General features: G+C 43.3%; 51 protein-coding genes (2 of these 51 running past the window's edge). 37 read left to right on the top strand and 14 right to left on the bottom strand.

The annotated features are described in order from the left end of the window. From L4C54_RS18915 to L4C54_RS18865, 11 genes are all read left to right on the top strand, one after another. On the top strand, positions 1 to 349 hold the 3' portion of the coding sequence (locus L4C54_RS18915; RefSeq protein WP_428809363.1) for a SoxR reducing system RseC family protein. It extends 146 nt beyond the left edge of the window; the window shows 349 of its 495 coding nt (coding positions 147-495); the start codon falls outside the window, past its left edge; it ends in the stop codon at positions 347 to 349. 98 nt (positions 350 to 447) lie between these two features. Continuing rightward, the gene (gene lepA / locus L4C54_RS18910; RefSeq protein ID WP_428809362.1) at positions 448 to 2,241 is read left to right on the top strand and encodes a translation elongation factor 4; all 1,794 of its coding nucleotides are present in this window, start codon (positions 448 to 450) and stop codon (positions 2,239 to 2,241) included. 106 nt (positions 2,242 to 2,347) lie between these two features. Beyond that, positions 2,348 to 3,244, top strand: a complete 897-nt coding sequence (lepB, locus tag L4C54_RS18905) for a signal peptidase I (protein ID WP_428803180.1) — start codon at positions 2,348 to 2,350, stop codon at positions 3,242 to 3,244. A 35-nt stretch (positions 3,245 to 3,279) separates the two neighbouring features. Next, a complete protein-coding gene (gene rnc, locus L4C54_RS18900) occupies positions 3,280 to 3,963 on the top strand; it encodes a ribonuclease III (RefSeq protein WP_428809361.1) in 684 nt (227 codons plus the stop codon). 4 nt (positions 3,964 to 3,967) lie between these two features. Beyond that, the gene (era, locus tag L4C54_RS18895) at positions 3,968 to 4,930 is read left to right on the top strand and encodes a GTPase Era (RefSeq protein WP_428803182.1); all 963 of its coding nucleotides are present in this window, start codon (positions 3,968 to 3,970) and stop codon (positions 4,928 to 4,930) included. A gap of 72 nt (positions 4,931 to 5,002) precedes the next feature. Further along, positions 5,003 to 5,731 carry a DNA repair protein RecO gene (gene recO, locus L4C54_RS18890; protein ID WP_428809360.1) on the top strand — a complete coding sequence of 243 codons (729 nt, stop codon included), beginning with the start codon at positions 5,003 to 5,005 and terminating at the stop codon, positions 5,729 to 5,731. Beyond that, the gene (gene pdxJ, locus L4C54_RS18885) at positions 5,728 to 6,459 is read left to right on the top strand and encodes a pyridoxine 5'-phosphate synthase (RefSeq protein ID WP_428809359.1); all 732 of its coding nucleotides are present in this window, start codon (positions 5,728 to 5,730) and stop codon (positions 6,457 to 6,459) included. Before recO ends, pdxJ begins: the two co-directional genes overlap by 4 nt. Before the next feature lie 5 nt (positions 6,460 to 6,464). Continuing rightward, complete coding sequence (gene acpS, locus L4C54_RS18880) at positions 6,465 to 6,845, top strand: holo-ACP synthase (RefSeq protein WP_428809358.1); 381 nt, start codon at positions 6,465 to 6,467, stop codon at positions 6,843 to 6,845. A 177-nt stretch (positions 6,846 to 7,022) separates the two neighbouring features. Further along, a complete protein-coding gene (locus tag L4C54_RS18875) occupies positions 7,023 to 8,243 on the top strand; it encodes a hypothetical protein (protein WP_428809357.1) in 1,221 nt (406 codons plus the stop codon). Between the two features lie 9 nt (positions 8,244 to 8,252). Continuing rightward, entirely contained in the window at positions 8,253 to 8,663 is a 411-nt protein-coding gene (locus L4C54_RS18870; protein ID WP_428809356.1) for a hypothetical protein, read from the top strand. Then, positions 8,656 to 9,891 (top strand): diguanylate cyclase domain-containing protein, encoded by a 1,236-nt coding sequence (locus L4C54_RS18865; protein ID WP_428809355.1) that lies wholly within the window; start codon positions 8,656 to 8,658, stop codon positions 9,889 to 9,891. The genes L4C54_RS18870 and L4C54_RS18865 overlap by 8 nt, the downstream gene beginning before the upstream one ends. Positions 9,892 to 9,944: 53 nt before the next feature. On the opposite strand, the gene barA is transcribed toward L4C54_RS18865, so the two are convergent. Next, positions 9,945 to 12,746: a two-component sensor histidine kinase BarA gene (gene barA, locus L4C54_RS18860; RefSeq protein ID WP_428809354.1), complete on the bottom strand. Its 2,802-nt coding sequence runs from the start codon at positions 12,744 to 12,746 to the stop codon at positions 9,945 to 9,947. A gap of 168 nt (positions 12,747 to 12,914) precedes the next feature. Here barA and rlmD point away from each other — a divergent pair, with 168 nt between their 5' ends. The 6 genes from rlmD to L4C54_RS18830 all read left to right on the top strand — a co-directional run bounded on the left by rlmD (position 12,915) and on the right by L4C54_RS18830 (position 22,198). Next, the gene (gene rlmD / locus L4C54_RS18855) at positions 12,915 to 14,231 is read left to right on the top strand and encodes a 23S rRNA (uracil(1939)-C(5))-methyltransferase RlmD (RefSeq protein ID WP_428809353.1); all 1,317 of its coding nucleotides are present in this window, start codon (positions 12,915 to 12,917) and stop codon (positions 14,229 to 14,231) included. A gap of 98 nt (positions 14,232 to 14,329) precedes the next feature. Then, positions 14,330 to 16,552, top strand: coding sequence for a GTP diphosphokinase (relA, locus tag L4C54_RS18850; protein ID WP_428809352.1), 2,223 nt, complete (start codon positions 14,330 to 14,332; stop codon positions 16,550 to 16,552). 199 nt (positions 16,553 to 16,751) lie between these two features. After that, positions 16,752 to 17,588, top strand: a complete 837-nt coding sequence (gene mazG, locus L4C54_RS18845) for a nucleoside triphosphate pyrophosphohydrolase (protein WP_428803192.1) — start codon at positions 16,752 to 16,754, stop codon at positions 17,586 to 17,588. Positions 17,589 to 17,797: 209 nt separating this feature from the next. Beyond that, positions 17,798 to 19,438 carry a CTP synthase gene (pyrG, locus tag L4C54_RS18840; protein WP_428803193.1) on the top strand — a complete coding sequence of 547 codons (1,641 nt, stop codon included), beginning with the start codon at positions 17,798 to 17,800 and terminating at the stop codon, positions 19,436 to 19,438. 91 nt (positions 19,439 to 19,529) lie between these two features. Further along, positions 19,530 to 20,828, top strand: coding sequence for a phosphopyruvate hydratase (gene eno, locus L4C54_RS18835; RefSeq protein WP_428803194.1), 1,299 nt, complete (start codon positions 19,530 to 19,532; stop codon positions 20,826 to 20,828). Between the two features lie 188 nt (positions 20,829 to 21,016). Beyond that, entirely contained in the window at positions 21,017 to 22,198 is a 1,182-nt protein-coding gene (locus L4C54_RS18830; protein ID WP_428809351.1) for an MFS transporter, read from the top strand. Positions 22,199 to 22,265: 67 nt separating this feature from the next. Here L4C54_RS18830 and L4C54_RS18825 read toward each other — a convergent pair whose 3' ends face one another. Then, entirely contained in the window at positions 22,266 to 23,477 is a 1,212-nt protein-coding gene (locus tag L4C54_RS18825; RefSeq protein WP_428809350.1) for a multifunctional CCA addition/repair protein, read from the bottom strand. Positions 23,478 to 23,563: 86 nt separating this feature from the next. Here L4C54_RS18825 and L4C54_RS18820 point away from each other — a divergent pair, with 86 nt between their 5' ends. Both L4C54_RS18820 and L4C54_RS18815 read left to right on the top strand, forming a co-directional pair. Next, entirely contained in the window at positions 23,564 to 25,183 is a 1,620-nt protein-coding gene (locus tag L4C54_RS18820; protein WP_428809349.1) for an ExeA family protein, read from the top strand. Next, complete coding sequence (locus L4C54_RS18815) at positions 25,183 to 26,040, top strand: general secretion pathway protein GspB (protein WP_428809348.1); 858 nt, start codon at positions 25,183 to 25,185, stop codon at positions 26,038 to 26,040. Before L4C54_RS18820 ends, L4C54_RS18815 begins: the two co-directional genes overlap by 1 nt. A gap of 117 nt (positions 26,041 to 26,157) precedes the next feature. On the opposite strand, the gene L4C54_RS18810 is transcribed toward L4C54_RS18815, so the two are convergent. The 3 genes from L4C54_RS18810 to L4C54_RS18800 all read right to left on the bottom strand — a co-directional run bounded on the left by L4C54_RS18810 (position 26,158) and on the right by L4C54_RS18800 (position 28,996). After that, on the bottom strand, positions 26,158 to 26,769 hold the full coding sequence (locus tag L4C54_RS18810) for a TIGR04211 family SH3 domain-containing protein (protein WP_428803199.1): 612 nt from the start codon (positions 26,767 to 26,769) through the stop codon (positions 26,158 to 26,160). 157 nt (positions 26,770 to 26,926) lie between these two features. Beyond that, positions 26,927 to 28,186 (bottom strand): inorganic phosphate transporter, encoded by a 1,260-nt coding sequence (locus L4C54_RS18805; RefSeq protein WP_428803200.1) that lies wholly within the window; start codon positions 28,184 to 28,186, stop codon positions 26,927 to 26,929. 129 nt (positions 28,187 to 28,315) lie between these two features. After that, entirely contained in the window at positions 28,316 to 28,996 is a 681-nt protein-coding gene (locus L4C54_RS18800) for a TIGR00153 family protein (RefSeq protein ID WP_428803201.1), read from the bottom strand. 205 nt (positions 28,997 to 29,201) lie between these two features. On the opposite strand from L4C54_RS18800, the gene L4C54_RS18795 reads away from it, so the two are divergent. Beyond that, positions 29,202 to 30,719: a CYTH and CHAD domain-containing protein gene (locus tag L4C54_RS18795; RefSeq protein ID WP_428809347.1), complete on the top strand. Its 1,518-nt coding sequence runs from the start codon at positions 29,202 to 29,204 to the stop codon at positions 30,717 to 30,719. A 68-nt stretch (positions 30,720 to 30,787) separates the two neighbouring features. On the opposite strand, the gene L4C54_RS18790 is transcribed toward L4C54_RS18795, so the two are convergent. After that, positions 30,788 to 31,564 (bottom strand): potassium channel family protein, encoded by a 777-nt coding sequence (locus L4C54_RS18790; protein ID WP_428809346.1) that lies wholly within the window; start codon positions 31,562 to 31,564, stop codon positions 30,788 to 30,790. Positions 31,565 to 31,708: 144 nt separating this feature from the next. Between L4C54_RS18790 and L4C54_RS18785 the strand changes: the two genes are divergently transcribed. From L4C54_RS18785 to hldE, 3 genes are all read left to right on the top strand, one after another. Further along, the gene (locus L4C54_RS18785; RefSeq protein WP_428809345.1) at positions 31,709 to 32,965 is read left to right on the top strand and encodes a methyl-accepting chemotaxis protein; all 1,257 of its coding nucleotides are present in this window, start codon (positions 31,709 to 31,711) and stop codon (positions 32,963 to 32,965) included. A gap of 140 nt (positions 32,966 to 33,105) precedes the next feature. Continuing rightward, positions 33,106 to 35,946, top strand: a complete 2,841-nt coding sequence (gene glnE / locus L4C54_RS18780) for a bifunctional [glutamate--ammonia ligase]-adenylyl-L-tyrosine phosphorylase/[glutamate--ammonia-ligase] adenylyltransferase (protein WP_428809344.1) — start codon at positions 33,106 to 33,108, stop codon at positions 35,944 to 35,946. Between the two features lie 102 nt (positions 35,947 to 36,048). Next, on the top strand, positions 36,049 to 37,479 hold the full coding sequence (gene hldE / locus L4C54_RS18775) for a bifunctional D-glycero-beta-D-manno-heptose-7-phosphate kinase/D-glycero-beta-D-manno-heptose 1-phosphate adenylyltransferase HldE (protein WP_428809343.1): 1,431 nt from the start codon (positions 36,049 to 36,051) through the stop codon (positions 37,477 to 37,479). 98 nt (positions 37,480 to 37,577) lie between these two features. Here hldE and tolC read toward each other — a convergent pair whose 3' ends face one another. Beyond that, entirely contained in the window at positions 37,578 to 38,885 is a 1,308-nt protein-coding gene (gene tolC / locus L4C54_RS18770; protein ID WP_428809342.1) for an outer membrane channel protein TolC, read from the bottom strand. 234 nt (positions 38,886 to 39,119) lie between these two features. On the opposite strand from tolC, the gene nudF reads away from it, so the two are divergent. The 6 genes from nudF to parC all read left to right on the top strand — a co-directional run bounded on the left by nudF (position 39,120) and on the right by parC (position 46,118). Further along, the gene (gene nudF / locus L4C54_RS18765) at positions 39,120 to 39,749 is read left to right on the top strand and encodes an ADP-ribose diphosphatase (RefSeq protein ID WP_428809341.1); all 630 of its coding nucleotides are present in this window, start codon (positions 39,120 to 39,122) and stop codon (positions 39,747 to 39,749) included. Then, a complete protein-coding gene (locus L4C54_RS18760; RefSeq protein WP_428809340.1) occupies positions 39,749 to 40,183 on the top strand; it encodes a DUF1249 family protein in 435 nt (144 codons plus the stop codon). Before nudF ends, L4C54_RS18760 begins: the two co-directional genes overlap by 1 nt. A gap of 25 nt (positions 40,184 to 40,208) precedes the next feature. Then, complete coding sequence (gene cpdA / locus L4C54_RS18755; protein ID WP_428809339.1) at positions 40,209 to 41,030, top strand: 3',5'-cyclic-AMP phosphodiesterase; 822 nt, start codon at positions 40,209 to 40,211, stop codon at positions 41,028 to 41,030. A gap of 2 nt (positions 41,031 to 41,032) precedes the next feature. Then, entirely contained in the window at positions 41,033 to 41,623 is a 591-nt protein-coding gene (yqiA, locus tag L4C54_RS18750) for an esterase YqiA (protein WP_428809338.1), read from the top strand. A 346-nt stretch (positions 41,624 to 41,969) separates the two neighbouring features. Beyond that, the gene (gene parE / locus L4C54_RS18745) at positions 41,970 to 43,850 is read left to right on the top strand and encodes a DNA topoisomerase IV subunit B (RefSeq protein WP_428803212.1); all 1,881 of its coding nucleotides are present in this window, start codon (positions 41,970 to 41,972) and stop codon (positions 43,848 to 43,850) included. 3 nt (positions 43,851 to 43,853) lie between these two features. Beyond that, complete coding sequence (gene parC, locus L4C54_RS18740; RefSeq protein WP_428809337.1) at positions 43,854 to 46,118, top strand: DNA topoisomerase IV subunit A; 2,265 nt, start codon at positions 43,854 to 43,856, stop codon at positions 46,116 to 46,118. Between the two features lie 193 nt (positions 46,119 to 46,311). Here the strand turns inward: parC and degS are convergent, their stop codons facing one another. The 3 genes from degS to zapG form a co-directional block, all read right to left on the bottom strand. Beyond that, the gene (gene degS / locus L4C54_RS18735; RefSeq protein ID WP_428803214.1) at positions 46,312 to 47,376 is read right to left on the bottom strand and encodes an outer membrane-stress sensor serine endopeptidase DegS; all 1,065 of its coding nucleotides are present in this window, start codon (positions 47,374 to 47,376) and stop codon (positions 46,312 to 46,314) included. A 154-nt stretch (positions 47,377 to 47,530) separates the two neighbouring features. Continuing rightward, entirely contained in the window at positions 47,531 to 48,898 is a 1,368-nt protein-coding gene (locus L4C54_RS18730) for a Do family serine endopeptidase (protein ID WP_428809336.1), read from the bottom strand. A 129-nt stretch (positions 48,899 to 49,027) separates the two neighbouring features. Next, complete coding sequence (gene zapG, locus L4C54_RS18725; RefSeq protein WP_428809335.1) at positions 49,028 to 49,477, bottom strand: Z-ring associated protein ZapG; 450 nt, start codon at positions 49,475 to 49,477, stop codon at positions 49,028 to 49,030. Between the two features lie 144 nt (positions 49,478 to 49,621). Here zapG and zapE point away from each other — a divergent pair, with 144 nt between their 5' ends. From zapE to sspB, 8 genes are all read left to right on the top strand, one after another. Continuing rightward, on the top strand, positions 49,622 to 50,725 hold the full coding sequence (gene zapE / locus L4C54_RS18720) for a cell division protein ZapE (RefSeq protein ID WP_428809334.1): 1,104 nt from the start codon (positions 49,622 to 49,624) through the stop codon (positions 50,723 to 50,725). Between the two features lie 247 nt (positions 50,726 to 50,972). Beyond that, positions 50,973 to 51,401 (top strand): 50S ribosomal protein L13, encoded by a 429-nt coding sequence (rplM, locus tag L4C54_RS18715; protein ID WP_010434689.1) that lies wholly within the window; start codon positions 50,973 to 50,975, stop codon positions 51,399 to 51,401. 13 nt (positions 51,402 to 51,414) lie between these two features. After that, positions 51,415 to 51,807, top strand: a complete 393-nt coding sequence (gene rpsI, locus L4C54_RS18710; protein ID WP_248009878.1) for a 30S ribosomal protein S9 — start codon at positions 51,415 to 51,417, stop codon at positions 51,805 to 51,807. A gap of 333 nt (positions 51,808 to 52,140) precedes the next feature. After that, the gene (gene petA, locus L4C54_RS18705; RefSeq protein ID WP_428803218.1) at positions 52,141 to 52,734 is read left to right on the top strand and encodes a ubiquinol-cytochrome c reductase iron-sulfur subunit; all 594 of its coding nucleotides are present in this window, start codon (positions 52,141 to 52,143) and stop codon (positions 52,732 to 52,734) included. Beyond that, complete coding sequence (locus tag L4C54_RS18700) at positions 52,734 to 53,999, top strand: cytochrome b (protein WP_428803219.1); 1,266 nt, start codon at positions 52,734 to 52,736, stop codon at positions 53,997 to 53,999. Before petA ends, L4C54_RS18700 begins: the two co-directional genes overlap by 1 nt. Beyond that, positions 53,996 to 54,733 carry a cytochrome c1 gene (locus tag L4C54_RS18695; protein ID WP_428809333.1) on the top strand — a complete coding sequence of 246 codons (738 nt, stop codon included), beginning with the start codon at positions 53,996 to 53,998 and terminating at the stop codon, positions 54,731 to 54,733. Before L4C54_RS18700 ends, L4C54_RS18695 begins: the two co-directional genes overlap by 4 nt. A gap of 91 nt (positions 54,734 to 54,824) precedes the next feature. Then, a complete protein-coding gene (gene sspA, locus L4C54_RS18690) occupies positions 54,825 to 55,460 on the top strand; it encodes a stringent starvation protein SspA (protein WP_248009882.1) in 636 nt (211 codons plus the stop codon). A 6-nt stretch (positions 55,461 to 55,466) separates the two neighbouring features. Further along, a complete protein-coding gene (sspB, locus tag L4C54_RS18685; protein ID WP_428809332.1) occupies positions 55,467 to 55,961 on the top strand; it encodes a ClpXP protease specificity-enhancing factor in 495 nt (164 codons plus the stop codon). A gap of 63 nt (positions 55,962 to 56,024) precedes the next feature. Here sspB and L4C54_RS18680 read toward each other — a convergent pair whose 3' ends face one another. The 4 genes in view from L4C54_RS18680 to L4C54_RS18665 are tightly spaced (at most 3 nt apart) and all read right to left on the bottom strand, a layout consistent with a single transcriptional unit that may run on beyond the window. Further along, complete coding sequence (locus L4C54_RS18680) at positions 56,025 to 56,591, bottom strand: BON domain-containing protein (RefSeq protein WP_428809331.1); 567 nt, start codon at positions 56,589 to 56,591, stop codon at positions 56,025 to 56,027. A gap of 2 nt (positions 56,592 to 56,593) precedes the next feature. Then, the gene (locus L4C54_RS18675; RefSeq protein ID WP_428803223.1) at positions 56,594 to 57,184 is read right to left on the bottom strand and encodes a phosphoheptose isomerase; all 591 of its coding nucleotides are present in this window, start codon (positions 57,182 to 57,184) and stop codon (positions 56,594 to 56,596) included. Between the two features lie 3 nt (positions 57,185 to 57,187). Beyond that, on the bottom strand, positions 57,188 to 57,556 hold the full coding sequence (locus L4C54_RS18670) for a YraN family protein (RefSeq protein ID WP_428809385.1): 369 nt from the start codon (positions 57,554 to 57,556) through the stop codon (positions 57,188 to 57,190). Continuing rightward, positions 57,543 to 57,671, bottom strand: the end of a protein-coding gene (locus L4C54_RS18665) for a penicillin-binding protein activator (RefSeq protein WP_428809330.1). The gene runs 1,677 nt beyond the window's last position; 129 of the gene's 1,806 nt are visible here — the last part of the coding sequence; its start codon lies off the right edge, out of view; its stop codon occupies positions 57,543 to 57,545. The genes L4C54_RS18670 and L4C54_RS18665 overlap by 14 nt, the downstream gene beginning before the upstream one ends.

Below are 57,671 nucleotides of genomic sequence, written 5' to 3'. Positions count from 1 at the left end.
AGCCAAATCCCTTTTTTGGAGTGTTGTTAGCCCAAAACCGATCAGTGAAGGTCAAGTGGTTGAGATTGGCTTTCCTGAAAAAACACTGCTGCAATCTGCGGTAACAGTTTACATACTCCCACTTGCCTTTTTGATGCTTGGTGCCATTTTAGCCCAATGGTTACTTGTGCCTTATTTTGAACTTGGTGAGCTAAGCGTTATTGTTAGCGCCTTCTTAAGTGCTTTTGTCGGATTTAAAATCGCAAAACGTATCGCATCTAAATTGGAACAAGCCTCTGCGCAGCAAGTGATTTTGTTGCGAGTACTGGGTGAGCCTATTATCCAAAGCTCAAATAAGGGTGCGAATTGAGTAGAAATTGGGTAGAATCTGCCAACTTGATTGAAACGCAGCCTTAGGCCGCTTTCATTTTATTCCCTTTTTGCAACGAGTTTAGTCACCCCAAGCCTATGAAGCACATTCGTAATTTTTCGATTATCGCCCATATCGACCACGGTAAGTCGACCCTATCTGACCGTCTAATCCAAGTTTGTGGTGGATTAAGCGAACGTGAAATGGACGCTCAAGTTTTAGATTCAATGGATATAGAGCGTGAACGTGGTATCACCATTAAAGCTCAGAGTGTGACACTCGACTATAAAGCTAAAGATGGCGAAACATATCAGCTTAACTTTATCGATACTCCTGGACACGTAGACTTTTCATACGAAGTATCTCGCTCTCTAGCAGCGTGTGAAGGCGCGTTATTGGTTGTTGATGCTGGTCAGGGTGTTGAAGCTCAGACTCTAGCGAACTGTTACACCGCGATTGAGATGGATTTGGAAGTTGTGCCAATCTTAAACAAGATTGACTTACCAGCGGCTGATCCAGAGCGCGTAGCGGAAGAGATCGAAGAAATTGTTGGTATCGATGCGATGGAAGCAACGCGTTGTTCAGCAAAGACTGGTCTTGGTGTTGATGACGTTCTAGAAACGATTGTTAAGCAGATCCCACCACCAGAAGGCTATCCTGAAGCGCCAACTCAAGCGCTTATTATCGATTCATGGTTTGATAACTACCTTGGCGTTGTTTCTTTGGTACGTATTAAAAACGGTACATTAAAGAAAAACGATAAGATCAAGGTAATGAGTACTGATCAAGTTTGGGGCATTGACCGCATTGGTATCTTTACACCAAAACAGATCGATACAGACGTACTGCAAACCGGCGAAGTAGGCTGGGTTGTTTGTGGTATTAAAGACATTCTTGGTGCTCCTGTTGGCGATACCTTAACGCTAGCAAAAGGCGGCAGTGAAGAGCGCTTACCGGGTTTCCAAAAAGTAAAACCTCAGGTTTATGCGGGTCTGTTCCCTGTCTCTTCCGATGACTACGAAAACTTCCGCGACGCTCTAGGCAAACTTAGCCTTAATGATGCGTCACTGTTTTACGAGCCAGAAAGCTCTGCGGCACTTGGCTTTGGTTTCCGTTGTGGTTTCCTTGGTATGCTGCACATGGAAATTATCCAAGAGCGTCTAGAGCGTGAATACGATCTTGACCTGATCACGACAGCGCCGACAGTAGTTTATGAAGTTGAACTAAATAAAGGCGAGATCATTTATGTAGATAGCCCGTCAAAGCTACCTGCTGTTAACGATCTAGAAGAGATTCGTGAGCCAATCGCTCGTTGTAACATCTTAGTGCCTGCTGATTACCTAGGTAATGTTATTACGCTTTGTATAGAAAAGCGTGGCATCCAAGTAGACATGGTTTATCACGGTAACCAAGTTGCATTAACGTACGACATTCCAATGTCAGAAGTTGTTTTAGACTTCTTTGACCGCTTGAAATCAACCTCTCGTGGTTACGCGTCATTAGACTATAACTTCCACCGCTATGAGCCATCAAACATGGTTCGTGTAGATGTATTAATTAATGGTGACAGAGTTGACGCACTAGCGATCATTACTCACCACGCTAATGCACAAGGTCGTGGTCGTCTATTGGTTGAGAAGATGAAAGAGTTCATCCCTCGTCAGATGTTCGACATTGCGATCCAAGCGGCTATTGGTGCACACATTATTGCTCGCTCTACCGTTAAGCAGTTACGTAAAAACGTAATCGCAAAATGTTACGGTGGCGATATTAGCCGTAAGAAGAAACTGTTGAAGAAACAGAAAGAAGGTAAGAAGCGTATGAAGCAGATCGGTAACGTTGAGCTTCCTCAAGAAGCATTCTTGGCCATTCTTCATATTGGTAAAGATTAATACCTCTATACACGCCGCTTTATTCAAGTGGGCTGTTTAGAAGTAACACTATTAAGTGAAAGGGTTTCGGCTCTTTCACTTTCGTATTTTTAGATAAGGGAAGCTAATGGCAAATACATTTTCACTGATTCTTGTCATCGTAACACTGATTACTGGTGTGGTATGGGCATTGGAAAAATGGGTTTGGGCTAAAAAACGTCAGCAGAAAATAGCTGATGTTGAAGCAGAAACTAATGGTTTAGACGCTGCAACGATCGAAAAAATGCAGACTCAGCCTTGGTGGATTGAGAATAGTGTATCTATCTTCCCTGTTATCGCTTTTGTTCTTGTATTGCGTTCTTTTATCTACGAACCGTTTCAGATTCCATCTGGCTCGATGATGCCAACGCTGTTGGTGGGTGACTTTATCTTAGTTGAGAAGTATGCGTACGGAATTAAAGACCCCGTATGGCGTAGTCAACTTGTAGAGACGGGTAAACCGGAACGTGGTGATGTTGCGGTATTTAAGTACCCGCCACAGCCTAACATTGACTACATCAAACGTGTTGTCGGTATGCCGGGTGACACCGTTCGTTACAACGGAAAGAAAGAGATTTGTATCCAACCACAAGGTGAGCGCAGCTGTAAGCCTGTGCATTTATCCAATGTGGAAGAGAGTGAATTCTCTCAAAACGGTATCCCTTTGATTCAACTTGATGAAAAACTGGGTCCTGTAAAACATCAAATTTTGGTTAATCCACTACGTCAAGATCGCCGTGAAGCTTATGAGCCTCGCAGTGGTGTCGGTGAGTGGATTGTTCCACAAGGTCAGTACTTTGTAATGGGTGATAACCGTGACAACAGTGCTGATAGCCGTTACTGGGGCTTTGTTCCAGAAGCAAATCTAGTCGGAAAAGCCGTAGGCATTTGGATTAGTTTTGAATTTGAACGTAGTGAAGATAGTGTCCTGCCTTCATGGATCCCAACCGGCGTACGATTCAGTCGTGTCGGTGGTATTAACTAGTCCAGTGTGAGCTGGACCTAAACAAACGAGAGAGTATGAATTCTCCTATTGAAAAGCTACAAAAAAAGATCGGTTATCAGTTTAATGATGCCGATCATTTAGATTTAGCATTAACACACAGAAGTGCTCACGGTAAGCACAACGAACGTCTTGAGTTTCTGGGCGATTCAATTTTAAGTTTTGTAATAGCCGATGATCTTTATCATCGTTTTCCTAAGGTAAACGAAGGCGACATGAGTCGTATGCGCGCTACCTTAGTTCGAGGTCATACACTGGCAGAACTCGGCCGTGAATTTGAACTTGGAGATTACTTAAAATTAGGTCCAGGTGAGTTGAAGAGTGGTGGTTTTCGCCGTGACTCTATTCTCGCTGATGCAGTAGAAGCTATTATTGGGGCTGTTTATTTAGATAGCGACACTGAAATGGTTCGTAAGATTATTTTAAGCTGGTATAAAACTCGCTTAGATGCAATCGAACCGGGTGTTTCGCAAAAAGATCCTAAAACTCGCCTGCAAGAATTTCTTCAAGGTAGAAGAAAGCCACTCCCTGTCTACACAGTGACTAATATTAAAGGTGAAGCACACAACCAAGAGTTTACGGTATCGTGTGATGTGGCAGGCCTAGGACAGCCTGTTATTGGAAAAGGTACTAGTCGTCGCAAAGCAGAACAAGCGGCCGCTGGAACAGCTTTAGAGCTGGTAACCGATAGTGGAAAATAAACCAATGGCTGATAACGAATTCGATCTTGATGCGTATTTTGCATCAAGCAACAAACCTAGCACTCCTGAGAATCATCACTGTGGCTTTGTCGCCATTGTTGGTCGTCCGAATGTAGGTAAATCAACGCTGCTGAACCATATTTTGGGGCAGAAAATCTCCATCACCTCTCGTAAGCCACAGACGACTCGTCACCGCATTATGGGTGTTGAAACTGAAGGCGATTATCAAGCAATCTTTGTCGATACCCCAGGGCTTCACATCGAAGAGAAACGTGCGATTAACCGTTTGATGAACCGTGCGGCTAACAGTTCGCTTAGTGATGTTAACTTGGTGTTTTTCCTTGTTGATGGTACCCATTGGACCGAAGACGACGAAATGGTATTGAACAAATTAAGAAAAGCAGACTACCCTGTCGTGCTGTGTATTAATAAAGTTGATAACGTTCAAGATCGTAATGACGTGATGCAACATATGATGAAAGTCTCTTCAAAAATGGACTTCCTCGATGTTGTGCCAATTTCTGCCAAGCTAGGTAAAAATGTGGACGTATTGCGCAAGCACGTACGCGATCATTTACCAAAAGCGAAACACCATTTCCCTGAAGAGTACGTAACTGATCGTTCTCAACGTTTCATGGCTTCTGAAATTATTCGTGAAAAGCTGATGCGTTTTACGGGTGATGAATTGCCATATTCAGTAACCGTTGAAATTGAGCGTTTTGATTACAATCCAGATAATGATGGCTTCCATATAAATGCACTTATTTGGGTTGAGCGTACTGGTCAGAAAAAAATGGTTATCGGTAAAGCGGGCGAAAAACTCAAAACTATCGGCCGTGAAGCGCGTCTCGATATGGAAGAGTTGTTCGGTCGTAAAGTGTATTTAGAAACATGGGTAAAAGTGAAATCTGGTTGGGCTGATGACGAACGTGCACTGCGTTCGTTGGGCTACATCGACGATCTATAACGAGATTTGTTTTTGCTAGATAAAAGAGAGAGTATTAACTCTCTCTTTTTGTATCTTTAATAGGGTGGCAGTATGAGTGAAGGATTACAGCGATGCTTTGTATTACATCGACGCCCTTACAGTGAATCAAGCCTAATCCTCGATGTCTTCAGCGAAGAGTACGGTCGCATTACCCTTATGTCTAAAGGTGCCCGTAGTAAACGCTCTAACCTTAAAGGTGCGTTGCAACCCTTTACGCCATTACTTTTAAAGTGGTCGGGTAACAGCTCGATGAAAACACTGCGCCAAGCTGAGCCAATCAGCTTAGGCCTGCCTCTGACTGGAATAAATCTCTATTCTGCGATGTATGTGAATGAGCTTGTCGGTCGGGTGCTCGTTGCCGAAGTCGCAATGCCTTCTCTATTTCATGATTATCTACATGCTCTGACTGAGCTTGCCCAGTGTGATAACCCAGAACCCGCCCTCAGACGCTTTGAATTAGCACTGCTTGCCGCGCTTGGATATGGGGTAGACTTTATCCACTGCGCAGGGACTGGCGAGCCTGTTGAGCCTGATATGACGTATCGTTATCGAGAGCAACAAGGCTTCATTGCTTCGGTTAGAAAAGATCACTATTCATTTGCCGGAAATGAGCTGATTGCGATCAGTGAGCGCAGATTCACCACTAAGGACCAGTTAAAAGCAGCAAAACGCTTTACACGCATGGCATTAAAGCCTTATCTTGGCGGCAAACCATTAAAAAGCAGGGAACTGTTCTTACCTAGAATAGGCATTCCCAAAGTACGGAGTATTGGAAAATGAGCTCAATTTACCTTGGGGTAAACATCGATCATGTCGCTACCTTACGTAATGCGCGTGGCACTAAGTACCCAGACCCTGTTCATGCCGCTGAAATAGCAGAAAGAGCAGGTGCTGATGGCATTACTATCCATCTACGTGAAGACCGTCGTCATATCGTTGATCGTGATGTAAGAGTCCTACGTGAAACACTACAAACACGTATGAACCTTGAAATGGCAGTAACCGATGAAATGGTTAATATCGCTTTAGAAACACGCCCTGAGTTTGTTTGTTTAGTTCCAGAAAAGCGTGAAGAGTTAACAACCGAAGGCGGCTTAGATGTTGTTGGTCAGCTTGATAAAATTAAAGCGGCCACGGAAAAAATGGCTGAAGTTGGTATTAAGGTATCTCTGTTTATCGATGCTGATCGTCAGCAAATAGATGCTGCTAAAGCATCGGGTGCGCCTTTTATTGAGCTGCACACTGGTCAATATGCGGAAGCAAAAACAGAAGAAGACCAGCAAGATGAGCTGAAGAAAATTGCCGCTGCTGCGAGCTATGCAAATGATCTTGGTATTGTTGTGAATGCAGGCCATGGTTTGACGTATCATAATGTTGCGCCAATCGCTGCTCTACCAGAGATTTATGAGTTGAATATTGGCCACTCCATTATGGGTCGAGCAATGTTTGATGGCTTGCAGAAATCTGTTGCTGATATGAAAGCGATCATGCAAGAAGCAAGAGGCTAATACCTATGTCCATTCTTGGTTTAGGTACCGATATCGCCGAGATTGAACGCATTGAAAAAGCACTCTCCCGTTCGGGGGAGGCTTTTGCTAAGCGAATTTTGACTGTTGATGAGATGGATATTTATAACAGTTTAAAACAGAAAGGACGATTTTTAGCGAAACGATTCGCAGCAAAAGAAGCGGCATCAAAAGCCTTAGGGACAGGCATTGCCCAAGGTATTTCATTTCAAGATTTCAATATCAGTAACGATGTGCATGGTAAACCGATATTGTCCTTTTCTAACAAAGCATTAGAGTTATCTACTCATATGGGTGTCGTCAACATTCATCTGACAATTTCTGATGAGCGTCATTATGCAGTGGCGACTGTGCTACTTGAGTCCTAATATTAACGTTATAAAGTTATTCTGAGTAGGCAATCCTTGACGCTATCGCAATAATAATAAAGGCTTAATCGATGTAATCCGTAACGAATTGTCTGGTCTTCTCCTATTTGGGAGTTTGCCTTAATGCGCAATCGGCATCTTAATTGTTTTTTCTTATTATTATCTAGCCTTCTACCAATGGCTTCATGGTCAAGTGATGCCCATATTTCAGGTTTTGGTACTGTTGCGTATAGCTATGAATCGGAAGATGATATTGGCTTCATGCGCGATCTTTCGCATCCATATGATCCCTCTGTTAATGGCTCTTGGTTATCGGACTCTCGATTTGGTCTTCAGTTTGATTATTCGATTAATAATCAATGGAGAACTGCACTGCAGATCATTGCTAAAGATCGTTCTAGTGAGGAGTGGGGTGATGTATTAGAGATCGCGTTTTTGGGTTATCAGCCAAACGAGAGTTGGGATTTTCGAGTGGGGCGCGTTGCACCTGATGCATTCTGGGCAACAGAAACGCGTAATATCGATTATGGCCATAATTGGGTACGTCCACCGTTAGAAGTTTATTCATGGCTGGCATTTCAATCGGTGGATGGCATCGATGTTTTGTATCACACCTATATCTCTAACATTGATTGGTATTTTGGTTCCCAGTTTGGAGTTATTCATACGAATGTAGAGTCTTCTTCTGGAGATTTGATTAAAACGACAGGTTCTCCGCTAATGAGCTTGTCGGTAAAAGCTGTATGGGGTGAATGGCGAATCAGAACTGCATTAATTTACACCCCCGATTTATCCTCATCCTTGTCACCATCAAGTTCAACACAAGCAGCGATTGATTCGCTCAATGGTGTCGCTGCTATAAATTTTTCCCCTGAAATCACTGAAGAAGCCAGTTCACTGGCTAGCGCGCTCTCTATCGAAGATGAAGGGGTGCTCTATGCCCAGCTTGGCTTAGAGTACTTTACTGGTGATTGGCTAGTGTCGAGTGAGGTTGTCTCTATCCAATCTGAACACGGCCAAGTGATCATACCGTCAGGCATCGGCAGCTATTTATCTGTTGCTTACTATAACAATGGCTGGACTCCCTATGTTATCGCTTCTATGTTCTCCCCTGATATTGGCCCACAAAAAGCCAAATCAGATTGGGGGACAGTTGGCCCTAGTCTTTCTGGCTTACAAAATACGATCATCAACAATATTAACAGTAGCCGTGTTGACCAACATACGCTGTCGGTTGGTATTCGTTGGGATGTCATGAGTAATATCGCGATAAAGGCGCAAGTCGACTTCATCGAAATTGCACCTAATGGCTATGGTTTGTGGGCGAACGAAACATCTCTTAATTCAATGGAAACCAAGCTTGAATTATATACGTTATCACTGAACTTTATTTTTTAAGGAGGGAGTATGAAACTACTATTATTACTAATATTCATTACTTTCTCTTCATTTGTGAGAGCGGATATTTATGTTGTGGTGAGTCAAGATAGCCATATCGAGAGCATTTCTAAAAGTGAGCTTGCAGCACTGTATTTAGGACGTCAACGACCCGTTAATAATGACATTCGCCTCAACCCGCTCGATCGAGGGGGGGAGATCCGGGCGAACTTTTTTGAGTCAATTACCAATATGTCGGTTAATCAGGTTAACGCATATTGGGCTAAACTACGTTTCTCAGGCCGAGTACGACCGTTGGATAAATTTGATGACGTAGCGCTACTTGAACAAAAATTGCTTTCTAATCCTGCGAGTATTGGTTATTTAGAGGCTAATCCTGAGAATGAGCTTCTTAAAGTAGTTATGGTGATTCATGAATAGAGTCACCCGCTCCTTAACTAATCATCTATTATCAATTGTCGCTTTAAGTGCTATTGGCTATATGGTGATTGCGATGATCATTATCACAAGCCATGGGATGGTTACGCGTTATCAACAACAAGATGTCTTTAAAAGTAAGTTGGCATTAACGGTTTCCAATTCGGCTGCGATTGCTCTTTTTGCCAATAATCAGCAAATTGCTGACGAAGTATTAGATGCAATTCTGTTACATGAAGAGATGGAAGGAGCTCGAATTGTAAGTACTAAGGGCGCCACCTATGAAAAGTGTAAGGATGACTTAAAGATTGAACATTTTTGGGAGCAATCGTTTAGCGTTGATTTGTACTCACCGGTTGATGGCTCCGTGATTGGTTACATGCAGCTGCATGATAATGAAGAGTTTATTCGGCAAAAAATGATCAATGAGATCATCTATCAGATATCATTTCTACTCATTCAGTGGTTGGTGGTTTTCGTTGTTATCGTATTTGTTGTTAAGCAGGTGATTGGTGAGCCTTTAACTAATTTGGCCAGTGAATTACTTAATGTAATGCCTGGAAATCCGAGAAAAATAGAGCTCAATAAAAAAAACAGAAGTAACGAAATTGGTTTGGTGACTCGTAGCATTAACCAATTTGTCGAATCGACTAATAGCGCTCTAAAGCGTGAAAAATCCTTGAGATTAAAGGTCGAGGAGATGGAGCAGCATTACAGGCATATAGCGGAATTTGATAGCTTGACCCAACTAAAAAACCGCTTAGGCTGTGAACTTTTAATTTCTCAGTTGGATTCACCTTATATTGCATTGTTACTAATTGATCTTGATGGTTTTAAATCAGTGAATGATAGCTTTGGTCATGCTTCTGGGGATACTGTCTTAATTAAATTGGCGTTACGTTATAAGCAAGTGGTTGGAACAAAAGGGACAGTGGGTCGTATTGGTGGCGATGAATTTATCATCATCATACCTTTAGCTAGTGATGACAAGATTCCATTAAAAAAAGTAGCGACTCAATTGGTCAGTAGTAGTTGTGAAAAAGTACCGCTAACCAGCAAGCGAGAGGCAAAATTGGGGGCGAGTATTGGTATCAGTATTGTGTCTCGAGAAAACTGTACGTTGGAGTACCTCATGCATGAGGCTGATTTGGCCATGTATCACGTTAAGGATCATGGGAAAAATAATTACTTTTTCTACGATGCATTGGTTTCTCTCTCCTCTGATATCTAATAACCCTCAGCAGTATCGTTTCATAGTGATACCGCTGAGGGTTTAGAGTCGGGCTATTCTGACTCTTCCAAATAGAATTGAGCTGTAGCTAGAACCTTATCCATTTCATCTTGTAGCTCAAATAACTCAGGTTCAACATCTTCGATACTATTGCCAGAGCGAAGGGCTGTTTCTATGGCTGCACAAGCCTTTTTAAGCCTCGGTACGCCACAATAAGAGCAGCTACCATGAAGTTTGTGAACGTAATGAATCAGCTCCTCAGTATCCTCAGGTTCATTCTCAAGAGCATTATCAACATGTGCATTCACTTCTGGAATATAGCTAACCAGCATTGCAAGCATCTCTTTGGCCAAATCCTCTTTATTGGCGGCCTGCTTTAAGGCTGCTTGCCAATCAATGATGACAGTGTGATGCTCGCTTGAGCTCTCTTCCTGTTCAGTAACTTGGGTAAGATTGACCTGTTCTGACTGAGAAATATCGAGCTTTTCCACTTCACCATCTAGGGTGTGTGGATTCCAATGAACTAAAACCTGTTGTAACACATGCTCTTCAATTGGCTTGGTTAAGTAGTCATCCATCCCTGCGTTAAGAAGGCGATCTCTTTCTCCTGCCATAGCATGAGCGGTAACAGCGACAACAGGTGTATTAGTGTTGAGCTCGGTCTGTTTGATCTTATGGCAGGCTGTCACCCCATCCATATGAGGCATCTGGATATCCATTAATACGATATCAAAGGCGTGATTCTCTGCTTGTTGGACGGCATCTCGGCCATTGGTACAAGCAATGATACTTTCAACACGCTCCTGCAATAGAGCTGTGATGAGTTTAAGGTTTGCAGGGTTATCATCAACGGCCATTACTTTCAGCGGGAGTGTCTCATGATAAGACTCTTCAATTGCCGGGAGCAGTGTTGGAGGTTGATTCGCAATCATCATCTGAAGTAACTTTTTACGAGAGAGCGGTTTGGTAATACATTGAACTTGGTGAGCTTGAATTAGGTGATCTGAAAGCGCTAATTCAGTACTTGGTGTCCCTACAATAACGTTTGGTGAGACAGTTTTTGCTTTCTCTACCCATTCCCCTATAGCCTCAACAGAAGCATTTTTATTAGGCGCTAAATTGAGAATGACATAATCATAGCGTTCACTTTCATCAGGCATGGATGAGCGATAAGTGACGATTAAACCTTCTTGAATAAGCATCTGCTGTATAACCGAGGCTGCTTGCATATTTGGTTCAATAAGTAACAAGTGGCGTTGATCAAGCGCTTGAGAGTCAACTATCGGGCTGATTGGCATATCGGTAACGTGCATGCGCAGAGTGAACCAGAAGGTTGACCCTTGGTGCAAGCGGCTGGTCAAGCTTATCTCTCCGCCCATTTGACTGACCAGTTTCTGGGTAATAACAAGCCCAAGCCCTGTACCACCATAACGGCGAGATATGCTGGCATCAGCCTGACTAAACGCTTGGAACAGCTGAGCCTGTTGTCTTTCTGATATGCCAATTCCGGTGTCTCTCACCATAAATTGAAGCTCAACCATGTCATCTTTTTGCGAGCGCAGTTCAACGCTAATATCAATATTGCCACGCTCGGTAAACTTGATTGAGTTGCCGACAAGGTTGGTTAGTACTTGCTGAATACGTAGCGGATCACCAACTAAACCAACCGGTACTTTAGGGTCAATTTTTAGTGTCAGCTCCAAGCCTTTTTCGTGCGCTGTCGTTGCCTGCAAGCTCACCACTTCTTCAAGGCTGTCTTGGAATTCGAATGGAATATTCTCCAGTGCCAGCTTGCCAGCTTCCAGTTTAGAAAAGTCCAAAATGTCATTGATGATGCTAAGTAAGTTGTTGGCTGACTTCTCAATGGTTTGAAGGTAATCAGTTTGGCTATTGGTCAGTTGTGTTTTGAGCATCTGCCGAGTAAAGCCAATCACACCGTTCAGTGGTGTTCTTAACTCATGCGACATGTTGGCGAGAAACTCAGATTTTACCCGTGCCGCTTCTTGGGCGCGTTTTTTCGCAATATCTAACTCAACGTTTTGAATCTCTAGTTGTTCTAACGTTTCACGAAGATCGGAGGTAGCCTGATCGATACTGTGCTGCATTTCACTGTGGTAGGCAGAGAGAGACTCTGCCATGGCGTTAATTCCATTTCGTAGTGAATCCAGTTCGCCATGCATTTTCCCTTCGATACGCACATCAATATGGCCGCGACGAATGCGCTGAATCATATTTTTCATATGTTCGATTGGGCGGGTCACATCATGCATTAAACGCATAGCAAAAATAGCGGAAAGCCCAAGACCAAGTAGCAATACTAATACGGAAAGAACGATCTCTTGATATTGCTGAAGGCGAAGCGAAGAGAGATCAAGTTCAATCGCAATGTAGCCGAAGGCTTGGCTTTCTCCTTCCGTTTCAGTCGCAATAGCTAAGCGAGATTCTGGTAAAATAGGCGTTCTCAATATCAGCGAGTTTTCATCAATTTGCGATGAACCATAGAGGGGAATCGGTTGAGCTTTAGGAAAAGTGAGAGATTCAAAGTTTGGGTGAAAGTTCGAGGTTACAAAGAGCTCATGTTTAGAATCGAAAACCGCGATACTACGAACGAATTTAGAATTTTTTCGGTGAGAGTAACTGATCAAGCGTCGAACCGCCTCATGGCTCTGATTTTTCATGCCATCTTCACTAGCAATTGCCAGCGGCTCAATGATATTTAACCCAGAATTAATTACTTGCGCTTCGAGGTCATGGTAGCGGTTATAAGAGAAGAAGCTACTCAGTAACAAGCCAATTATAAGGGTTGGCGCTAAAGTAAGGGTAATAACTCGCGCACGTAAGCCATATCTAGTCATTATTATCTAAACATCGTGGGTTGGATATGGGAAAATAACCCGCTAAGCGAATTATTAAGTGAATCACTTAGCTTAATCAAGTCGACGCGTTTCGACAATATACCCAGTGATAAATAGTGATACTGGGAGTAAATTAATCAGCAAGCAATTACTTTAGGCATTAAGAGCATGGCACGTTTTTTCCAACCAAAAAAGAAAACACAAATCGAAACCAAACATCAATCGGTATTGGTTGAGAAACTCGATAACCTAGGCTCAGGTATTGCTTATTTAAATAAGAAGCCAGTCTTTATCGATCAAGCGCTGCCGAGTGAGAAAGTTGTTGTTCAGCTTACGGAAAGCAAAAGTAAGTTCTCACGAGCAAAACTCATCAAAGTATTAGAACCTAGTGCGCAACGAGTGACGCCATTTTGCCGCTATTATCAGCAATGCGGTGGTTGTAATTTACAGCACTTCGATTTGGATGCCCAACGTGAGTACAAGCAGCAGTCACTTAGCCAATTGATGAGTAAATTTGCAGGTCAAGAGATCGCGTTGTCACCAATGATTGCTGGAGGTGATAAAGGCTACCGACGCCGTGCGCGTATAAGCCTAATGGTTGATAAAAAAACGCGAAAATTACAATTTGGCTTTCGAAAAAAACAGAGCAAGCAGATCGTTAATATCGATCATTGTGATGTCCTTGAGCCAAGCTTAAGTGCTCTATTACCGGAACTTAAGTCGTTACTCACTGGCTTTAAAAATACCGATAGCCTAGGGCATGTAGAACTGGTCAAAGGCGATAACGGCATTGTGTTGGTATTACGCCACCTAAAACCACTGACAGATAAAGATCGCAATGGCTTAATCGAACTTGCCGATCAGTATCAAGCGACCTTATATCTAATGCCGAGCAGCGATGAACTCGTTTTAACCACAGGAAAAGTAGCAACCTATCAAGAAGCGGGCGTCACTCTTTCATTTATGCCTAATCACTTTATTCAAGTGAATCAAGATGTGAATGAAAAAATGATCAATCAAGCGCTTGAGTGGCTAAAGGTGTCTGACCAAGATCGAGTGTTGGATCTTTTCTGTGGTTTAGGTAATTTCAGTTTGCCTTTGGCCAAGCTTGCGAAGAGTGTCGTTGGCGTTGAAGGGGTTGATGAGATGGTTAAGCAAGCTGCTGATAACGCCTCAGATAACCAACTAACTAACGCTCGCTTCTATCAAGCCAACTTAGAAGATGAGCTGATTAGTCAGCCTTGGGCGCAAGAAAAATTCGATAAAGTACTACTTGATCCAGCTAGAGCTGGTGCGAGTGGGATCGTTGATCAACTTTCACAATTTGGCGCAAAAAGCATTGTTTATGTTTCTTGCAATCCTGCTACCCTTGCAAGGGATAGCCAGAGCTTACTTGAACAGGGCTATCAGCTGAAAAAAATAGGTATGTTGGATATGTTCCCTCATAGCAGTCATTTAGAATCAATGGCCCTTTTTGAAAAATAGAACCAGCGTAAACCCAATAAAATATAGAACAACCAAGACATAGAACTAACTAAGATTCAGTTAGTCAAAGGCATAATAATAATTTCTAGGATGAAAAGATGGTTGCGGTAAGAAGCGCACATTTAAACCCAAACGAACAGTTTGATTTAGATAACTGGGTGGCTAGCCTAGGACAAGAAAAAAACATCGCGAAACGCTTAAAAGAAGTGTATCGCCATTGCGAAACGATCGTCGAGGGGCGAGAAGACGCTCAACTACTATTGTGGCGCGGGCGAGAAATGAATGAGATTTTGGTGACCTTATCAATGGATAAGGCCACTTTGGTTGCAGCGCAGCTTTTTCCTTTGGTTTCCGCGGGTGCGTTTGAGCGGGAGCTTTTCGAAGAGAGCTATGGCAAAGAGACCATCAAACTTATCGATGGTGTGGAAGAGATGGCGGCCCTTGGTCAGTTAAACGTGACTCTTGAAGGGAGCGCGGCTTCTGGTCAAGTAGATAACGTACGTCGCATGCTTCTTGCTATGGTGGATGATTTCCGCTGCGTTGTTATTAAGCTTGCTGAGCGTATCTGTAACCTAATCGAAGTTAAAAAAGCCCCTGATGAAGTGCGTAGAGCGGCAGCAAAAGAGTGTGCCAATATCTATGCGCCATTGGCAAACCGCTTGGGCATTGGTCAATTAAAGTGGGAAATTGAAGATTACGCCTTCCGTTATCAGCACTCAGATACCTACAAGCAAATTGCCAAGCAACTTTCCGAGCGTCGTATTGTACGTGAACAGTACATTACTGATTTTGTTGACGACTTAACCTCTGAAATGAATGCTTCAAGCATCAATGCAGAGGTCAGTGGCCGACCTAAGCATATCTACAGCATTTGGCGAAAAATGCAGAAGAAGAGCTTAGACTTTGATGAACTATTTGATGTTCGAGCGGTAAGGATCATCGCAGACCAATTGCAAGATTGTTATGCCGCGTTAGGCATGGTTCATACCAAGTATAAGCATCTTCCAAGCGAATTTGATGATTACGTAGCGAACCCGAAACCCAATGGCTACCAATCAATCCATACTGTTGTTCTTGGCCCTGAAGGCAAAACAATAGAAATTCAGATCCGCACCAAGCAGATGCATGAAGACTCTGAGCTAGGGGTCGCAGCGCACTGGAAGTACAAAGAGGGTCCGAGCACTGCTCGTAGTGGTTACGATGAAAAGATCACTTGGCTACGCAAACTGATCGACTGGCAAGAAGAGATGTCAGACTCAGGCGAAATGCTAGATGAAGTAAGAAGCCAAGTATTTGATGATCGTGTTTACGCGTTTACTCCGCGTGGTGATGTGGTTGATCTACCGATGGGAGCAACGCCGTTAGACTTTGCTTATCATATTCACTCCATGGTAGGTCACCGTTGTATCGGAGCCAAAGTTGCGGGCCGCATTGTGCCATTTACCCATAAGTTAACCATGGGTGATCAAGTTGAGATTATCACACAAAAAGAGCCCAATCCGTCTCGTGATTGGTTAAATCCAACGCTAGGCTTTGTTCACTCAGGACGTGCTCGCGCCAAGATTAATGCTTGGTTTAGAAAAGAGAGCCGAGAGAAAAACCTAGAAGCGGGTAAAGAGATCCTTGAAGTTGAATTAGCCAAAATAGGCGCATCACTCAAGCATGCTCAGGAATATGCCTTAAAACGTTTCAACGTTAATACAACCGATGAACTCTATGCGGGTGTTGGCAGTGGTGACTTACGCATTAACCAAGTGGTTAATCATATTAATGCACTGGTAAATAAACCAACAGCGGAAGAAGAAGACAAGCAGGCGCTTGAGAAGCTCCAAGAAGCTGAAAACAAGCCTTCCGTTCAGAGCCGTCCGAATAAAGATGCCGTAGTTGTAGAAGGGGTTGATAACCTAATGACGCATCTAGCAAGGTGTTGTCAGCCAATTCCTGGTGATGAAATTAAAGGCTATATAACCCAAGGTCGTGGAATTTCTGTCCACAGAGGTGATTGCGAGCAACTTGGTGAGCTTCATCATCATGCGCCAGAGCGAATCATTGATACGGTATGGGGCAGTGGTTTTGTCGGCTCGTACATTTTAACCGTACGCATCGAAGCGATGGAGCGAAGTGGGCTCTTAAAGGATATAACATCGCTACTGGCGAATGAGAAAATAAAAGTAACCAGTATGAAAAGCCGCACTGATTATAAGCGTCAGCTTTCCATTATGGACTTTGATTTAGAGCTAACGAATATTGAAATACTGACGCGAGTGACGACACGAGTAGAGCAGTTGAAAGATGTCATGTCGGTGAAACGCCTCGGCTAGTTTTTACTTCGCATTTGGCTTTTTACCGGCGTTAGCCGCACTTATATCGCCCCATCACATAGGCGAGCTATGCTCAGGGGCCTCATAAGTTTGCTGCCTTGCTAAAAGAACCAACTGCTTAATAAAAACAGTATTTAGATCAGAATTTAAGGCGGGTAGTTTTGAACTACTCGCTTTTTTATATAGAGGAATAAGAGAAATGAGTCACCCAATTGAACAGTTAGAGCAAATCATGGCGCAATTGCGTGATTCAGAAAATGGTTGTCCGTGGGATAAAAAGCAGACCTTTGACACAATTGTTCCGCACACCATTGAAGAAACTTATGAAGTGGTGGATGCGATTCATAATAAAGATTGGCCTAATCTAAAAGAAGAGCTGGGTGACTTACTGTTTCAAGTAATCTTCTACAGCCAAATGGCCAAAGAAGAAGGGTTGTTTGATTTTTCAGAAGTGGTCGATACCGTCAATGAAAAATTAACTCGTCGTCATCCACATGTTTTTTCAGATGTTGAATTTGAAAGTGAAGAAGCGATTAACGCTAACTGGGAAATAGAGAAAGCGAAAGAAAAAGCGGAGCTTAAAGCTTTAGAAGGTGCTAAAAGTGGCAAGCTAGCGACTGAAAGCATCTTAGACGCTATACCCAATTCTCTACCAGCTCTACCCAAAGCGATAAAAATACAGAAGAAAGTGGCTAAATTTGGATTTGACTGGGACACGTTAGGCCCAGTAGTTGGAAAAGTTCATGAAGAGATTGAAGAGGTCATGGAAGAGGCGCTTCAAGTGGAAGTGAATTCTGAGCGAGTAGAAAGTGAACTTGGAGATCTACTCTTTGCTGTTGTTAACTTATCTCGGCATCTTGGGCAAAACCCAGAGTCGGCCCTGAGTAAAGCGAACCTGAAATTTTCAACACGTTTCAAGAAAGTAGAAGAGTTAGTCAGTCAGAAGGATAAGACATTAACGGATTTCAATTTGCAGCAGCTAGATGCAATGTGGGATGAAGTTAAGCGTCTAGAAAAAGAGAATAAGAATAATTAGTTGATGGTGAATTTGTTTACTAATGGTTAAAAGTTGACTCATATTAGATTTTGACTAACTTAAAAGTGAACACACAAATTGATTTGAAGCAAAAAATAAAAAATCACAGTGTGATAGATTTCACGTTGTGGCGATAAGGGGCTTCTGGTATATTTACACCCCGTCCAGAAGTAGTCCATTTCCCTCATTCAACCAATTTCAGGTTAAACATGACGACAAATTACATTTTTGTTACTGGCGGGGTTGTATCCTCTCTAGGTAAAGGTATTGCAGCAGCATCATTAGCTGCTATTTTAGAAGCTCGTGGTCTTAAAGTGACTATGATGAAGCTTGACCCTTACATCAACGTTGATCCGGGTACAATGAGCCCAACTCAGCATGGTGAAGTGTTCGTTACGGAAGATGGCGCTGAAACTGACCTTGACCTTGGTCACTACGAACGTTTCATTCGTACCAAGATGACTAAGCGTAACAATTTCACTGCAGGTCGTGTTTACGCAGATGTTCTACGTAAAGAGCGTCGCGGCGATTACCTTGGTGCAACTATTCAGGTTATTCCTCACATCACTAATGCGATCAAAGATCGTGTGATTGCTGGTTCTGAAGGTCATGATATTGCATTGGTTGAAGTTGGTGGCACGGTTGGTGATATCGAATCTCTACCATTCATGGAAGCTATTCGTCAGTTAGCGGTTGAACTAGGACGTGAACGCGCAATGTTCATGCACCTAACGTTAGTTCCTTACCTAGCAGCTGCTGGTGAAGTGAAAACGAAACCAACTCAGCACTCAGTGAAAGAACTTCTATCTATCGGTATTCAACCAGATATTCTGGTTTGTCGTAGCGATCGTGTTATCCCTGCAAACGAACGTAAGAAAATTGCTCTTTTCTGTAACGTACAAGAAAAAGCAGTTATCTCAATGAAAGATGTAGATTCAATCTACAAGATCCCACAACTTATTAAAGCTCAAGGTACAGATGACCTTGTATGTAAGCGCTTTGGTATTGAAGCTCCAGAAGCTGATCTTTCTGAGTGGGAACAAGTTATTTATGAAGATGCGAACCCAACAGCTGAAGTAACTATTGGTATGGTCGGTAAGTACATCGAACTTCCTGATGCTTACAAATCAGTTAACGAAGCTCTGAAACACGCGGGCTTGAAAAATCGCCTAAGCGTGACCATTAAGTATGTAGACTCTCAAGATGTTGAGTCTAAAGGCTTTGAAATGCTTGAAGGTCTAGATGCTATTCTAGTTCCTGGTGGCTTCGGTGACCGTGGTATTGAAGGTAAGATTCTTGCAGCTCAATATGCGCGTGAAAACAAAGTTCCATACTTAGGTATTTGTCTAGGTATGCAAGTTGCCCTAATTGAGTACGCACGTAATGTAGCGGGTCTTGAAGGTGCACATTCAACAGAATTTAACAAAGAGACGAAGTATCCTGTAGTAGGATTGATCACCGAATGGGTTGATGGCGAAGGTAAAGTTGAAGAACGTACCGAAACCTCAGATCTTGGTGGTACTATGCGTCTTGGTTCACAGCTGTGTCACCTTGCTAAAGGGACGAAAGCTTATGAACTTTACGGTAGCGCGACGATCCATGAACGTCACCGTCACCGTTACGAAGTGAACAATAATCTTCGTCCACAAATTGAAAAAGCTGGTCTGAAAGTATCTGGCTTATCTGCGGACAAGAAACTGGTAGAAGTTATTGAGAACCCAGAGCACCCATGGTTTGTTGCTGCTCAGTTCCACCCAGAGTTCACTTCGACTCCTCGTGATGGTCACCCATTGTTTGCAGGCTTTGTGAAAGCGGCAGGTGATTACCAACGCGGTGAGTTTGAAAAATAAGATTTGAAGTAAGAATACAGGCAGTGATATAGGAATTTATATTGCTGCCTTTAATTTGACATTTATATATTCAACGAGAAGGAAACATTCAATGTCTAAGATCGTTAAAGTTCTAGGTCGTGAAATCATCGATTCACGTGGTAACCCAACTGTAGAAGCTGAAGTACACCTAGAAGGCGGTTTCGTAGGTATGGCAGCTGCACCATCTGGCGCATCTACTGGTTCTCGCGAAGCTCTTGAGCTACGTGACGGTGACAAATCCCGTTTCCTAGGTAAAGGTGTTCTTAAAGCAATTGAAGCTGTAAACGGCCCAATCGCTGAAGCACTTGCTGGTAAAGACGCGAAAGCACAAGCTGACGTTGACCAAGTGATGATCGACCTTGACGGTACTGAGAACAAATCTAAGTTCGGTGCTAACGCTATCCTAGCTGTTTCTCTAGCGAACGCTAAAGCTGCTGCTGCTGCTAAAGGCATGCCTTTGTTCGAGCACATTGCTGAGCTAAACGGTACTGCTGGTCAGTTCTCTATGCCTCTTCCAATGATGAACATCATCAATGGTGGTGAGCATGCTGATAATAACGTTGACATCCAAGAGTTCATGATCCAACCAGTTGGCGCTAAAACTCTTAAAGAAGCTCTACGTATTGGTGCTGAAGTATTCCACAACCTTGCTAAAGTTCTTAAGTCTAAAGGCTACAGCACTGCAGTTGGTGATGAAGGTGGCTTCGCTCCTAACCTTAAGTCTAACGCTGAAGCTCTAGAAGTTATCGCAGAAGCTGTTGCAGCTGCTGGTTACGAACTAGGTAAAGACGTTACTCTTGCTATGGACTGTGCTGCTTCTGAGTTTTACGACAAAGAAACTGGCAAGTACAACATGAAAGGCGAAGGTAAAATCTTCACTTCTGAAGAGTTCAACCACTACCTAGCTGAGCTTGCGAACAACTTCCCAATCGTATCTATCGAAGATGGTCTTGACGAGTCTGATTGGGCTGGCTTCAAGCACCAAACTGAACTTCTAGGTGACAAGCTTCAACTAGTTGGTGACGATCTATTCGTTACAAACACTAAGATTCTAGCTCGTGGTATCGAAGAAGGCATCACTAACTCTATCCTAATCAAGTTCAACCAAATCGGTTCACTTACAGAGACTCTAGCTGCAATCAAGATGGCTAAAGACGCTGGCTTCACTGCAGTAATCTCTCACCGTTCTGGCGAAACTGAAGATGCAACTATCGCTGATCTAGCGGTAGGTACTGCTGCAGGTCAAATCAAAACTGGTTCTATGAGCCGTTCTGACCGTGTTGCTAAGTACAACCAACTTCTACGTATCGAAGAAGCTCTAGGTTCTAAAGCTCCTTACAACGGTCTTAAAGAAGTTAAAGGTCAATAATTCACGCTTGAATTATTAATCTAAGCTTTTGAAACGCTCTACTTCGGTAGGGCGTTTTTTTATGCGAGTAAGAAATACCCGCAAAGGAATCGCTGTAAGTTTAATCTAACATCATGATAGAGTCGTACGCACAAGTGTGCCTTCTTAGATGAGCAGCTTGAGGATAGTTGCACGACAAGGAAGAACTCATGACCGAAAAAGTTTCAGACTGGAAGACCCCGCAAAACTTTCTATTAATCATCTCTATTATCGTACCCATAGCATTCTCTAGCTGGATGGCACTACTCAATAATTTTGTCATCGAAAAAGCCAATTTTGATGGCAGTGATATTGGATTGCTGCAAAGCGTTCGTGAAATTCCCGGCTTTCTCGCTTTTACGGTTGTCTTTGTATTGCTCTTTATTCGTGAGCAACGATTCATGCTTATATCGCTAGCCATGTTGACGCTAGGTACGGCGATTACCGGTTTATTTCCAAGTGTTATTGGGCTGCTCATGACCACTCTGCTGATGTCGACGGGTTTTCATTATTTTGAGACGCTAAAGCAGTCACTCTCACTACAGTGGTTGAGCAAAGAAGAAGCACCGGAAATGCTTGGAAAATTGATATCCGTTGGGGCACTGGCATCACTGCTGACTTACGGTGCTATTTGGGTCATGTTCGAGCTGTTTGCTCTGGAGTTTGTCTGGGTCTACTCCATTACTGGTGGTATCGGATTTTTGTTAGTGCTTTGGATCACTTTCGCTTTTCCTGAATTTAAGACGGACACCCCACAGAACAAAAAATTGGTGCTTCGAAAGCGTTACTGGCTGTATTACGCATTGACCTTTATGAGTGGTGCAAGAAGGCAGATATTCACTGTTTTTGCCGGTTTCTTAATGGTCGAGAAGTTTGGTTATTCGGTGGCTGACATTACACTACTGTTTCTTATTAACTATCTGTTTAATTTCCTATTCGCGAAAAAAATAGGGCGATTTATTGGTGTAGTGGGTGAGAGAAAAGCGCTAATTTTTGAGTATGTCGGGCTATTCTTTGTTTTTGTTGGTTATGGCTTGGTTCAATCCGCTGAATGGGCGGCTGCGCTTTATGTCGTTGATCACCTATTTTTTGCTTTGGCTCTCGCGATCAAAACGTACTTTCAGAAGATTGCCGATCCCTCTGATATGGCGTCGACAGCGGGGGTTGCCTTTACCATCAATCACATTGCTGCGGTCATTATTCCGGTAACTTTTGGTCTTATTTGGTTGGTGTCTCCGTCGACTGTGTTTTATATCGGAGCCGGCATGGCTGGGATCTCGTTGCTGTTGTCTCTGAATATCCCTGGTAAACCGGAAGAGGGAAATGAGGTTCGAGTATTACGTTGGAACTAATCATCGATAGCTAAAAAGCCTTACTTTCATGTGAAAAAAAGTAAGGCTTTTTAGCAATACGAATTCGTTAAATATTGGTTATCGCTTCAATACGTCGTTTATCCATTTCAGTTCTAATATCTTTTCCCGTAAATCCATCAGCAATGATGTCTTGAACATTGACGCTTAACGCGGCTTGATAAGCTTGTTCGAAGGTGTTTTTTTGTGGGTACTCAATATCTTCAAATCCAGTTCTTCCACGGCTATCAGCCATGCAGCAAAGTAGGATATCACTGAGGCGATCAGGCTTACGCCATACATCAAACTTATTAAGAACCCTAAGTTTTGTGCTTGCCTTAAGCTCGTCAGCTCGATGAATGTTTGAGTGCTGCTCACAAACTATGAGAGCAAGCTCTTTAAACTCATTGGGTACACGGACGCGATCACAGAGTGTCTTAATCAACTTAATCCCAGTATGGCAATGCATCTTATGGCTTGGCCATTCCTCTTTCGGCGTGATGCCTTTGCCTAAGTCGTGAACTTGCGACGCGAAACGAACGGGCAGTGATTCAGATAGTCGAGCAGCTTGCTTAGCCACCATTAGGGTATGAATGCCAGTATCTATTTCTGGGTGCCATTGTTCTGGTTGAGGTACACCAAAGAGCTGAGAGACCTCAGGCAAAACAACTTTCAAAGCACCACACTCCTGTAGTACCGAAATAAACTCCTGTGGGTCTTGAGTCGAGAGTGACTTATGCCACTCTTGCCAAACACGCTCGGCGGTGAGGTGTTCTAACTCTCCTGATTGACTGATGGTTTTCATCAGCTTCATTGTTTCAGGCGCGATGGTAAAACCAAGGTGTTTAAGCTTAGCGGCGAAGCGCGCAACACGAAGTACTCGCAGGGGATCTTCGGTAAAGGCATCAGATACGTGGCGTAGGATACGATCATTAATATCGTTTTGACCACCGTAGGGATCAATCAATTTCCCTTGATTATCTTGTGCAATAGCATTGATAGTTAAATCTCGGCGAAGGAGATCCTCTTCTAGAGTGACATCAGTTGAGAAATAGCAATCAAAGCCAGTATATCCAGCCGACGTTTTTCGCTCTGTACGTGCCAGAGCATGCTCTTGTTTTGTCTTAGGGTGAATGAATACAGGGAAGTCTTTCCCTACCGCGCTAAAACCCTTAGCGAGCATTTCTTTGGGTGTGCTACCAACTACAACCCAGTCTTTGTCATAGACGTCGAGTTTGAGTAATTGATCGCGAACTGCACCGCCTACTAAGTATACTTGCACCTTAAATCCTTGAATTTTGTCGTTTGCCATTGGCGTTCAATGTTAGTAATGGTACTTTTCTTATCAATTAAATTATAGAGACGAGAATGATGTATCAGGACTTTTTTGCTTTTAGTGAGCCACCATTTTCCATTGTGCCCAATTCTCGTTATCTATTTTTGAGCCAACGCCACAAAGAAGCGATACAACACTTAGAAGCCGGCTTAGGTGAAGGTGGCGGTTTTGCGATGTTAACGGGCGAGGTGGGTACTGGTAAAACGACCGTAGCCAAAGTGATGCTGGCTAACTTGGGTGAATCTACCCAAGCTGGGCTTATCTTAAATCCGACCTTTTCCGATATTGAACTTCTCGAAGCTATTTGCGATGAGTTTTCTGTCTGCTACCCAGATGGAGCGACACTAAAGCAGCTCAGCCAGGCTATTTACCAGTTTTTGCTTGCTAATCATGCCAATGGCATACAAACACTGCTGGTTATCGATGAAGCTCAGCATTTGGCTGCTGACGTATTAGAGCAGTTACGATTACTCACCAATCTGGAAACTGATAGTCAGAAACTACTAAAAGTTTTGTTAATTGGTCAGCCGGAATTGCAAGACAAACTGAAGATGCCGCAACTGCGTCAATTAGCACAACGAATAACGGGTCGTTATCATTTGCTGCCTTTAACGGTTGAAGAAGGGGCGAAATATATTCAGTTCCGCCTTGAAACCGCAGGCGGTGATCGCCGCCTTTTTCCAGCAAACGGATTAAAGTACATTGCCGTTCAAACGCAAGGGATCCCAAGGTTAATAAATCTAGTGTGCGATGCCGTATTAAAGTCAGCGTATCAATCCGGTATTAAGCAGCTAAACAAATCACTCATTCAAAGCGCTTGCCATGAAGTGATGCAATTTCAAACATCGTTTGTCGTGGCACCAAAATCAGCACCAGCATCTAATTTTTGGCCTGTCATTGGTAGTCTGTCATTGGGCGTTGCTGTATCCGTCGCTATTTACTTGGGCAGATCTAGCTGGATAGAACAAAGCATTGAAAGTACGTTGGAGCCAGAGGTTAGTGTGGTTGTGCCAGACTCAATAACTAAAGAAGTACTTTCTCCTGAGCTTAAAAATCAGCTAAAACAATCTAGCAGTTTAGAAGAAAGTATTGGTGACTTGTACCAAGTTTGGGGCTACCAAGCGACGGTTCTCGATAGATTATGTGAACGTGAATCGAGTCCTTCTCAGTTGTTTCGGTGTGAACTAGCTCAAGGGAGTTGGGAAGATGTGCTTAAGCTCAACATGCCTGTAGTGATGCATTTGGATATAGATAATCAAATGAATTATGCAGTGCTGTATAGAGCCAATAGCAACGGTAAAGTTGAAGTGATTTTTAATGGTCAAAGAGTGCAGTTCGATAGCAAGTGGCTTGAATCTCTTTGGACTGGTGAATACCACTATATTTGGCAGTCAAAATTTCAACAAGTACTTAAAAAAGGCATGTCTGGAGAGCAGGTATATCAACTGGATAGCAAGCTATCTGACCTTATTGGAGAGGCAGCAAGCCAATCTAGACACTTTGATGAACAGCTAGAGCGAAAAGTAAAACTGTTCCAGCGTTGGCAAGGGATGTCAGTCGATGGCATTGCAGGTCGAGATACACTAAAAACATTAGCGCTTCTTACTCAAGATAATATGCCCAAATTAGATACATTAAGTGAGGCTAATTAATGTCTGAAATATTGAAAGCACTCAAGGCTTCCGAGCAAGAGCATCAGCGCTACGACGCCGTGTCTACAGTAACAATAAATCAATCGGCTAGTACAGAGCCCAAAGCATCACGAATGATTATTGCAATGGCCTTTACTGCACCTGTGATACTCACCGTTTCTTGGCTTAGTTATGATACGTACCAACGCTATCAACAGCACCAAGTTAGCTCTTCTGTCGTGGTTAACGCTGAGCCTGAAATCATTGAAGTTGAAAGCACTTTTCTGGCGTTACCTTACCTTGATAAGAGTGACTTGAAAACGACTCAAGTAAGAGTGGAACCAGTAAGTATAATTGCAATGTCAGATGCGGCTGATGTAATAGGGGATGAGCAAAATGTATCGCAGCCTGTAACGACTAAACCGAGCGCTGATACTTCAAACCTTAACACTGCTGAAGAGCCTGTTATTGATGATTTGTCTCAATTAGATTTAAGTCAATTTTCGCCTGAGCTTGCCCAGCGTGTGCAGTCAGCCTTTTCAAACAGTGATAGCTCTTTGAATGTGACTGATCAAAACTCCAATAGTCCATCAGAATCACTGCAAAATGCTATGGAAGGTAATGTGACTCGTAATGCCATAAAGCTCTCTCAACGTGGTGCTGACTTTGTTGGATCACTTCCTGCAATGAACTTCCAAACCCACGTCTACTCTAGCCGAACAGACAAGCGTTGGGTGAAAATCAACGGTACTGAATTTTCTGAAGGGGACAGGGTGAACAGTGATGTGACGCTAGTCGCTATAGAACAGCGGTACTGCACGATAGAGTATCAAGGTCAGCTTATTGAAGTGCCCGCCTTGTATGATTGGAAAGGCTAAATTTAACTGAGAAAGATCAACATACCCTAGACTCAAGGCATTAAAAAAGGTCACATCAGTGACCTTTTTCTGTTTAAGACAGACGATCTATTTATAAACCGTCTGTATTGGCGTCAATTAAGCCCAACCGTTTGGTGACTTTTTACGACGCGGCATGACGTGAGGAAGCAATAGTCCGAACAGTAGACCACCACCTGCAACACCACCACCGTACATAAAGTACTTCAGCAGTAAATCTTCTTTTTGAGTATCTAAGCGAGCACGTAGTTCACGAACCTCTGTTTGAGACGACGTGAGCTGTTGACTAATGTCACTATAGTTTTGCTCTAACTCTGCAATTTGTTGGTTACGAACATCAAGAGAGTCTATAAGACCCGCTTTTTCACTGTCTGCGTTACCACGAGCATTCGCCAGTTGAGATTTAACGGTTGTTAGCTCTTTCTCAAGTTTAGGTAGGCGTACAGCCATGCTTTCTTGACGAGTAACAAGACGAGTCTCAACCCAACCCTTACGACCTTTTGAATCTAGAATTTGGCTGTAACCAGTCTCTTTATTCGTCGTGAGAAGTTTAATTTTATCACCAGCGTCAATACTGCCAATAATACGGAACTGATTATTGGGGCCTGAGTGCATGTAAGTAAATAGTTTATCCGCGATATAGCGGTCTTGAGCAAAAGCTGCTGGAATGGCCATAAGAGAGACCAAAACCATGCAAATCAGTTTCTTCACAGTAAATCCTTTAACAATCTTGATTGTGTAAATATTTCTATTGGACAGATAGTATGAATTTTCTCAAGACCATGCAACAAAGAAGGGAGGCAGAGCCTCCCTTTCTGTGCGTTTGAGTCAATAATGACGTTACGCTTACAAACTACAAACTTAAACTTTAAATAAACATTGCTTGAATTGCATAGAAGAACACAACAGAAAGTAGCGCACCAGCTGGCAGTGTCACAACCCAAGAAGCAACGATATTACGTACAACACCTAAGTTTAGAGCGCCAATACCACGTGCAAAGCCTACACCTAATACCGCACCAACTAGAGTTTGTGTTGTAGAAATGGGTAGACCAGTACCGGATGCCAGAACAACTGTACAAGCTGTTGCTAGTTGCGCTGCGAAACCACGGCTTGGTGTTAGCTCAGTGATGCCTGTACCCACTGTAGCCATTACTCGGCGACCAAGGGTTGCAAGACCGATAACAATACCGATACCACCTAAAGGAAGAATCCACCATGCAATCGCCGTTTTACCTGCAATTTCACCAAGGTTTTCAACGGTTGAGACAACTGCTGACAAAGGACCGATTGCGTTAGCTACATCATTTGAGCCGTGGGCAAATGCCATTGCACACGCTGTGATAACCATAAGGACAGTAAAGACGCCTTCTACGCCTGCAAAACCATGGTCGTCTTCGCGGTTGGCAAATTTCTTCTGAATATAGAGGTAACCACCCACCATGATGACGGTTGAGAAAGCCGCTGACCATAACCAAGCTTCACCGTTAGTTAGGTGTAAGCCTACGTGCTTAAGGCCTTTCTTGATTGTAACCAGTGCAATGACCATTGTTGTAATGAACATGTAGATAGGAACAAATCGTTTAGCATTAAATAGCGGGTTCTCGGTATCAAAAATCAGACGCTGGGCACTGATAAATATCATATAAGCAAAGAGGCCTGAGATAACGGGCGTAATTAACCAACTCCCGACAATACCTTGCACCGAACTCCAATCAACCGCTTCAGTACCAACAGATACACATGCAAAGCCGATGATGGCACCAATGATAGAGTGAGTGGTTGATACTGGCCACCCCATGTAGGACGCAAGTAATAGCCATGTACCAGCTGCTAATAGCGCGGACAGCATACCGAAGATCAGTACATCAGGTTGATGAATAAAAAGATTTGTGTCGATAACGCCACTTTTTATTGTATCGGTTACTTCACCACCGGCAAGGTATGCCCCTGCAAATTCAAAAATCATCGCAATGATGATTGCTTGTTTAACTGTTAGTGCTTTGGAACCTACTGAGGTGCCCATTGCGTTCGCAACGTCATTTGCACCAATACCAATAGCCATTAATAGACCAAAAGCCGCAGCAATAATTATCAGGAGCGTGCCGTGGTTAGCAATGATATCCATCGTAATACCTAGTTGTTTGATAACAAGCGGAGCAAAATTTAGGCGCGGCAAACCCATCAGCGAGAAAAATACTCATCGCCTAATCTGTCGCGTTTAATTCGAACTCTTCGTTATCGGGTTACTTGTGATTTAAGAGCGAGAAAGCATTACTTCAAGACGCGCACCTACACGCTGTGCTTGATCTGCAATGCCACCGACCCACTCAAGGATTTTGTATAAGAACATAACGTCAATAGGGTTATATTCGGATTCAACCGCCATTAATTGCTGACGAAGCTGAATTTGAATCGCATCAGTATCGTCTTCAATAAGGTCTAGTTGATTAATCATTTCAGCAACAAGCGTAACTTCACGGCCTTTAAAGCCTGTTTCGAGAAGCTCGTCTAACTCATTAATAACTTTTTGAGCTTGATCGGCAGCATCGAGACAGCGCTTCACGTAAACAATGAAGTTCTCTTGAAGTGTTTCTGGGATAACCAAACGACGACCATAAACACGGCCTGAGATGTCTTTGGCTAGGTTGGCAAGTTTGTCTTGTTGAGTCAAAAGCTCAAGCATGTCGGTACGATCGACAGGCATAAACAAACCGCGAGGAAGTTTAAGACGAATTTCGCGCTTTAGCACATCGGCTTCTTTCTCTAGGTGAGAAATTTGAGCACGAATTTCGGCTGCTTTTTCCCAGTCACCTTTTGAAGAAACTTCAAAAAAGTTTACGAGATGAGAGCAACATTCATTAACGCACACTACGTGGCGCTGCAAAGGCTTAATAGGGGACTTTGCAAATAACCCCATTATTGTATTTACTGGCATGGCCATTCAACCTGTTAAATATAACCTAAAAAGAACATACACCATTTCGTGGTGAAATGTTGAACGATGGCTATAAAGGCGCGCATGTTACCCCATTAAATCATTCATGAAAACTGTTTTAGATCATCATTGAGGTGATATTTCTTTCTTGCTGAGTAAAGAGATTGGTCATATCCTGTTGCTATCTGCTTTGAAAGGTACAGTTATGGAAACCGAGATAGAACTGAAGTTTTTTGTTTCACCTGAATTTTCAGCAATTTTGCGTGAAAAAATCTCAGAAATGAAAATCCTTCAGCACAGTAGCCGTGAGTTGGGAAACACGTATTTTGACACGCCTGATAACTGGTTACGTCAGCACGATACAGGCTTGCGAATTCGACGTTTTGATGATGTATTTATTCAAACCGTAAAAACCGCTGGGCGTGTTGTTGCTGGGCTGCACCAACGACCAGAGTATAATGCCGAGCATACTTGCAATACTCCCAAGCTTTCACTTCATCCTGAAGATATCTGGCCACAAGCGCGAGATATTCAAACTTTACAAGATCAACTTATTCCACTATTTGCCACTAACTTTACTCGTGAGCAGTGGTTAATCGGCATGGCGGATGGAAGCCAAGTTGAAGTCGCATTTGATCTAGGTGAAGTGGTTTCTGGGGATAAGCGCGATCTAATTTGTGAAGTCGAATTTGAGCTTAAATCTGGACAGACCGATGCCCTGTTTACACTTGCTCGCCAATTTAGTGAATATGGTGGAATGCGTTTAGGAAACTTGAGCAAAGCGGCAAAAGGGTATCGACTGGCGCAAGGATATGAGGGCGATAAGGTCAAACCGCTCTCTTTAGTGAATACCAAGCAAAGCGATAGTGTTGAATCTTGCTTTGTTAATACCTTAGAGCACGCACTATCGCATTGGCATTACCACGAACAAATTTATTCAGAGCGAGAGTCTATTCAATCTCTGCATGAGATTCGTCACTCAATCAGCTTTATCCGTCAAACACTCACCATTTACGGTGGCATCGTTCCACGCAGAGCAAGTGCTATTTTACGTCAAGAATTGAAGTGGCTTGAGCAAGAGTTAGATTGGTTGAACCAATATGATTATTTGGCGGATTTATTGGAAGATAAAGGTCATGCGTTAAGAAAACTAGAGGCACGAAAGTTCTTAGTCGCCGAACTTAAAGTGGTTCAAGATTCACTCCCTAATCGTGATGAGATTCTGGCACTGCTCTCTTCTGCTCGTTATACCGGCATTCTTCTTGATTTGAGCCGTTGGATTCTAAGTCGTGGCTGGCAGCCGTTCTTAGATGATAAGGCGCGTGAACAAATGTCACATGCTATTAATTCATTTTCTGTGCGACAGCTAGACCGTACTTGGGCCGAACTTATTGAAGCTTTTCCACCGGAGCGAACATTAACGAGCCAAGAATATATCGAGCAGCAATATCGTCTGATACGTAATCTTTATACGGGGGTTGGGTTTGCGAGCCTTTATGATGTGGATGAGCGTACTAGCTTTCGCTTGCCATGGGCTGATCTAATGCAGGGCATTGACGACTTATTAATGCTTAAGCCATTAGAGGTGTTAGTCGAGAAACTAGAGGCGGAAGAAAAAGAACAGCTTCAACGTTGGTTAGATCGTCAAGAAACGTCTATTTTGCATGCCATGGAGCAAACCCGCATCATTGGTATTGAAGCTGAGCCGTATTGGCAACATTAAACAGTGAATACTCTTTACTGAAAACAGATAAAAAAATAGAGCACTTAGATGCTCTATTTTTTGTTTGATCACTTACTTTCTGTTTCATTGCTTGGTGGCGAACTTTGCTTCTCAAGTCTTTCTAATCGTTCAATAATGACTAGCTGCTGAGAGACAATCTCTTCAAGTAGCTGTACTTTATCTTCTTGCTTCTGCGCCTGTTTTTCTGTTGGTGAGGTAATCATTGAAGTAATTAAGCCTGAAATAGCACCAAAAATCCCCACACCACACACGATTAAAGCTGAACCGAGTATTTTTCCATTAGCCGTCACTGGGTAGTGATCGCCATATCCAACGGTAGAAATAGTTACCAAAGCCCACCACAATGCATCCCCACCATCCTTAATATTTCCTCCAGGATTCTTTCCTTCGATAAACAGCATCATGCTTGACCCGACCGTCAATAAGAAAACCAGTAGTAGCAGAATTGAGGCGAGCGTGGTCTCTCGTCGATTAGAAAAAATCTGACTAAAAATATGCTGCCCAGATCGGAAAATAAGAATGATGCGAAGAATAGAGAATATGCGAGCATATCTAAGTGGTTCAATCATTGGCAGGCTAGCAAGAAAGTCAATCCAGTGTTTTTTCATGTATTGCATCTTGTTTGCGGCTCGGATCAAATCAATCGTAAGTTGCAACATGAAAATGCTACAGATAACAAAGTCTATGCCGATAAGTACCTGACGAGTTTCAGGATTTAATGGCATAAACAATAAGCCAGAGATCACAAATAACGCCATAAACGACAGGATCAGTGATAATAAGCTCATTGGTCTAGTATCGTTTTTGATATCATCTTTATTCATACGAGGCTCGAAATAAATTAGTGACTAGTGCATAGGCATTAGTTAAATCAGTTCACTCAATATACATCAGTCTATAAGCGATTCGATAAATTATTGGGTGCGACGTAATGAAAAGTTATAGATAACAATTGCGGAGAATGGACAATGGCTAGGATGGTATTCAAACCATGGGAACGAGTAATTACCAATACTCGTTTAGTTCCGAAGATGATTATACTCATGGTGTTGAGCACAATTTTAATTGTGACCAAGCAACTGTGGGATGCGAGCACGTTTTATGATGCGTTGTTAGTCGCAACAGAAAGCGCAGCCGTTGCTCAGCAGCATTATGAAGCGTATTTAGTTCAGGTTGTTTGGCAAACCGTTATCATGATCGCCTTTTTTGTAATCGTACTTCTTGCTGCGGCACGAATCATGTTGCGTCAAACACAGTACTTAAATGACTCAATTAAGCAGATGGCGAATAAAGATCTTTCCGTTGAGATCGCTATGGACTGTAAAGATGAGTACGGTGATGTTGCCCGTGAACTCGAAGTCACTCGTCGCCAATTGCAGGATATGATCAAAACACAGGTAGAGTCTTCTCAAGAGCTATCGACACTGACGGAAGTCATGACGCTGAGCATGTCAGAGACCAAAGAGTCAACACAAGAAGAGTTCAGTGAGATTGATCAACTAGCCACAGCAATGAGTGAAATGAGCTCAACGGTTCAAACGGTTGCAGATCACGCGCAAAGTGCGTCATCACTGACTGAGAGTGCGTCAACTCAAGCTCAAACAGGGCAACGCTTTGTTCAGGATAGCGTAACGAAGATGAGCGTTCTATCGCAAGATATCAGTGCCTCTGCTGAAGCTGTTAATCAGGTTGAAGATAGTGTTGACTCTATCGGTAGCGTTGTAGGAACAATCCAAGGAATTTCAGAGCAGACTAACTTGCTAGCACTTAATGCAGCGATTGAAGCGGCACGTGCTGGAGAAGCAGGTAGAGGCTTTGCTGTTGTTGCGGATGAAGTTCGTAATCTGGCTCAGAGAACTCAGAATGCAACGGTTGAGATTCAAGAGATGATCAGTCAACTACAAAGCAGCGCGACTTCTGCGGTTGAATTGATGGAAAAAAGTGTTGTTGAAGCCGCTGAAGGCGTAGAGCTTGTTACTAACGCTGGCACTGAATTAGATGGCATTGTTAGTCAGGTTACTCAAATCAATGATATGAACTTCCAAATTGCAACAGCGGCTGGCCAGCAAAGCAGTGTTGCAGGAGAGATGGACCAGAACCTGACCAATGTCCGTGAATTGGTAGAAGCTTCGGTTGTTGTTATTAGTGAACTGCTTGAAACCTCTGAAATCATGCAAAATAATGCAGAAGAGCTTGATAAGAAAATTACCTCTTTCAAAGTCTAAACTCACGTTCTGACGATAAAAACGCTCGCTATGTATAGTGAGCGTTTTTTTATGGCTTAAGTTTGATATAACAGTGCCTGTTACTTTTATTTGCCCAGAACTATCAACAATACTCTCTCAGTTCAGTACAAGGAAACCTCATGTCATTGCCTGATCAACTAATTCCCATTTCCGACTCCGCTTTTGAGACATTAATGACAAATACAGCTTTTGAATTATGGCCTCAGACACGTCTTGATGAGTTAAAGGTGATAGCAGGGCTCAGTCAATTTATTACTGAAGCACTGCAGCGAGATGAGGGGCTGATTCAAGCTCTACCATTGATGCTTGAAGAGAACTCTCGTTACTCCAGTTATCGTGGTCGACTAAAGACACAGCTTGATCAATGTAGCGATGAGGCTGCGGGACATCGAGTGCTTAGACAGTTTCGAAACCGAGAGATGAGCTATATCGCGTGGCGTGATTTTCTAGCTTCGTGGTCACTTGAAGAGAGCTTACAGCATTTATCAGAATTAGCTGAAGCGATGATTTTTGAAACCTATCAATGGCAGTATCAAACCTGTTGCCAGGAGTGGGGAACGCCTTGTAACAGTGAAGGTGTTCCGCAACCAATGCTGATCATTGGCATGGGCAAGCTCGGTGGTGGGGAGCTGAACTTCTCTTCTGATATTGATTTGATTTTTACCTATCCAGAAAATGGCGATACTCAAGGTGCGAGACGTAGTATCGCGAATGCTCAATTCTTTACTCGTTTAGGTCAACGTATTATCAAAGCGCTTGATCAACATACTTTTGATGGCTTTTGTTATCGCGTAGATATGCGTCTTAGACCATTCGGGGAAAGTGGTCCATTGGTGATGAGTTACGCGGCACTGGAAGATTACTACCAAGAGCAAGGACGAGATTGGGAACGTTACGCGATGATCAAAGCGCGTGTGATGGGCAGTGAGATGTACCCTGAATACCAAGAGCTGCGCAGCATGCTTCGTCCGTTTGTTTTTCGTCGCTACATCGACTTCAGTGCCATTCAGTCATTGCGCCGTATGAAGTCGATGATCAGTAGTGAAGTAAGACGACGTGGGTTGAGCAATAATATTAAATTGGGTGCGGGCGGAATTCGTGAAATAGAGTTTATAGCGCAAGTGTTTCAGCTTATTCGTGGTGGTCGTGAGCCCAGTTTACGTGGACGTGGACTATTAGAAACATTAGCGGCAATTAAAGAGCTGACGTTACTTGATAAAAAAGAAGTGAGCGATTTATCAACGGCATATCTATTTCTACGCCGAACAGAGAATCTAATTCAGGCCATGGCAGATAAGCAGACGCAAACTCTACCTGATACTGATCTTGAACAGTTAAAGTTAGCGACAGCAATGGGCTTTGATAGCTATGAGGCGTTGGCCTCTGATATCTCAACTCACATGGCAAACGTACACGCCGTTTTTGAAGAGCTGATTGGAGTAGAAGACGATCAGTGTGATACCGCTGCCCCACATTTTCACGAAATGTGGGATATGGCGGCAGAGCAAGATGTTGTTGAAAGTATACTGCTTGGTGATTTAGCTTCGCAGGAAGCGGAACAGCTTGCCAAGACCATCTTTCAATACAAACAGGATTTAGCCAAAAAGACATTAGGTCCACGTGGTCGAGAGGTGCTGAATCGCTTAATGCCCAAAGTGTTCTCTACTCTATTTAATCATAAAGATGCGCAGTTTGGCCTTTCTCGCGTCCTTCATCTATTACACAAGATTGTTACGCGAACGACCTATTTAGAGCTTCTTGATGAGCACCCTGCGGCATTGACACAACTAGTTCGCTTATGTACCGCGAGCCCTATGATTTCAGAGCAGTTAGGTCGTTATCCAATTCTATTGGATGAGTTGATCGACCCTCAGCAACTCTACAAACCGATCCCACTAGACTCTTACCAAACTGAACTAAGAGATTATTTGGCCCGTATTCCTGAAGATGATATGGAGCAGCAGATTGAAGCGCTGCGTCAGTTTAAACAGATCTGCATTTTACGCATCGCGGCAGGTGATATTGCTGGCGCTCTGCCCGTGACAGAAGTGAGTGATCACTTAACCTATCTTGCTGAAGCTATTGTTGCCGCGGTAATTAATCAAGCTTGGCAGCAAATGGCAGAAAAATATGGCGTTCCAACCCACGTTAATGATCGAGATGGTAAAGGGTTCGCCGTCATTGGTTATGGCAAAGTAGGAGGCTGGGAGCTTGGCTACAATTCCGATCTTGATATTGTTTTTATGCATGACTGTCCGGTAAATGTTTATACCGATGGTAAAAAAGAGATCGATGGCAGGCAGTTTTACCTTCGTTTGGCTCAGCGTATTATTCATATTTTCTCTATTCGCACCGCGTCGGGAATTCTGTATGAAGCAGACACGCGTTTACGACCATCGGGAGCATCTGGGTTACTGGTAAGCCCAACTGATGCATTTGATGAATATCAGCATAAAGATGCTTGGACATGGGAGCATCAAGCTCTGGTTAGAGCGCGAATGATCTACGGTGATGCGCCACTCCAACAGTCTTTTGCAAAAACTCGAAAAGAGGTGTTATGTCTAGAGCGTGACCAGCAAACACTGAAAAAACAAGTGACTGACATGCGTGTGAAGATGCGAGATCACCTCGGAGGTAAAAAAGTAGGGCGATTCATGTTAAAGCAAGACCCTGGAGGGATCACTGATGTTGAATTTTTAGCTCAGTATCTTGTATTAAATTACAGTCATGACGATCCTAAGCTTTCACGTTGGTCTGACAATATTCGCCTGTTTGAGTCGATGATAGCGCAGGGGGTTATGGATGAAGATCAAGCTATGGGGTTGATACATGCCTACACTGAAATGCGTGATCAAATTCATCATCGTAACCTACTCAATTTAGACTCAGATGTAGCTGAAGATAAGTATGTTGATGAGCGCGCATTAGTTACCCAACTCTGGAAGCAGTGGCTCGAATAGCGGGTCGATAAAATAGATAAACAGAACAAATAGAAAGCGAGAGTTTAGTGATAAAAAAGCTTATGCTACACTCGGCTCAGTTACGAATTTTGGAGATCCACAATGAAACCCATCCTACCTGATTACAATGATTCAGGCGTTCTCGTCATCGGTGATGTGATGCTTGACCGTTATTGGTATGGCCCTACAGGTCGTATTTCACCAGAAGCGCCAGTTCCTGTTGTGAAAGTAGAAAACAATGAAGAACGTCCGGGCGGCGCAGCGAACGTTGCAATGAATATCGCCTCATTGGGTGGGCATGCGCACATCATTGGCCTAACTGGTATTGATGAGCCTGCGAAGGTATTAACCGAAACACTTTCTGCTTTGAAAGTGACTTGTGATTTTGTTTCATTACCAAATTATCCAACCATTACGAAATTGCGCGTTTTAAGTCGTGGACAGCAGCTGATCCGACTCGACTTTGAAGACAAGTTTGAAGACACCGATGCTGAGCTGATTTTATCTAGAATGGAACAAGCTCTGCCTAAAACTCGTTCGGTAATTTTGTCTGATTATGCGAAGGGTGCACTGGAACACGTGCAGCAGTTTATTCAAAAGGCACGCGCAGCTAATGTTCCCGTCTTTATAGACCCGAAAGGTGCGGATTTTGAGCGTTACCGTGGTGCAACCCTACTAACTCCAAACATGTCTGAGTTTGAACAAGTGGTCGGTAGTGTTAAATCTGATGAGGAGTTAGTCAAAAAAGGCTTGGCTCTGATTGAACAATATGATTTTGAAGCGCTTCTTGTTACCCGTAGTGAACACGGTATGACCTTACTTCGTCGAGACGCAGAACCTTTTCATCTGCCGACTCAAGCACAAGAAGTTTATGATGTGACGGGTGCAGGTGATACGGTTATTTCTGTACTCGCTGCGTCAGTTGCCGCAGGTAAACCTCTAGATGAAGCGTGTGCACTTGCTAATGCTGCAGCCGGTGTAGTTGTTGGTAAGCTAGGAACGTCTACGTTATCTACGATAGAATTAGCCGAAGCGATTCACGGCAGTCAAGATACTGACTTTGGTGTGATTTTGGAGCCAGCTCTGATTGAAGCAGTCAAAGCAGCAAGAGCCAAAGGTGAGACCGTTGTTATGACCAATGGCTGCTTTGATATTTTACACGCAGGGCATGTCTCTTATTTAAACCATGCCGCTAAACTGGGCGACCGTCTGATTGTTGCCGTAAATACCGATGATTCCGTTAAGCGATTGAAAGGCCCAGGCCGACCAGTTAATCCAACTGATCGTCGTATGGCTGTGCTTGCTGGATTAGGTGCGGTCGATTGGGTTGTTCCGTTTGAGGAAGATACACCACAACGATTAATCTCTGAAGTCTTGCCAAGCTTGCTGGTAAAAGGTGGTGATTACAAAGCTGAAGATATTGCTGGCGGTAAAGAAGTCATTGCCGCAGGTGGTCAAGTCAAAGTGCTGAACTTTGAGGATGGTTGTTCGACGACAGAAATTATTGATGCAATTAAAGGAGGACGAGGCTAAGCCCTTTATTTTCTCATTTGCATTCAATAGGCAGGCATAAAAAAACCGCTGACTTCAAAATCAGCGGTTTTTTGTATCTAGTAAGCAGTCAAGCGATATTAGCTAGCAGGTTTAAGGCCAGCATCAACATCAATTACATCTTGCTCACTCAATGTACCAACAGCTTGGCGTAGCTGAAGAACACTGATGATGTAGTTATAACGAGCATCAGATAAATTTCTGTTTGCATCGTATAGACGACGAGTTGAGTCTAGAACATCAACAATAGTACGAGTACCTACATCGAAACCTGCTTCTGTCGCTTCTAGTGCAGAGCTAGTTGAAACGACTGTTTGCTCGTAAGCACGTAGTGCACCAATAGAGGCTGTGATGTTGTTGTTGTAAGCACGAACATTTTTCACAACACTACGATAAGTCGCTTCTAAATCTTGACTCGCTGCTACGTATGCAAATTCAGCTTGTTTCGTTTGAGAAGTAACATTACCACCGGTATAAAGTGGAACAGAAAGGTTCACACCGATGTTAAAGTCATTGTTGGTATTATATGGATCAGCATTATCGTTGGAGTCGTTGCCGTAGTTATAACCACCATCTAAGGTAATAGAAGGTAGGTGGCCAGAGCTCGCTAGGGAAATATTATCTCTTGCGACATCTTGAGAAATACGAGCAGTTAGCAGGCTTAAGTTTTTCTCTTCCGCTTCTTCTACGAGTTCATTTACTGGTGATGAAGTCTTGCTAGCAGCAAAGCGTTTAGTATCAAGCACGTTCAGGTTCGAGTGTTCACGACCTGTAATCTCACGTAGATTCTCATAACTATTAACTAAGCTATTTTCAGCAAGTACTTCATTGGCTAGAACGCCATCGTACTGAGCTTGTGCATCATGCACGTCAGTAATAGCAGAAAGGCCCACTTCAAAACGTTGCTTGGTTTGCTCTAGTTGACGACCAACAGCTGCTTTCTCAGCGCGAACAAATTCAAGATTATCTTGAGCGCGCAGAACTTCAAAGTAAGCAGAGGCAACACGAAGGATTAAACCTTGTTGTGACGCGGCGTATGACGAATCAGCACGGCGAGCTGTTTTCTCTGCTGTATCTAGTGTCACCCAGCTAGAGCGATTGTATAGAGACTGAGAGAAATTAATGCCAGCAGAAAGCTTGTTGCTCTCTCTAGCGTCAACATCACTGCTGTTGATGTTGTAACCAGCTGTTAGGTTGATTTGTGGTAGTAAGCTACTACGACTAGAAGTCACAGCTTCAAAAGCAGCATCACGTTGTGCAGCAGCACTTAAAAGTTGCGGGTCATTATCTTTTGCATGATTGTAGATATCAGCAAAAGTGTCCGCTAATGCAGAGGTACTCAGGCTGCTTAGTGCAGCACCGATGAATACGGGAAGCAGTTTTTTCATTATTCCTATTCCTGCCTAAAATATAAAGAGGGTAATCAAGCGAAAGTTTACCCTAAAGTGATGGTAATTTACCCGAAATTTTGCATATTTTTACACATTGCTGACAGGTATCTGGATAATTGGAATTTATTACTTAAATAAATTTGTAAAAATTATACAAATATTTTAGATCTATCCTTGGTGCTTAGGGTCAACTCTAGGTAAAATACAGAAAACTAAGTAAGAGGTGCTCGGATGCAACACTCGAACAAGCCATTGATCGACTTTACTCGTCAAGACGTAAAAGTTATGTCGAAGAAAACCCTTTTTAGCGGTTTTTTTAAGATGATTAAGTATCAATTTAGCCATCGCCTGTTTGATGGCGGTTGGAGTGAGCCGATCGAACGAGAAATGTTTGAGCGTGGGCACGCCGTTGCGGTATTGCCTTATGATCCCATTACCGATCAAGTTGTCATCATTGAGCAGATAAGAGTCGGTGCTCTTGAGCATCAATCGCCTTGGCAATTAGAAATTGTGGCCGGCATTATTGACCCAGGTGAAACCGCTGAAGATGTTGCGCGTCGAGAAATGGTCGAAGAAGCAGGGATCGAGATTAATCAGATTGAAAAAATCACCTCTTTTTACCCCTCTTCTGGCGGCTGCTCTGAAAAGCTAGATGTGTATATTGGTGAAGTCGATGCGTCAAAAGCTTCTGGTACCCATGGGCTTGATTATGAAGGCGAAGATATTCGTGTCCATGTCATGTCACGTGAAGTTGCTTATCAAAGGGTCAAGTCAGGGCAATTTGAAAATGGTGCTTCTATTATTGCACTGCAATGGTTAGAGCTTAATCACCGTGAAGTTGTCTCTAAGTGGCGATTGTGATGGAAAACAAAGTTTACCATGTCGATCTAGCCGAGCTAATGCGCGTTTATGAAACTAATTACGTCAAACTAAACGCGTTGCTGCCTTTTGACGCAAAGGTTGGCGATATTCGCTGTTATAAAGCCGGTGCCATGACGTACCAATTGCAAGTGTGCGAGGTCACAAAGTACACAACTTTAGTGGAGGTTTGTCAGAGCGATGACGTTCCAATATTTCCATTACCTAAAATGTCTGTCAGGCTGTATCACGATGCTCGTGTGGCAGAAGTCTTTTCTAGCGAACATTTTGGGCGAGTTAAAGCACGCTACGACTACCCAAACGCTAGAATGATGCAGAAAGATGAAAAAGCACAAATTAACCGTTTTTTAGGAGACTGGCTGACATTTTGTCTAAAACACGGCATTAGCCAAGCTCCAATTAATATTCGTCAATAGTCACGTAAATGTTCAGGTTTTGATTTTGAAATTGTCGTCAAGCACAGCTGAGTCTACACCGATTAAGCTGTTACAAATCACAGATACTCATTTGTTTGCTCCCGTAGACGGTAGCCTTCTGAGCGTAAATACACTAGAAAGTTTCCAAGCTGTTGTGGCTATGGTTAAGCAGTCTGCTGTGAAATTTGAAGCGATATTGGCAACTGGTGATATTTCTCAAGATCACAGTGTTGAATCTTATCAACACTTTGCAAACGGTATCGCTCCGTTGAAGCAGCCTTGTTATTGGTTGCCGGGCAATCATGACTACAAGCCTAATATGGGAACCGTTTTCCCTTCAGTACAAATAGAGCATATCGAGCACACTTTTATTGGTGAACACTGGCAAGTTATCATGCTTGACTCACAAGTGGTTGGAAAACCCCATGGCCGCTTAAGTGATAGACAGCTAAACTTGTTAGATCAGAAGCTCAGTGAAAATCCGAATCGACATACTTTGGTTTTACTGCATCATCACCCGATATTAGTGGGCAGTGCATGGCTTGATCAGCACACCTTAAAAGACAGTGAACAACTGTGGCAGATCCTCGATAAGCACCAGAATGTTAAGGCGATACTGTGTGGTCATGTTCACCAAGATATGGATAAAGAAGTGAATGGTGTACGTGTGATTGCAACACCGTCAACCTGCATCCAGTTTAAACCTAATTCAGATGACTTCGCTTTAGACCGATGCTCTCCTGGTTGGAGAGAGCTAGACCTTCATGCTGATGGTCAGCTTGTGACAAAGGTTCAGCGTTTACCTAATGATAGTTTTCTACCTGATTTTACTGCGGGCGGCTATTAATAGTGGCGCAAACGAAAAAACCATTATTGCTGTATATTCATGGGTTTAACAGCTCACCGCAGTCACATAAAGCGAACGTGATGAACGAGTACTGTTTATCACAGCGTCCTGATATCAAACTTCTTACTCCGCAGCTTCCTTGTTTTCCAGATGAAGCGGCTAACTGCTTACTAGAATTAATCGAGAAACATCACTCTGAGTACCAAATAGCACTGGTTGGCAGCTCTCTTGGTGGATACTTATCGACTTGGCTCAATGCTAAGTTTGGCTTTAAAGCTGTTTTGGTGAACCCAGCAGTTAAGCCTTATGAGTTATTGGTCGATTATTTAGGTGAGCAAGTTAATCCCTATACGGGGCAAGAGTACACTTTAGAGCCTATTCACATTGAGCAGCTAAAGTCGCTAGATGTTGAGTCTATTAAGCATCCTGAAGATTTTTGGCTATTGCAGCAAACAGAAGATGAAGTTCTAGATTATCGTCAAGCTGTAGAAAGGTTTAGCTTATCTAAGCAGACGATAGAGCAAGGTGGTGACCACAGCTTTATTAATTTTGAACGATACCCTGCTGAAATTGTAAAGTTTCTCGCGTTATAGGCGATTTAAGCTGTTACAGACTGCTCTGTCACGTTTATTGATTGGAAGATTAGCGTGATCAATTCAAAGGTTAGTAATTTAGGTATTTCCTTCGCCCACTGAGGGAGGAGTCATAATTTTACCTGTTACTTACCTATCTCTCTTGACATAAGAGAGCCACTTCCAGACTATGTTCTACCTATACTTTTGTTGTTGTGAACGCTGATTGTTTCAGCAAATTTGTCACTTTTAGTACGATTACTGCGCTTTGGTCTCTATTGATGCCATATTCGCGAGAAGTGTTAACAGTCTCTCTATACCAACAGCAATATAATGACTTAATTATCTACTAAGTATATTCCGTATTATGACTGAACAATATAATGCTGGGGCCATTGAGGTACTCAATGGTTTAGAACCAGTACGTCGCCGACCAGGGATGTATACGGATACAGCGAGACCTAACCACTTAGGTCAAGAAGTTATCGACAACAGTGTCGATGAAGCGCTAGCCGGACATGCCTCAAAGGTACAAGTAATTCTTCATGCCGATCAATCATTAGAAGTAATTGATGATGGTCGTGGTATGCCTGTTGATATTCACCCTGAAGAGAAAATCTCAGGCGTTGAGCTTATTTTCTGTAAGCTGCACGCTGGTGGTAAATTCTCGAACAAAAACTACCAGTTCTCTGGTGGTCTACACGGTGTGGGTATCTCGGTTGTTAACGCATTATCAAAACGCGTTGAAGTAACCGTGCGCCGAGATGGCCAAGTCTATGAAATGGCGTTTGAACACGGTAATAAAGTTGAAGAACTGACAGTGACAGGCACGTGTGGCCGTCGCAATAAAGGCACCAGTGTTCATTTCTGGCCTGACGTTAGTTATTTCGACTCTGGCAACTTCTCTGTTACTCGACTCATCAATAACCTACGAGCCAAAGCGGTTCTTTGCCCTGGTCTTGAGATCACGTTTAGTGACAAGGTCAATGGCAATGATCATAAGTGGTTCTATGAAGATGGCTTAAAAGATTACTTAGCAGAAGGCGTGAAAGGATACACCGTTATCCCAGAAGCACCGTTTACGGGTGAGTTTTCAGCAGAAACAGAAGCCGCGAACTGGGCCATAATCTGGCAGCCAGAAGGCGGTGATATGATCACCGAAAGCTACGTTAACTTGATCCCGACCGCACAAGGCGGTACGCACGTTAATGGTTTGCGCCAAGGCTTACTCGATGCAATGCGCGAGTTCTGTGAGTTCCGTAATCTGCTTCCGCGTGGCGTTAAGCTAACGGGTGATGATGTCTTTGAACGCTGTTCTTACGTTCTGTCCGTTAAGATTCAAGATCCACAATTTGCGGGGCAAACCAAAGAGCGTCTCTCTTCTCGTCAAACCGCAGCCTTTGTTTCTGGTGTGGTTAAAGATGCCTTTAGCCTGTGGTTAAACGAAAAACCACAACTCGCGGAACAGCTTGCTGAGGTCTGTATTGCTAATGCGCATCGTCGTATGCGTGCAAGCAAAAAAGTGGTACGTAAGAAAGTCGCATCAGGTCCGGCTCTACCGGGCAAGCTTACCGATTGTTCAGCGCAAGATTTAAGCCGTACTGAAATCTTCTTCGTCGAAGGGGACTCTGCGGGAGGCTCAGCTAAGCAAGCTCGTGATCGTGAGTTTCAAGCGGTTATGCCACTGCGTGGTAAAATCCTTAACACTTGGGAAGTCTCGGCAGATCAAGTATTGGCGTCTCAAGAAGTTCACGATATCTCGGTTGCACTGGGTATCGACCCTGACAGCGATAATCTTGAAAGCTTGCGTTATGGCAAAGTCTGTATCCTTGCCGATGCGGACTCGGATGGTCTGCACATCGCGACCCTTCTTTGTGCGCTCTTTACTCGCCACTTCCGTGCGTTAGTAGAAGCTGGCCATATCTATGTTGCTATGCCGCCACTTTTCCGTATTGATTGCGGCAAAGAGGTTTTTTACGCCCTCGATGAAGATGAAAAAGAAGGCGTACTTGAGCGACTGAGCAAGAAGAAAGCCAAGATCAACGTACAGCGATTTAAAGGTCTGGGTGAGATGAACCCCCTTCAGCTGCGCGAAACGACAATGGATCCGAATACTCGTCGATTGGTTCAGCTCACTATTGATGATAGTGAAGCGACCATGGAAATGATGGATATGTTGCTAGGTAAGAAGCGTGCTGATGATCGCCGCTCATGGTTACAAGCTAACGGCGATATGGCAGAGGTTTAATCAATGTCCACTGAAATTACTTATGATGGCGTAGAACAGTTGCCAATGCGCAAGTTCACCGAAGACGCTTATCTAAATTACTCTATGTACGTCATTATGGATCGTGCTTTGCCATACATTGGTGATGGCCTAAAGCCGGTTCAACGACGTATTATTTATGCAATGTCAGAGCTTGGTCTCTCGGCATCATCAAAATATAAAAAATCAGCGCGTACTGTTGGTGATGTATTAGGTAAGTATCACCCTCACGGTGACTCTGCTTGTTACGAAGCGATGGTATTGATGGCTCAGCCATTCTCATATCGCTATCCGCTAGTTGATGGCCAAGGTAACTGGGGTGCGCCCGATGATCCTAAATCATTCGCTGCAATGCGTTATACCGAAGCAAAACTGTCTAAATTCGCAGAAGTACTGCTTGGTGAGCTAGGTCAAGGCACAGTTGAATGGCAGCCAAACTTTGATGGCACGATGAAAGAGCCACAAATGCTGCCTGCGCGTCTGCCTCATATATTACTGAACGGTATTACGGGTATCGCGGTAGGTATGGCAACGGATATTCCACCACATAACGTGCGTGAAGTCGCCAATGCTGCAATTCATTTATTGGATAACCCGAAGGCAGAGTTAAGCGATGTCATGGGCTTCGTTCAAGGGCCGGATTACCCAACTGAAGCTGAAATTATTTCGCCAAAAGCTGATATTGAAAAGATTTATCGCACTGGACGCGGTAGCATCAAAATGCGCGCAGTCTGGCACAAAGAAGGCAATGATATTGTAATTATGGCACTACCTCATCAGGTATCGGGTGCTAAGTTATTAGAGCAAATTGCCGCTCAAATGCGTGCGAAGAAATTGCCAATGGTTGATGATCTTCGTGATGAATCGGATCATGAAAACCCAACTCGCATTGTCATTGTACCTCGTTCTAATCGTATCGATTGCGATCAGTTAATGAATCACTTGTTTGCTTCGACTGATCTTGAGAAGAACTTCCGCGTTAACTTAAACATGATTGGCTTGGATGAGCGACCACAAGTTAAAGGATTAGTACAAATCCTAAATGAGTGGATTGAATTCCGCCGAACTACGGTTCGTCGTCGTCTTCAACATCGTTTAGACAAAGTCCTTGCTCGCCTGCACATCTTAGAGGGTTTGTTAGTTGCGTATCTCAACATTGATGAAGTGATAGAAATCATTCGTACTGAAGACGAACCACGTCCAGTATTAATGAGTCGCTTCAATATTTCTGAAACGCAAGCTGATGCTATTCTGGATATTAAACTTCGTAATTTAGCTAAATTAGAAGAGTTTAAGATCCGTGGCGAACAAGATGAGCTAGAAAAAGAGCGCGATAAGCTTGAGAAGTTACTTGGCTCTGAGCGCCGTCTAAGCACGCTAATCAAGAAAGAAATTCAAGCAGATGCTGATAAGTACGGGGATGACCGCCGTTCACCTCTTATTGAACGTGCAGAAGCGAAAGCGCTGACTGAGCGTGATCTTATTCCGAGTGAGCCTATTACGGTTGTGCTTTCTGAAAAAGGTTGGATTCGTCATGCGAAAGGGCATGAAGTGGATGCTGAAACCCTGAACTATAAATCGGGTGATAACTACCTAGCTCATGCTCGCGGTAAGAGCAGTCAGCAAGCGGTATTCTTTGCTAGCGATGGACGCAGTTATTCCCTTGAGTCACATTCTCTTCCTTCTGCTCGTAGCCAAGGCGAACCGATCACTGGCCGATTAAATATCAGTGTAGGTAGCTCGATGCGTCAGGTTATCATGGGTGAAGAAGAGCAACTTTGGTTAGTGGGCTCAGATGCAGGTTATGGTTTCGTCTGTAAAGGCAGTGATCTCCTGTCTAAGAATAAGAGCGGTAAGGCGTTAGTCAACTTGCCTCAGAACTCTGAAGTGATGCCACCGGACACGGTAGGCGATCTCGATTCTGATGAGATATTAGCGATTACCAATCAAGGCCGAATGTTGTTATTCCCTATTAAAGATCTACCACAACTTGGTAAGGGTAAAGGGAATAAGATCATCAACATTCCAGCAGCAAAAGCGAAAGAGCGTGAAGAGTTTGTCTCACACCTTATCGCTTTACCTCAAGGAGCTTCGCTAACGATTTATGCCGGCAAGCGTAAGCTAGGTCTTAAGCCTGCGGATCTTGATAACTTCCGTGGCGAACGTGGCCGTCGAGGTAGCCTATTACCAAGAGGGTTACAGCGTGTTACTCGGATAGAGCTTGAAGCCAATGCGGCAGAAGAGAGCTAAGGACCAATTGTTAAAGTAATAAAAATGAAGCCCCTAACGTTAGGGGCTTTATTATTTTTGGAGAAAATTATTTATTAAGTAATTACTTTTTCGAATAACTTACTTCTAGAGTAAATAGCCTCAGTTCTGGTTGCGTTTACAAGAGCTGCTAGAGCTATTTACTAAACGCGTTAACGCGACTTCTAATAAATGGTTACTCACGAGAGTCTTCAGCAATGGTCACTGGCAAAGTAAGCTCTTCGCCTTTTCTCAATATCAGTACTTCAACTTCTGTACCTGGGCGAAGGTCTGTAACGATATCCATGACACTTTGACGTCCATTAACCTTGTGCCCATCAATTTTTAGAATAATGTCTTGAGCGACAAAGCCAGCTTTAGCGCCAGGACCATTAGGGTCAACGCCTAACACCACAATGCCACCTAAGTGTTCATTTCCTAGTAGTCGAGAGGTAACTGAGTTTATATCTTGACCATCAATACCAATATAGCCACGAATCACTCGACCATCAGCAATGATTTTATTCATGATTTTATTTGCAAGGGTATAAGGAATCGCAAATGAGATGCCGTAGGTTTCTAAATCAGTCGCCTGTTGGAAAGAAGCGGTGTTGATGCCAACAAGTTCACCCTGACTGTTGACTAGTGCGCCACCAGAGTTACCTTGATTGATAGCAGCATCGGTTTGAATGAATGCTTGGCGTCCATCTGCGCTGATAGAAGATCGGCCTGTTGCTGAGATGATGCCAAAGGTTGTCGTTTGACCCAGGTTATATGGGTTGCCTATTGCAAGAACGACATCACCCACCTTTGCTGCGTAATTTGGGTTTTGCGGAATGATAGGCAGATTAGTACCTTCAATCTGTAAGATAGCGATATCGGTGCGGCGGTCTTTTCCAACCAGTTGTGCGGCTGCGACACGCCCGTCTTGAAGAGCTACGATGATTTGATCTGCTTGGGCAATAACGTGGTAGTTGGTAATAATGTAGCCTTTCTCACTGACTATTACCCCTGATCCAAGGCCCTGAGTGGAAAGCTTAGTGCGATTATCTTCAGTGTATTTTCGGCTGTAAATATTAACGACAGCGGGTGCTGCTTTTCGAACCGCGTCATTAAATGATAATTGCGGAGAGGTAAAGCTATCCGTTACCGAAGGAATAACTTGTGGCAAAAGGTTTGGGCGTAACGATGGGATAGCAAGTAATAAAATGAGTGCTGTTGCCAAACCTAAAATAACCGAACGTAACATGAACCTCAGCATACTTTCCTCAGAAATAGAATAATAACCCTAAAAATCAAACGTGTTTTTACCGCGTGCGCTGTCGAAGCATAGCATTAGATTGATAAATAACAAAAAGGCGACACCTTTATTGGTGTCGCCTTTTAACATTTTTAATGGCTGATTTTTAAATCAGTTATCTGACAACGAGATAAATAGTTCGATCACCACGCTGAATGTTAAGCGCTAAAACCCCCGGTTTTTGATCGATAATCGCCCTGAGGTCTGCGATGTTCTTAACTCGTTTACGGTTCACCCCGATAATGATGTCTCCAGCTTGAAGTTGATACGCTGCGGCAGAGGAGCCTTCTTCAATATTGGATACTTTAATACCTTCAATGACATCATTGTCTGTTGTGTTGGTTAGTTCCGCACCGGATAAACCGGCATGCAATTTATCAGCGGCAGTTTTACTGGTCGTTTGCTCACCAAGGGTCACATCAAAATCCATGGTTTTCCCATCACGAACGACGCCTAAAGTAAGTTGTTTTCCCGCTCCTAGAGTGGCGACTTTAGCGCGAAGTTCACTAAAGGTATCGATTTTTTTACCATTGATAGTGGTGATAATGTCACCCGCAAGTAAGCCTGCATCATCGGCTGCACTATTAGGGATGACTTGACTAACAAACGCGCCTTTACTTGATTCATAGCCTAGGGCTTCTGCAAGCTCAGAGGTGATCTCTCCACCCTGAACCCCTAGCATGCCGCGTTTCACTTCACCAAAATCGAGTATTTGCCCTGTCAGGTTTTTCATCATATTGGCAGGAATAGCAAAACCAATGCCGACGTTGCCGCCATTTGGCCCAAGAATAGCGGTATTAATACCAATTAGTTCACCGTTTAGGTTAACCAGAGCGCCACCGGAGTTACCGCTATTAATCGCGGCATCGGTTTGAATAAAGTTTTCAAAGTTTTCTAGGTTAAGCCCACTTCGACCTAAAGCGGATACGATTCCAGAGGTGACGGTTTGCCCTAAGCCAAATGGGTTGCCAATGGCAACCGCAAAATCACCGACTCGTAATTTGTCAGAATCAGCTAATTGAATTTGAGTAAGGTTCTTTGCTTCTTCTAGCTTGAGAAGCGCAATGTCGGACATTTGATCACCACCAACGAGCTCTGCGTCATATTCTCGTCCATCTTTCAACTTCACCCGAATTGTTTCGGCGCCGTTAATGACGTGATAGTTGGTGACAATATGCCCTTGCTCTGCGTCGATAATAACGCCGGAACCAAGCCCTCTGAAAGGTCTTTCTTGTACTTGGTCAGTTGGAAAGTCAGGACCAAAGAAGAAGCGAAATTGTTCTGGAAGTTGCTGCCGAGAAACTTGTGTGCCTTCAACGGCAATGCTCACTACAGCTGGAGTCACCGTGTCGAGCATAGGTGCTAGGCTAGGTAGAGCTTGATCATTGACTAAGACAGGTAAAGCGGCAGTAGCAGATGCAGGGATGATGATTGAACTTAAGCTGAGGATGAGGGACGTTAATAAAAGCAAAGGTTTTTTCATCTGATAACTCCAATTAGATTAAGATCTTACTTTCAATGCATTGGTTGGCGTTGAAATGACAAAAGACACTAGTCTGAGTTATGACTCAAAAACCTTTACTTAGTTCCCATTCAAAATTAATTCACAAGATTAAGAAGCTTTAGCTGTAACGACTTCTTCTGAATGAATGATCTCTTTCTCTTTATCCGTAAACAGCCCAGTTGGACCCTTAGCGTAATCTTTCGGTGCCTGATCCGCTGTATTGATTGTTTCTACCGTCGATTCTTCATTGGCTTGAAGGGTAATCTGTTTGGTAAAAGGATTGTCTTGCTCAGGCTGGTTCGGTAGTAGCTCGGCTGAGGTTTTTGCCATATGTTGATAAAGCTTGGTGTAATCTTTTCCTAGCGTATCGAGCATCTCGGCACTTTGTGCGAAATAGTCAGTCAGTTCTTGTTTCTGCTGCTCAAGAGCGAACTTTGCGGTGTCTAAGTCTTTTTGCACAGACTTTTGTTTTTTATATTCAGGCGTCGTGAAACGACCGAAAATAACTCCTAATACAGTACCAATTAATAAGCCTACAACGGCGTAAATCCAAGGCATAATAGCTCCTTATTGACTGAGAAATTAACATGCTCGTTACCACTTGCTTACACATGTATAAGTGGCATGTTACTATGAGCTGAAGGCTCGATAAAGAGAAATGCAATTATTTTGCAGGGTTAATTTGCAGTAAGCGATTTTGATATGACACCAAAACAGAAGTATGAGAAAGACATAAAAGAGCATGGTTTTCAAAGGGATGATGCGCAATCTGAAGCGGTTGAGGCACTGGATAATCTTCATCATCAGATTGTTGAATATATCAATACCCCCAAGGTTTCACTTACTCGTTGGCAAAAACTGATTGGCAAAAAGGCTAAGTCGGCTGAGGTACCTGATGGACTGTACTTTTGGGGGGGAGTCGGTCGAGGTAAAACCTATTTAATGGATTCATTTTTTGATTCATTGCCGAGTGATAAAAAAATGCGCGTTCATTTCCATCGTTTTATGTACCGTGTCCATGACGAATTGAAAGCTCTAGGAGAGGTGGCAGATCCTTTGGAAATCGTCGCGGATAAATTTAAACAAGAAACAGACATCATCTGTTTTGATGAGTTTTTTGTTTCCGATATTACTGATGCGATGATTTTGGGCACTCTATTTCAAGCGCTATTTGAGCGACAAGTTATCCTTGTTGCGACCTCTAACATTCCACCTCACGATCTCTATCGAAATGGATTGCAACGAGCAAGGTTCATCCCTGCGATTAATTTGATTCAGAAGCACTGTACGGTGATGAACGTTGATAGTGGTGTGGACTACCGTTTGAGAACATTAGAGCAAGCTGAGATTTATCACTATCCACTTGATGAAGTGGCGAACAAAAATTTATATCGCTATTACGCTCAGCTTGTTGGTGAAGATAAACCAATCCAAACCAGTATCGATGTGAATCACCGAATTATTGATGTGATAGAGGCAAGTGATGGCGTGTTACACGCAACCTTTGAGCAGCTTTGTAAAAGTGCCCGTAGTCAAAACGATTACATTGAGATTTCCAAAATCTATCACACTGTACTGCTTGCCGATGTCGAATTGATGGTTGCGAGTCTTGATGATGCCGCGAGACGGTTCATTGCTTTGGTAGATGAGTTTTATGAGAGAAACGTAAAATTGATTATCTCAGCAGAGGTGGCACTTGAGAGCCTATATAGTGGCGAATTTCTCGAATTTGAATTTAAACGTTGTCAGTCAAGATTGATTGAAATGCAAAGTCATGATTACTTAGCGAAAGAGCATCTAAGCTAGTTGATTATTTGAGCGGTACGAGCGCGCCAAAAAAAATCGTGATTTTATTCAAAAAGAGGTGATTTTTTCTTCGCTCTTCTCTATAATCCTGCGACCTACCGTTACTGCGGGCCTCTAACGATGAGTAAAATCACGTTACGCCAAGAGTTTTCCAACACTCGAAGGGGTGATGAATGGTAACTCTTAGACAGTGGGAATACGTAAGTATTCCTTAAGTGTAAATTTTTTTAAATAGGTAATTATTAGCATGAAAACTTTCGTTGCTAAACCAGAAACTGTAAAACGCGACTGGTATGTTGTAGACGCTGAAGGCAAAACTCTTGGCCGTCTAGCAAGTGAAATCGCTTCTCGCCTACGCGGCAAGCACAAAGCAGAATACACTCCTCACGTAGACACAGGTGATTACATCATCGTTGTTAACGCTGAGAAAGTTGCTGTAACTGGTAACAAAGCTAAGGGTAAGGTTTACTACCGTCACTCTGAGTTCCCTGGTGGTCTTAAAACAATCACTTTTGAAAAGCTAATTGCTAAGAAACCAGAAATGGTTCTTGAACTAGCAGTTAAAGGTATGTTGCCACGTGGTCCACTAGGCCGCGCAATGTACCGTAAGCTTAAAGTATACGCTGGTACTGAGCACAACCATGTTGCTCAACAGCCACAAGTACTAGACATCTAAGGGGATTAAGACAATGGCAGAGAATCAATACTACGGCACTGGTCGTCGCAAAAGCTCAGCAGCTCGTGTTTTCATCAAACCAGGCAGCGGTGAGATCGTAATCAACAAGCGTAGCCTTGATGTTTACTTCGGTCGTGAAACTTCTCGTATGGTTGTTAAACAACCTCTTGAGCTAGTTGAACTAACTGAGAAATTAGACCTATACATCACTGTTAAAGGTGGTGGTATTTCTGGTCAAGCAGGTGCTATCCGTCACGGTATCACTCGCGCGCTAATGGAATACGATGAGTCTCTACGTCCTGCGCTACGTGCAGCTGGTTACGTTACTCGTGACGCTCGTTGCGTTGAACGTAAGAAAGTTGGTCTACGTAAAGCACGTCGTAAACCTCAATTCTCTAAGCGTTAATTTTTCTTTTACAGAAAAATACACGCTCCAGTTTCAGTACTGGAATTGTGGTTCAAAAGCCTGGCTATATGCCGGGCTTTTTGTTTTTTTAACATCTGAAAATTCTTCCTATTTATCCCCCTCGATCCCTTTCCCTTTTAATTCAGTCTCTTTTGTGACCTAGGATAGGCTTTCCCCTTTGAATGTTACAAAAAGGTAGCTTTATCTTGTCAAAAAGTAGGGTTTTAATTATCATTTGCAATCAAATAAATATAATTAAAATTTTACTTTGTTAGCCATGCTCTGTAAGCGGAATATCTACTATCCAAAGGGAGCAAATGGGAGAATGTTTGGATGAGCAACGCGCCTTTAAATAACGGTCGTAGACGTTTCTTAACTGCCTCAACTGCGGTTGTTGGTGGTTTGGGAGCAGCAGCGGTCGCCGTTCCTTTTATTAAATCTTGGAACCCAAGTGAGAAAGCGAAAGCTGCTGGTGCACCAGTAGAAGTCGATATAGGTAAACTCGAAGAAGGTCAGATGGTTCGTGTTGAGTGGCGAGGTAAACCTGTATGGGTTGTTCGTCGTGCTCAATCAGTCGTCGATGGGCTTAAAGCTCTAGATGGTCAATTACGCGATCCAAGCTCTGGTGAAGAACAGCAGCCTGTATATGCTCAAAATGCTTATCGTTCGATTAAGCCAGAGTATTTTGTTGCAGTGGGTATTTGTACTCACTTAGGTTGTTCGCCTACGTACCTACCTGATAGCTTTAGCGAGCAGGTTCAGGGCGTTAAGTCTGGTTTCTTCTGTCCTTGTCACGGCTCTAAGTTCGATATGGCTGGACGTGTATTCCAAGGAGTTCCAGCGCCGCTCAACTTAGTTGTACCGCAACATATGTATATGAGCGAAACCAAAATTATGATCGGTGTTGATGACACAGGGGAGGCATAATGCAAGCGCTACTTGATTGGGTAGAAAAACGTCTACCAGTGATGGATTCTTATAAAAAGCATCTATCTGAATATCCAATGCCAAAAACGTTCAACTTTTGGTACTTTTTCGGTTCACTGGCTATGTTGGTTTTAGTTAACCAAATCCTTACGGGAATCTGGCTAACAATGAACTACGTTCCTTCTGGTGAAGGGGCATTCGCTTCCGTTGAATACATCATGCGTGATGTGGAATATGGTTGGCTACTACGTTATATGCACTCTACAGGCGCGTCTGCGTTCTTTGTTGTGATTTATCTGCACATGTTCCGTGGGTTGATTTACGGTTCTTACCAAAAGCCTCGTGAGCTACTGTGGCTATTTGGAATGCTGATCTTCCTAGTGCTTATGGCTGAAGCCTTTATGGGTTACTTGCTACCTTGGGGACAAATGTCTTACTGGGGAGCACAGGTAATCATCTCGCTATTTGGGGCTATTCCCGTTATAGGTGATGACCTAACACTATGGATTCGTGGTGACTATGTTATTTCCGGAGCAACGTTAAACCGTTTCTTCGCGCTTCACGTTATCGCTCTGCCTATTGTTTTGTTGCTTCTTATTGTTCTTCACGTTCTAGCGCTACATGAGGTTGGCTCTAACAACCCTGACGGTATTGAGACTAAATTACCTAAAGGCTCTATGGGTGATGACTATAAGACACAGTTTAAATTCCACGATAATTACTCTAAGAAATACGACATTATTGATTGTATTCCATTCCACCCTTATGGAACGGTTAAAGATTTAGTGGGCGTTGCCGGTTTCTTATTCCTATTTTGTTATGTACTGTTCTTTAATCCAGAGATGGGAGGCTACTTCCTTGAGCCACCTAACTTTGAAGCAGCAAACCCACTGAAGACTCCAGAGCACATTGCTCCGGTATGGTACTTCACGCCGTTCTACGCAATTCTTCGTGCTGTTCCAGATAAGCTTCTGGGTGTTGTCGCGATGGGCGCGTCTATTGTGGTGTTGTTCCTTCTACCTTGGTTTGATCGCTGTAAAGTACGTTCTTACCGTTACCGTAGTAAGCTACATCTGATTAATATTATTCAGTTCACTATCAGCTTCATTGCGCTAGGTGTATTGGGTGCGCTTCCAGCCACTGCAACATATACATTAATGGCTCAAATCTTTAGCTTAGGTTATTTCATGTTCTTCGTACTTCTGTGGTTCTACAGTAAGAATGAGGCTACGAAACCGTTACCAACTAGGGTGAAATTCAAATGAAGAAGTGGATTGTAATTTTATTTGCGATGTTACCTGCGATGGCGATGGCAGCGGGCGCAAAGGTTCCTTTAGACAAAGCAAACAACGACATGTCTGATAAGGCGTCTTTGCAAAATGGCGCGAAGTTATTCATGAACTACTGTTTTGCTTGTCATGCAACGCAGTATCAGCGTTACGAACGAGTTGCGAAGGACCTTGATATCCCTCTTGATCTCATGATGGAAAACCTTGTTTTTGACCCAGAGGCAAAAATTGGCGATCTAATGGTGAGTGCAATTCCTCAAGATTCTGCTGCTAAATGGTTCGGTGGACCACCACCAGACCTAACATTAGTAGCTCGAGTTCGCGGTACTGACTGGCTTTATACGTATCTTCGTTCATTCTACGCAGATCCAAGCCGTCCATTCGGTGTCAATAACACTGTTTTCCCTAGTGTCGGTATGCCGCACGTTCTTGAAGAACTGCAAGGCATTCCTCGCGCGATTTACGAAACTAAGATTGTAGATGGTAAAGAGAAACAGGTGATTGTCGGAATCGAAACTGACGGTTCTGGTGAGCTAAACAGTGAAGAGTATGATTCAGCGGTTCGTGACTTAGTGAACTTCTTAGAATACTCGGGTGACCCGGTAAAATTAGAGCGTCAAGCTTTAGGTTGGTGGGTCATGGCTTTCTTAGTTATCTTAACTATCTTTATAGTGTTGCTTAAGAAAGAGTATTGGCGTGATGTGCACTAAATATGCTATAATCGCACGCTGATTTTTATTATGTACAATGGAGGCTAAGCCTCCATTATTTTTTGTATCTGTAAGTATGCTGGAGGGCTCCATGGCTGTAGCTGCCAATAAACGTTCTGTGATGACATTGTTTTCAAGTGCATCTGATATGTATAGCCATCAGGTTCGTATTGTCCTGGCTGAGAAAGGCGTAAGTGTTGAGATCGAACTCGTTGATGAAGCTAATTTGCCTAACGAGCTTATCGAACTTAACCCGTACAAATCCGTACCAACGCTAATCGATCGTGAACTTGCACTGTACGACTCAAAAATCATTATGGAATACCTCGATGAGCGTTTTCCTCACCCACCACTGATGCCTGTTTATCCAGTAGCTCGTGGTAATAGTCGTCTGATGATCTACCGTATTGAGCGTAACTGGTATTCACTAGCTGAAAAAGTAGTGAAAGGTAACGCTGAAGAAGCAGAAAATGCTCGCAACAAGCTTCGTAACGATTTACTCACTCTTGCTCCTGTATTTGCAGAGTACGAGTACTTCATGAGCGAAGAGTTTAGCTTGATTGACTGCTACTTAGCACCGCTATTGTGGCGTCTACCTCAACTTGGTATTGATCTTGTTGGCCCGGGTTCAAAAGAGCTTAAAATTTACATGAGCCGAGTATTTGAACGTGACTCTTTCTTAGCTTCTCTAACTGAAGCTGAGCGTGAGATGCGTTTAAGCCGATAGTTATTGATGGATATTGAGAAAATGACTCCACGCCGCCCATATATGCTCAGAGCATTTTATGAGTGGCTAGTGGATAATGATTTAACACCTCACTTAGTTGTTGATGCAACTATGCCGGGTGTTAGAGTTCCTCAAGAGTTTATTCAAGATGGCCAAATCATTTTGAATATAGCGCCTAGAGCGGTGGGGAACTTAGAGCTAGGAAACGACGCCATTACTTTTAGCGCTCGTTTTAGTGGTCGTCCTCATTCCGTTATTGCCCCTCTTTATGCGGTACAAGCAATCTACGCTAGAGAGAATGGGGCAGGAACGATGTTCGACCCTGAAGAGGCTTACCTTGACTCTGAATCACAAATCAGTGATGTAGAGGAAGAAGCACCCGTTAGCAGCTTAACTTCAGTTTCTGAAGGTGAGACAACTGTTGAAGTGTCAGACGGTGATACGCCCTTAGACGAGCCGCCCAAACCGAAAGGTCGCCCTAGTTTACGAGTAGTTAAATAAAAAAAGCAGCTTAATAGCTGCTTTTTTATTATCTAAAATTACTGTTTATCAGGGTGTTTGGCTTCAATCACCATATTGAAAGGCTCGAACCACTTGTTTTACGCCTGAAATGTTACGCGCCACCTCAGTAGCAATATCAGCGTGTTCTTGAGATACGTACCCTAGCAAGAAGACTTCTTTATCTTCAGTGATGACTTTCACTGTGACACCGCTTAACTCTGATTTTGTTAACAGTGCCGATTTGACCTTAGTCGTGATCCAACTATCACTGCTCATGGCTGTAACCGACAATGGCTCTTTAATTCGGATTTGATTGTGTATCGTATCAACCCCTTTAATCTTTTGAGCTTGTTCGATAAAGCTATCCAGTTGGTTCTGAGTTTTCGCTTGACCAATCAGTACTACCGTTCCATTGTATGAACTTGCTGTTATACGTACTTCCCCTCGAAATGGGGATTTATTTCCAAGACCGGCAACTTCAAATTCTATATTGCTGTCATTCCACTTATCTTTAGTGGTTCTAGAATCTGCGATTACTGAATCTTGTGTACTGCCGGGGCTTGAAAGCCCTGCACAGCCCGTAAGGGAAAGCATGGTCAAAATGATGACTAAATAGTGTGGTGCTCTCATTGCTACTCTTCGTGCGCTGGAAATAATACTTGGTCAACAAGATCACATAAACAGTGAAGAGTAACCATATGTACTTCATGAATTCTTGGCGTTCTGTGAGAAGGGATGCGAATTTCGACATCGTGTTCACCCAGCAACCCTGCCATCTCACCACCATCTTTACCGGTAAATGCAATGATTGTCATATCTCGAGTCACCGCAGCTTCCATCGCTTTAATGATATTCTTGCTGTTGCCGCTGGTCGAAATGGCTAACAAAATATCACCGGCTTGCCCAAATGCACGTACCTGCTTTGAAAAGATTTCTTGATAGTGGTAGTCATTAGCAACAGCAGTCATGGTGGTATTGTCAGCCGTCAAGGCCATTGCTGGCAGGCTAGGGCGCTCTGTTTCAAATCGATTTAGAAAGCAGGAGACAAACTGCTGAGCATTTGAAGAGGAGCCTCCATTGCCGCAGCAAAGAATTTTATTGCCATTTAGCAGGCTCGCCACCATCGCTTGCGCGGCATGAGTTATAGCATCCGGGAGAGCTTCGGCTGCTGCAATTTGAATTTGAATGCTTTCAGTGAAGCTGTCTTTAATGCTGTCTAGCATTGATTATCCTTGAGTAATTGCATTTTTTATCCATTCGATTTGCTTTCCTTGCTGGTGGATAGCAATAACATCAAAACGGAGATCGGTTTGCTCAACTGAGTGGCCTTTTTTCAAAAGCCAATAGTTAGCCGTTTTTAATAGTTTAGCCACTTTGTGCGAAGAAATCGTCTCCGCTGCATGACCATAGTGCTTGTTCTCTCGATAGCGAACTTCAACAAAAACGACGCAGCTACCATCGTACATGATGAGATCAATTTCGCCACATCGAGCTGTAAAGTTTCTCTCAATAAGAATAAGACCGCAACCTTCTAAATAAACTTTAGCGACGGTCTCATAATGTTGACCTTTATCTCTTCGGCTAAAGAGCCCCATATTCCGCCCAGCTAATCTCTCTTTGAACGATACAATTTCCATCGATACTCAATAGACCTGTCTGTCCTTGATAGCTATGATCTGGAACGATCTTCATTTGAGGTAGCTGTTCCAT

The sequence above is a fragment of the Vibrio lamellibrachiae genome (genome assembly GCF_050337265.1).
GTDB classification, from domain to species: Bacteria; Pseudomonadota; Gammaproteobacteria; order Enterobacterales; family Vibrionaceae; genus Vibrio; species Vibrio kyushuensis.
Note: the sequence above shows the minus strand (reverse complement) of the source record. Positions and strands in the feature narration are given on the sequence as shown.

Bases quoted from the DNA above. Each gene is read 5' to 3' on its own strand.
- lepA (WP_428809362.1), top strand. From the start codon at position 448: ATGAAGCACATTCGTAATTTTTCGATTATCGCCCATATCGACCACGGT.
- lepB (WP_428803180.1), top strand. From the start codon at position 2,348: ATGGCAAATACATTTTCACTGATTCTTGTCATCGTAACACTGATTACT.
- rnc (WP_428809361.1), top strand. From the start codon at position 3,280: ATGAATTCTCCTATTGAAAAGCTACAAAAAAAGATCGGTTATCAGTTT.
- era (WP_428803182.1), top strand. From the start codon at position 3,968: ATGGCTGATAACGAATTCGATCTTGATGCGTATTTTGCATCAAGCAAC.
- recO (WP_428809360.1), top strand. From the start codon at position 5,003: ATGAGTGAAGGATTACAGCGATGCTTTGTATTACATCGACGCCCTTAC.
- pdxJ (WP_428809359.1), top strand. From the start codon at position 5,728: ATGAGCTCAATTTACCTTGGGGTAAACATCGATCATGTCGCTACCTTA.
- acpS (WP_428809358.1), top strand. From the start codon at position 6,465: ATGTCCATTCTTGGTTTAGGTACCGATATCGCCGAGATTGAACGCATT.
- L4C54_RS18875 (WP_428809357.1), top strand. From the start codon at position 7,023: ATGGCTTCATGGTCAAGTGATGCCCATATTTCAGGTTTTGGTACTGTT.
- L4C54_RS18870 (WP_428809356.1), top strand. From the start codon at position 8,253: ATGAAACTACTATTATTACTAATATTCATTACTTTCTCTTCATTTGTG.
- L4C54_RS18865 (WP_428809355.1), top strand. From the start codon at position 8,656: ATGAATAGAGTCACCCGCTCCTTAACTAATCATCTATTATCAATTGTC.
- barA (WP_428809354.1), bottom strand. From the start codon at position 12,746: ATGACTAGATATGGCTTACGTGCGCGAGTTATTACCCTTACTTTAGCG.
- rlmD (WP_428809353.1), top strand. From the start codon at position 12,915: ATGGCACGTTTTTTCCAACCAAAAAAGAAAACACAAATCGAAACCAAA.
- relA (WP_428809352.1), top strand. From the start codon at position 14,330: ATGGTTGCGGTAAGAAGCGCACATTTAAACCCAAACGAACAGTTTGAT.
- mazG (WP_428803192.1), top strand. From the start codon at position 16,752: ATGAGTCACCCAATTGAACAGTTAGAGCAAATCATGGCGCAATTGCGT.
- pyrG (WP_428803193.1), top strand. From the start codon at position 17,798: ATGACGACAAATTACATTTTTGTTACTGGCGGGGTTGTATCCTCTCTA.
- eno (WP_428803194.1), top strand. From the start codon at position 19,530: ATGTCTAAGATCGTTAAAGTTCTAGGTCGTGAAATCATCGATTCACGT.
- L4C54_RS18830 (WP_428809351.1), top strand. From the start codon at position 21,017: ATGACCGAAAAAGTTTCAGACTGGAAGACCCCGCAAAACTTTCTATTA.
- L4C54_RS18820 (WP_428809349.1), top strand. From the start codon at position 23,564: ATGATGTATCAGGACTTTTTTGCTTTTAGTGAGCCACCATTTTCCATT.
- L4C54_RS18815 (WP_428809348.1), top strand. From the start codon at position 25,183: ATGTCTGAAATATTGAAAGCACTCAAGGCTTCCGAGCAAGAGCATCAG.
- L4C54_RS18805 (WP_428803200.1), bottom strand. From the start codon at position 28,186: ATGGATATCATTGCTAACCACGGCACGCTCCTGATAATTATTGCTGCG.
- L4C54_RS18800 (WP_428803201.1), bottom strand. From the start codon at position 28,996: ATGCCAGTAAATACAATAATGGGGTTATTTGCAAAGTCCCCTATTAAG.
- L4C54_RS18795 (WP_428809347.1), top strand. From the start codon at position 29,202: ATGGAAACCGAGATAGAACTGAAGTTTTTTGTTTCACCTGAATTTTCA.
- L4C54_RS18790 (WP_428809346.1), bottom strand. From the start codon at position 31,564: ATGAATAAAGATGATATCAAAAACGATACTAGACCAATGAGCTTATTA.
- L4C54_RS18785 (WP_428809345.1), top strand. From the start codon at position 31,709: ATGGCTAGGATGGTATTCAAACCATGGGAACGAGTAATTACCAATACT.
- glnE (WP_428809344.1), top strand. From the start codon at position 33,106: ATGTCATTGCCTGATCAACTAATTCCCATTTCCGACTCCGCTTTTGAG.
- hldE (WP_428809343.1), top strand. From the start codon at position 36,049: ATGAAACCCATCCTACCTGATTACAATGATTCAGGCGTTCTCGTCATC.
- tolC (WP_428809342.1), bottom strand. From the start codon at position 38,885: ATGAAAAAACTGCTTCCCGTATTCATCGGTGCTGCACTAAGCAGCCTG.
- nudF (WP_428809341.1), top strand. From the start codon at position 39,120: ATGCAACACTCGAACAAGCCATTGATCGACTTTACTCGTCAAGACGTA.
- L4C54_RS18760 (WP_428809340.1), top strand. From the start codon at position 39,749: ATGGAAAACAAAGTTTACCATGTCGATCTAGCCGAGCTAATGCGCGTT.
- parE (WP_428803212.1), top strand. From the start codon at position 41,970: ATGACTGAACAATATAATGCTGGGGCCATTGAGGTACTCAATGGTTTA.
- parC (WP_428809337.1), top strand. From the start codon at position 43,854: ATGTCCACTGAAATTACTTATGATGGCGTAGAACAGTTGCCAATGCGC.
- degS (WP_428803214.1), bottom strand. From the start codon at position 47,376: ATGCTGAGGTTCATGTTACGTTCGGTTATTTTAGGTTTGGCAACAGCA.
- L4C54_RS18730 (WP_428809336.1), bottom strand. From the start codon at position 48,898: ATGAAAAAACCTTTGCTTTTATTAACGTCCCTCATCCTCAGCTTAAGT.
- zapG (WP_428809335.1), bottom strand. From the start codon at position 49,477: ATGCCTTGGATTTACGCCGTTGTAGGCTTATTAATTGGTACTGTATTA.
- zapE (WP_428809334.1), top strand. From the start codon at position 49,622: ATGACACCAAAACAGAAGTATGAGAAAGACATAAAAGAGCATGGTTTT.
- rplM (WP_010434689.1), top strand. From the start codon at position 50,973: ATGAAAACTTTCGTTGCTAAACCAGAAACTGTAAAACGCGACTGGTAT.
- rpsI (WP_248009878.1), top strand. From the start codon at position 51,415: ATGGCAGAGAATCAATACTACGGCACTGGTCGTCGCAAAAGCTCAGCA.
- petA (WP_428803218.1), top strand. From the start codon at position 52,141: ATGAGCAACGCGCCTTTAAATAACGGTCGTAGACGTTTCTTAACTGCC.
- L4C54_RS18700 (WP_428803219.1), top strand. From the start codon at position 52,734: ATGCAAGCGCTACTTGATTGGGTAGAAAAACGTCTACCAGTGATGGAT.
- L4C54_RS18695 (WP_428809333.1), top strand. From the start codon at position 53,996: ATGAAGAAGTGGATTGTAATTTTATTTGCGATGTTACCTGCGATGGCG.
- sspA (WP_248009882.1), top strand. From the start codon at position 54,825: ATGGCTGTAGCTGCCAATAAACGTTCTGTGATGACATTGTTTTCAAGT.
- sspB (WP_428809332.1), top strand. From the start codon at position 55,467: ATGGATATTGAGAAAATGACTCCACGCCGCCCATATATGCTCAGAGCA.
- L4C54_RS18680 (WP_428809331.1), bottom strand. From the start codon at position 56,591: ATGAGAGCACCACACTATTTAGTCATCATTTTGACCATGCTTTCCCTT.
- L4C54_RS18675 (WP_428803223.1), bottom strand. From the start codon at position 57,184: ATGCTAGACAGCATTAAAGACAGCTTCACTGAAAGCATTCAAATTCAA.
- L4C54_RS18670 (WP_428809385.1), bottom strand. From the start codon at position 57,556: ATGGGGCTCTTTAGCCGAAGAGATAAAGGTCAACATTATGAGACCGTC.